Origin of the sequence: Mesorhizobium sp. B2-6-1 (assembly GCF_006440475.1) — a bacterium.
In the GTDB taxonomy this organism is placed as follows: domain Bacteria; phylum Pseudomonadota; class Alphaproteobacteria; order Rhizobiales; family Rhizobiaceae; genus Mesorhizobium.
This window is the reverse complement of record NZ_VFUH01000002.1, coordinates 114,243-171,913: the sequence shown is the minus strand read 5'-3', so window position 1 is coordinate 171,913 and position 57,671 is coordinate 114,243. Positions and strand designations below refer to the sequence as shown.

The window sequence follows — 57,671 nt, the reverse complement described above, 5'->3', positions numbered from 1 at the left end:
TTCAGTCGCCAATCGCACCCCTTTGCCCATTAACGAAACTTAATGCCGACGATGGCCGGATTGTGGCGGATTCTCCTCTCGGTCGAGTAATTTAGACTTCTCTGATATAATGGATTTCAAGGCCGCCGGTCCTATGACATGAGCGCCAGGCATTCGGACCTCCAAGAAAAGACACGACTCGATCGCTTGCCTGCGCGACCGGCATTCGGATTTCGTTCGCCACCGGCGGTGGCTGGACAATCCACCGGTTCGCTTCACAATGGCAACAAAAGCGAGGAGCGTAAGGGAGGAACGAATGCTGGGGCTGATGCAGGAATGGCCGCTTCTTTGCCATAAGCTTATCGACAACGCAGAGCGGCAGCATGGCGCGCGAGAGATCGTATCGCGCTCGATCGAAGGTCCGATCGTGCGCACAACCTACGCCAGCATCCACCGTCGCGCCCTGAAGGTCTCCCAGCGCCTGGAGCGTGACGGCTATCGGCTGGGCGACCGCATTGCGACGCTGGCCTGGAACACGGCGCGCCACATCGAGGCCTGGTATGGCATCATGGGCATCGGCGCGATCTATCATACGCTCAACCCGCGGCTGTTTCCCGAGCAGATCGTCTGGATCATGAACCATGCCGAAGACAAGGCGGTCTTTGTCGACCTGACTTTCCTCCCTTTGCTCGAGAAGATCGCCGGCGCGGTCAAGTCCCTGAAACAGGTGATCGTGCTGACCGACAGGGCGCATCTGCCGCAGACCATGCTGCCCAACGTCGTTGCCTACGAGGAATGGCTCGACGAGGCCGATGGCGATTTCGCCTGGAAAAGCTTCGACGAAGGCACCGCCGCCGGCATGTGCTATACGTCTGGAACCACTGGCGATCCAAAGGGCGTCGTCTACAGTCACCGCTCGAATGTCCTGCACGCCATGATCGCCGCCATGCCCGACGCGATGGGCCTGTCTTCGCGCGACACGATCCTGCCGGTGGTTCCGATGTTCCACGCCAATGCCTGGGGCCTTGGCCAGAGCGCACCGATGATCGGCGCCAAGCTTGTCATGCCGGGCTGCAAGATGGACGGCGCCTCCATCTATGAATTGCTCGACACCGAGAAAGTAACCTTCAGTGCCGCCGTGCCGACCGTGTGGATGATGCTGCTGCAATATCTGGAGGAGACCGGCAGGAAGCTGCCCTACCTCAACAAGGTCGTCATCGGCGGCTCGTCATGCCCACGCATCATCACCAAGAAATTCCAGGACAATTACGATGTCCAGGTCGTCCACGCCTGGGGCATGACCGAAATGTCGCCGCTCGGCACACTGTGTACGCTGAAGCCGGACTATGAAAGCCTTCAGGGTGACGCCCGGCTCGATGTCCAGGGCAAGCAGGGTTACCCGCCCTTCGGCGTCGAGATGAAGGTGACGGACGACGACGGCAACGCGCTGCCTTGGGACGGCAAGACATTCGGGCGGCTGAAGGTGCGCGGCCCCGCGGTGGCCAGCGCCTACTACGGCGGCGCCGGCTCGGAGCAGTTCGACGAGGACGGCTGGTTCGATACCGGGGATGTCGCCCACATCGACGCTGGCGGCTATATGCAGATCACCGATCGCGCCAAGGACGTCATCAAGTCCGGCGGCGAATGGATTTCGACCATCGACCTGGAGAATCTGGCCGTCGGCCATCCCGATGTCGCCGAGGCAGCCGCCATTGGCGTCCCTCATTCGAAATGGGGCGAGCGGCCTTTGCTGGTGGTTGTCCGCAAGCCGGGGAAGGAACCGACCAAAACCGATATCCTTGGTTTTCTCGACGGTAAGGTGGCCAAATGGTGGATACCCGACGACGTCGCTTTCGTCGGCGAAATTCCGCACACCGCCACCGGCAAGATCCAGAAGATCACCTTGCGCCAGCAATTCAGCGACTATCGCTTGCCGACGGATTGACGGGATATTGCGTGTCTCGGCCTGATGCGGTCGTAAAAGGACAGTGCAGCGACGTGCACCTTTCCGGCAGGGCACGATAGCATTTCCAACTGGCGCACGATCCTCCTCGAAAATCGATTCCGATTTTGGTGGCCATGCGCTAAGTCTTCTTCGGCTTGGGATGACGCAGAGAAACATGGTCAGCATTTCGGAACGGCAAACGTCGAAGGCTGCCGGATGGTCGCGGCGCACCGCTGCTTTTTCGGCGGTGCTTTTGCTGACCGTGTTCGTCGGCCATTATTTCAACCTCGTTGAAACGCCGGTGTTCCTGTGGGTGTTGGCTATCGTCGCGCTGTTGGCGGCGCTGGCGCTGCTGTTCGCCGGATTTGCCTTCTCGAGGGTGTGGAATTTTGGCGACTATGGCGGCCGCGACATCACGGTCGGCGTCTTGCTGGCAGTGCTGGTGCTGACCCCCTATGGCATCGCCGCCTATTGGGCGACAATCTTTCCGCCGCTCAGGGATATTTCGACCGATTTCGACGAACCGCCGGCACTCGACGTCACCGGTCGCACGAAGGACATGAACGTGCTCTCGCCGCCGACGCCCGGCGAGCAGCGGTTGCAGACCGACAGCTATCCGCTTGTCACCGCGCGCAGCTACGACCTGCCGTTCGAGACCGTCGTCACTGCCGTTGAAACCGTGCTCGACCGCCGCAATTGGGATCTTACCGGACCCTATCCCGAACTCGCCGGGCAAAGCGACGTGACGATTACCGCTGTCGCCAGGAGCTTCGTGTTGGGCCTCCCCGCAGACGTGGCAATTCGCATCACGGACGACGGGGATACGGTTCTCGTCGACATGCGGTCGGCTTCCCGCTACGGCCGCTACGACCTCGGCGACAACGCTGCGCGCATCACCGACTTTCTGGCGGAGTTGGACCAGGAAGTCGCCGGCCAGGTCGGCGCGGCTCCGGCCGAATAGATGCTCGGGCCTAAGGGGCTGGCCTAAAAATGCCGTCTATGGCCGGCGCGGCGTCTGTCGCGACCAGGCCGCGCGCCACCAGATCCTCCAGATGGGCAAGCACCGACAACCCGGCGGCGCCATGCAGCCGCGGGTCGGTATCCCTGTAGATCGCCTTGACCATGTCTGTGATCGTGCGGTCGCCCGCGCGGATCCGCTCCAATATGGCCCGTTCGCGCATTTTGCGATGGGTCTTCAATCCGCGCATGAAGCCTCGCGGTGCCGTCACCGGCCCGCCGTGGCCGGGCAGCAGCAGGCGGTCACCGCGTTCGATCAGCCGGTCCAGCGAGGCCATGTAGTCCGCCATCGCCCCGTCCGGCGGCGCGACGATGGAGGTCGCCCACGCCATGACGTGGTCGGCCGAAAACAGGATGCCGGTGCCCTCCAGCGCGAATGCCGCGTGGTTGGCGGTATGGCCGGGGGTCAGGACCGTGCGGATTGCCCAGCCGTCGCTGGCGACCAGCGCGCCGTCCGGCAGCGCGAGATCGGGAACGAAAGCGGTATCGGCGCTGGCATCGAGCGCGTTGATCTCGCCAATATGCAATGGCCTTGCCGGCCGGTGCGGCCCTTCCGCCATCACCTGGGCTCCGGTCTCCTGCTTCAGCCGTGCCGCCAGCGGTGAATGGTCGCGATGCGTGTGGCTGACGAAGATGTGGCTGACCGGCCTGCCGGCGATGACGTCGAGCAAGGTGCGAAGGTGAGCTTCGTCATCCGGCCCCGGATCGATCACTGCCAGCGTATCGCGTCCGACGATGTAGCTGTTGGTGCCGTGAAAGGTGAAGGGACTTGGATTTCGGGCCGTGACGCGCTGCACGTCGGGCGCGACGCTGACGCCCCCGCCGTAGCAGGGATCGAAGCTGGTATCGAATTCGAGGGCCATGACGGTGTCGATGCCTGTTGCGGGAATGGCAAAACCGATTGCCGCATAGCACGCAAGCCAATATAGGAAAACGCAAGACCGCGATCATCGGATGGCGGCACTCGGATGGGGAAGACCATGGCAACTGCAACGACGATGCGCCCGCTTGTTTCTCTGGCTCTGCCGCAAGATGGCGCGGCGCGGCTGGCAACGCAGTTCTTCCTGGCGATAGCCGGGACATTGCTCCTGACCCTGTCGGCCAAGACCAAGGTGGTTCTGGGGCCAGTCGATATTTCGATGCAGACGCTCGCCGTCCTGCTGATCGGGGCCGCTTTCGGCCTGCGGCTCGGCGTCGCCACCCTGCTGCTCTATATGGCCGAGGGCGCGATGGGCTTCCCGGTCTTCCAGAGCACGCCGGAAAAGGGAATTGGCATTGCCTACATGCTCGGCTCGACCGGCGGCTATCTCGCCGGCTTCGTGGTCATGGCGGCGATCGCCGGCTGGGCCGCCGATCGCGGCTGGGATCGCCATCCGATCAAGCTTTTCAACGCGATGCTGGTTGCCGAGTTCGTCATGATGGCCATGGGCTTTGCCTGGCTGGCGATGCTCATCGGTCCGGAAAAATCCTGGCAGTTCGGCGTCGTGCCGTTCATCGTCGGTGATCTGATCAAGGTTGCTCTGGCCGCAAGCCTGGTGCCAGCCGTCTGGTCGCTGCTGAAGCGCTCCTGAATTTAAACGAGGTTCCGGGGAAGTACCTGGTCATTGGTCCGGGTCGGACAGATGTGACTGGCAGGTCGTGCCCAAGCAGCCAGCCAGTCACCAGAGATACGAACATCCATTTACCTTCATGCGTCCAGACATTCTCGATGGCGGGCAGTAAGCCAATTTATTAGCGATAGCTTTTGAACCGCATTCAGCGACGCGATTGATAAAAAATCCTGCCGATTGCTACAGTGTAAATAGATACTTGCTGGTATCGTTACAGTGTCGTAGCTCTTGATCTTCGACTGAGTCGAACAGCCAGTAGCGAGAGGCCCGATTCCGCTTTGCGAATGAACGGCCAAGCCAAGCGCATTATTGCAATGGCAATCGCCGACATGGCAGCTTCGAGGGGGGAAGAAGTTGAATGTCGCAACATCAACTCTTGTCGGAAGCCGGCACTTCCTGTTCAGAATTCGCTTTCAACTTATTGGCGGACTGACGTTCGCGATCGTCGCGCCGGCCCTCATCCGGATCGCCTTCAAACCCGATGCGGTCTACGTCGCCAATCTCCAGGTAACCGTCGCTGCCGCGGTCATTGCGCATGTAGCAGGCTTCCTTGCCTATCGGCGTATCGGGAATTTCCCCGGCGTGGCCGCTGCCAGCTACATCCTGCCGACATTTGTGCTGTCCTACGGGCTTGTTTTCCTGACTATTTTCTTTTTTCGTTTCGAGTACAGCCGGTTTCAGGCGGCTGCCAGCTTCACCCAGTCCACGCTCTGGTATTTTGGCCTGAGCATCATAACGCGGCATCTCGAACCGTACCGGCTGGTCGTCATTCCCGGCGGGAACGTAGAGCGCCTAAGGACACTGCCGGGAGTGCATTGGTTCTGGATCACTTCGCCTGGCACCGTCATCGAACGGGCGAATGGCGTGGTTGTCGATCTGCGGGCCGACCTTGACGCCGAATGGGAACGATACATCGCGGACCGGGCCCTTTCGGGCACGCCGGTCTACCACGTCAAGCAGGTCAGCGAGTCGCTGACCGGCCGCGTCGAGATCGAACACCTGTCGGAAAACACGCTCGGCTCGCTCAATCCGAACCAGGCCTATCTCAAGATCAAGCAGGCAATCGACTGGATCTCCGCGCTTGTCATGATCGTGGCTCTTTCACCCTTCGTGGTGCTGATCGCGCTGCTGATCCGGCTGGACTCGGAGGGCCCGGTGCTGTTTCGCCAGCCCCGCATTGGCTACAGGGGCCGGACCTACACGGTCTACAAGTTTCGCTCGATGAGGCAGCAAGCCGGCATTGGCAGCGACAAGGACAAGGCGATCACGAAACGTGACGACGATCGCATCACCCGGATAGGGCGTTTTTTACGCAAGTTCAGGATCGACGAACTGCCGCAGGCCATCAACATCCTGCGCGGCGAAATGAGCTGGATCGGGCCACGGCCCGAGGCTGTCGTCCTGTCGCACTGGTATGAGGCGGAATTGCCGTTCTATCGCTACCGGCACATCGTCAGGCCAGGTGTGAGCGGGTGGGCGCAAGTAAACCAGGGGCATGTTGCGGCGGTCGACGATGTGATGGAGAAATTACACTACGATTTTTACTACATAAAGAACTTCTCGCCTTGGCTTGATGTTCTCATCACCCTCAGAACCATCAAGACGATGATTCCCGGCCATGGTGCGCGATAGCGGAGGCCGTGGCTGATTAAGGCTTGCCGGACAGGAAGCAAATGGACCTCGGCTCCAGGAAAATAGCTGTCATCGGGCTTGGCTATGTGGGTTTGCCGCTGGCGGTGGCCCTCGGAGCGATCAGGGACGTCGTCGGCTTCGACATCAGCCAATCGCGCGTGGATGCGCTGAGGCGTGGCGAAGATCACACGCTTGAGGCCAGCAGAGATGAAATCGACGCCGCCACGCGGCTGCGGTTCACCAGCGACAAGGCCGATCTGCGGGATTGCGGAGTTTTCATCGTCACTGTCCCCACTCCGATCGACAGGGCCAACCGGCCGGACCTGAAGCCCCTTGTCATGGCGTCCGCCGCGGTCGGCGAGGTGATCTCCCCCGGTGCGGTGGTAATCTTTGAATCGACCGTCTATCCCGGCTGTACGCAAGAGGTGTGTGCGCCGCTGATCGAGAAACATTCCGGTCTGCGCTACAACGAAGACTTCTTCCTGGGCTACAGTCCTGAGCGCATCAACCCCGGCGACCGCGAGCACCGGCTGCAGACGATCGTCAAGATCACCAGCGGCTCCACGCCGGAGGTGGCGGACGCTATCGACGCGCTCTATGCCTCGATCGTTCCCGCCGGCACGCACCGTGCCTCGAGCATCGCGGTCGCCGAGGCAGCCAAGGTCATCGAGAACACGCAACGCGATCTCAATATCGCCTTGATGAACGAATTGTCGCTGATCTTCGGCAAACTGGGCATCGACACGTCGGAGGTGCTGGAAGCGGCCGGCACCAAATGGAATTTCCTGCGCTTCAGCCCTGGTCTCGTCGGCGGCCACTGCATAGGCGTCGATCCCTATTATCTGACCCACAAGGCTCAAGAACTCGGCTATCATCCCGAGGTGATTCTTGCCGGTCGCCGCATCAACGACGGCATGGGCCGGCATGCAGCGGACCAGACGGCCCGCCTTATGATGCGCAAGGGCATACCTGTCGTTGGCAGCCGGATTCTGGTCATGGGCGCGGCCTTCAAGGAAAACTGTCCGGACTTGAGAAACTCCAAGGTCGCCGACATTGTCGCGCAGCTGAGGCAGTACAATGCCGGCATCGATATCTGGGATCCTTGGGTCGATGCGCAGGAATGCGCGCGCGCCTTTGGCGTAACGAGCTTTAAAGAGATGCCCGCCGCGCGTTACGATGGCGTTGTCGTCGCCGTGGGGCACGGGCAGTTTCACACCCTGGGCGTTGCCGGTCTTCGGGCGCTTTGCAAGGACCCTAGCGTCGTCTACGACATCAAGGGTCTATTCCCCAGGGATGTTACGGACGGGCGGTTCTGATGAAGGTTCTGGTCACCGGCGCTGCCGGCTTCATAGGCTATCACGTCGCCAGGCGGCTGCTCGAACGTGGCGACGAGGTCGTCGGCATAGACAGCATCAACGACTACTATGATCCGCAGATCAAGCAGGCGCGGCTGCGGCTTCTGGCCGAAGCAAGCCGCAACACCAATGCGGGCTACCATTTCATCCACGGTAATCTCGCAGAGCGAAACGTGGTGGACGGCTGCTTTGCCGATCACGCCTTCGACAGGGTGATTCATCTCGCCGCCCAGGCCGGCGTCCGCTACAGCCTTGAAAACCCGCACGCCTATGTCGAGAGCAACATTATCGCCTACGCCAACATGCTGGAGGCCTGCCGCAACAGCCGTGTCGGCCACCTGACCTATGCCAGCACGTCGAGCGTCTATGGCGCCAATACCGACATGCCGTTTTCCGAGCATCGCCCGGCCGACCATCCGCTGCAGTTCTACGCCGCAACCAAGCGCGCCAACGAGCTGATGGCGCACAGCTACAGCCACCTATTCGGGCTGCCGACCACGGGCTTGCGTTTCTTCACAGTGTACGGCCCTTGGGGGCGTCCCGACATGGCGCTGTTCCTGTTCACCAGGAACATCCTGGCCGGCGAGCCGATCAAGCTGTTCAACAACGGCAACCACACACGCGACTTCACCTATGTCGAAGACATCGCCGAAGGCGTGATCCGCACCAGCGACAGCCCCGCCGCGGCTAACCCCGCCTGGGATTCCGGTCATCCGGATCCTGCGACGAGCAGCGCGCCTTGGCGCATTTTCAACATCGGCAACAACAACCCGGTGAAGCTGACCGCCTATGTCGAGGCGCTTGAAAACGCGCTTGGCCGTAAGGCCATCGTGGAGCTCTTGCCGCTGCAGGCCGGCGACGTGCCTGACACTTTTGCCGATACTTCGGCGCTGCAGGCGGCGGTCGGCTATCGTCCCGGCACGTCCGTGACGGAGGGCGTCGGGCGGTTCGTCGAATGGTACCAGGCCTATTTTGAGCGGAGGTAGGGGGGAGGTCACGTCTTGTCCACGAAATCGATGACGGGATAGCGTCGTTGCTGCGGGGCTTTGTTCGCACGAACGTGGCGGTCTCAGAATGTCTGGACCGAGCCTTGCCGCTACGGCTGCGCGTGGATGGCAACCACGCCTTTGCTGCGGAAATCGCACCGGTGCTCTTTACACCTAACGCACTGGTCTATGATCTGGGCGGAGGAGCAAGGCCGCTTGTAAGCCTAGCCGAGAAGCGTCGTCTGGGGCTGGTTGTCGTCGGGGTGGACCGCGATGCCAAGGAACTGTCGAAGGCTCCGGGCGAGATCTATGACGAGCGGATCGAGGCGGATCTTACCTCGTTCAGGGGGAAGGGAGATGCCGATCTGGTCATATGCCAGGCCACTCTGGAGCACGTCCGCGACGGCGAAGGCGCATTTCGCGGCATTGCCAGCTGCGTAAGGCCGGGCGGCACGGTCGCCATTTTCTCGCCTTCACGCAACGCCGTTTTCGCCAGGCTCAATCGGGTCTTGCCCGAGGCGATCAAGCGTCGCCTGCTGTTTACGGTCTATCCCGACAAGGGCAGAGGGCACGACGGCTTCCCAGCCTTCTATGACAGATGCCTGCCGAGCGAGGTGGAAAGGATCGCAGCGCAAAATGGCCTGGAGCTTGTCCAGCGTCATCTGTTCTGGAGGAGTTCATACTTCTACGCTTTCGTGCCGGCCTTCCTGGTCTGGCGCCTCTGGCTAGGTCTCTCGGCGCTTCTCATCGGGAAGGATGCGGCCGAAACCTACGCCTATGTCTTTCGGCGAAGACATTGATCACCCGAGGATATTCTCCGCTTTCGTGGACCCGAATGCGACGGGCTGTCTCCGCGGTATCCGGGTGGAGCACCGCTCACCGCGCACGGTCAGGCGCAAGCAAAAAAGCTTTCGCCGTGACCGCCCAGGAAAGGTGGCGAACCGAGTGACGTGCACGCGCCAAGACAAGAGATCGTCAGGCAGCCCAGACGCTCGGATTGCTATCTTCATTCCCTCTCTTCGTGCTGGCGGCACCGAGCGGGCAATGCTCACCCTGGCCGGCGAATTTGGCCGGCGCGGCTTGCCGATCGATCTGGTGCTTGGGTGTGCGACGGGCGAGTATCTCGCTTTGGTTCCGAAGACGATAAGGATACAGGACCTCCGGGCCTCGCGGTTGCTGTTTTCCGTATTGGCTTTGATCCGGTATTTGAGACGGGAGCAGCCGCGGGTGATGCTGACGGCGTTACCCCATGCCAATATCGTTGGCATCGTCTCGTCCATGCTCTCGCTGCGCCGGACGCCAATCGTGATATCCGAAAGGAGCAATCTTTCCAGGACCGTCGCCGATACTAAGCTGGTTCGTGAGAAGTTCCTGCCATTCCTCATGCGGCTGACCTATGGTCGTGCCGACACGATCATCACTGTATCGCATGGCGTCGCGGAAGACCTGATCCAGAGCATCGGGGTCCACCGGAGTTCCGTCAAAACGATCTACAATCCGCTGGACATCAAACATGTTGAAGAGCAGGCGGATGAGCCGCTCGATCACCCCTTCGCGGTCGAGGATGGCAGGGTCTTGCTGGTGGCCGTTGGGCGGCTTGATTTCGCAAAAGACCATGCCACGCTCATAAGCAGCTTCGCGCGGATTGCGACGAAGAGGCCCGTCAAATTGGCCATTGTCGGGGAAGGACCGCTGCGGGGATCGCTTCAAACCCTGATCGACGAACTCGAGCTGAATTCTTCGATCGCTCTGGTCGGCTTTTCGAAAAATCCGTATCCGTGGATGCGGCGGGCAGCGTTGTTTCTTCAATCCTCCCGCAGGGAGGGATTTCCAAACACGATCATCGAAGCAATGGCTTGCGGGACCAATGTGGTGAGCACCAACTGCGAAAGCGGTCCGGCCGAGATACTCGAGGACGGCAAGTGGGGGCGCCTCGCCGCGGTCGGCGATGTCCAGGGTTTCGCGGCAGAAGTGATGGCCGCCCTTGATGAAACTGATCCCCCAGACGTCAGGCGTCGGGCGCGGGATTTCGGCGTCGAAAAAGTGGCCGACGCCTATCTGCTCGCGATGGGTGTCGATCCCACGAACGCCGTAGGGAAGGAGCGGTCGTATTAAGATCCTGCACGTCATCACCGGACTTGAGAACGGCGGCGCCGAGGCAGCGCTATACCGCCTGTGCACGGCCGAGCGCAGCCATTCCCATTTTGTCGTCTCGCTTTCGGGTGACGGAAAATATGGCCCGTTGCTTCGCGCGGCCAAAATACCGCTCGCCTGCCTGGCGATGCCAAAGGGAAGGTTGAGTCTCAAGGGGCTCGCCTCGCTCAGGCGCGTGTTCTCGACCTATCGGCCGGACGTGGTTCAGTGCTGGATGTATCACGCCAACCTCGTCGGAGGCGTCCTGGCGCGGCTTGGCGGCATCAGCCCGGTTCTTTGGGGGATGCACAATTGCGGACTGGATCCGCGGGCGGCCTCCTTTACGACCAGGACAGTGGACAGGATATGCGCTCTCATATCCGGTATCATCCCGGCTCGGATTGTCAGTTGCTCGCAAAACGCGTCGCAGCGCCACATCCATGCAGGATATTCGAGCTCGAACTGGACGATCATACCGAATGGGTACGATCTGGCCGTGTTCGAGCCGGACGACCGGGCGCGCGCGCGGCTCCGTCAGGATTGGTCGATAGGTGATGGCCAGTTCGTTATCGGAAACGTCGCTCGCTGGCATCCCGACAAGGACCACCAGAATCTCTTCGCTGCCTTGTCCAGGCTGTCGATGCACAAAAGCCTTCCCTTCAAATGTGTTCTTGCCGGCCCGGGTATGACGGCTGAAAACACTGCGCTTGCCGTGCTGTTGGAGCGCTCTGATGTTCGCCACAAGGTGAAGCTTCTTGGGCCGAGCGACGACATTGCCGGTTTGATGAATGCATTCGACATTCATGTGCTGGCCTCCAGCAGCGAAGCCTTTCCGAACGTGGTTGCCGAGGCGATGGCATGCGGCACGCCATGCGTGGGAACGGACGTCGGGGACATCGCGATGCTTGTCGGCAACACGGGATTGATCGTTCCGCCGCGGAACCCTGACGCGTTATCGCGTTCCATCGAGATCATGGCTTCGGAAATCCAGGATACCCGGTCTTGGGCGAGCAGGCGGCAAGCATGTCGCGACCGCATCGCTGCGGATTTCTCGCTTGAGCGGATGGCGCACTCGTATGGCTTGCTGTGGGAGAAATCGTCCCTGAGCCGCTAAGGGGTGAGAACAATTCGAATATTCAGATGGCGATGGAACGAAAGTGAAGCACCTCAAACGAGATTATTTTGTTTCGCCATTTGCGCTCACGCCGCAAATGTTGTTGCTTTTGTCGAGCTTGGTCTACTTTGTGCCATTCGTCACCGGGGGATTTCAGTATGTTGATGTCGGCAGAAGGAAGTATGATTTCATATATCACGCGGGCACTGAATATGCCATTGCGCTTTCTCTTTCTTGCATTGCTGCCGCGATGCTGGTCTTCATGCCAAGGCGTCAAGATTTCGAAGTCGAAGGCGACGTTCGGGGAGAGTCGATCGTAATAATTGTGATGCTGGTGGTGTTCGGTGGGATTTCGATAGCAAATCCGGCACTTTTTTCGGCCTCAAAGGCCGATGTTTTGTCATCTACCGGGCGGATCCAGTATGTATTTTACAACAGCTGCATCATCGGCATGGTGTTCGGAGCCCTGTCGGGGTGGAAGAAATCCAGGCTGGTCATCATCTTGAGCTGCCTGGGACTGATGCTTACGCTCTATATCGGGCATCGCTCTTCGGTTGCCATCGCGATTTTAGCTTGTTTGTACATAAGGTACAGGAACATTTCCCTGCTTTTGATCAGGAAAAGATACATAATTGGAGGAATTGGCGCATTCTTTTTTCTTGCAGTGTACAAGGCAGTATATGCAGCAATAAAAGCAGGAAATTTTGAACTTGTAGGTCAGAAAATACAATTCGACCAATTGTCCGATTCCGCTCTCGTGGGGCTGGAGCAGTTCGTGACATTGGCTCACCTGGATCTGGTCGTGAAATATGACTACACCTTACCGTGCTCGAATCTTTGGCTGGTGCCTTTTTCTCTGTTTCCGTTCTCGGATACGGTCTTTGGCAAGGACGGATGCACCTACAACGAGCAGGTTCAGCCGTTCCTATTTCCGGGTTACAGTGGTGGCGTCGCTGCAAACATCTGGGCGGAGTTCTTTGCCAATTTCGGGTATGCCGGATTTCCGCTGCTCGTTGTCATTCTGTCGCTCGTGTGTGTTGCCGTCGAGGCGATAATCCGCAATGTGCGCAGCGCGACGCTCAAGGCCGGGCTGATCGTGGCCATCGTCCATCTCACATTCTACATCCAGCGCAAGGAGCTGCTTGGCGCCTTCATCTCCGCCAAGCGAGCCGTTCTCGTTGCGCTTTTCATTTTTGGCTTGGTTTATGTGCACCGGAAGTGTTTTCCACCGGCCCCCGCCGAGGTGGTGCCGCAGGGGGCGCGGGCCTTGCGCCGAGACAATGGCTGAGGACGTGACGGCGGTCGCCAAGCCTTCCGGATGGATGCGCGCGCGGCGGATTGCCCGCGACGTTACGTTTACGACGTCCGCAAGCGGAGTGGCCGCGTTGTGCTCCATCCTTGCACTGGCGCTCAACGCACGGTCGCTGGGTCCGGGGAATTTTGGCACACTCGCCGTAATTCAGGCCTATGTGGCGTTCGTTTCCGGCCTATGCACGTTCGAGAGCTGGCAGTTAGTGATCAGGCTGTGCGCGAGGTCGCCTTTGCGTCTGGGACCGGCGGCATCTTGCGGAATTGCCCTCGATGTTTCAGCCGCCCTTCTCGCCACGGTCCTGGCGATAGGCGGGATCTTGCTGTTTGGAGAAGCTGTCGGCGTGTCGCGGGATAATCGCCTTCTGGCGATTATCTACAGCCTCACCTTGTTGGCGAGTCTTTCGGGTACGCCGAAAGGTGTGCTTCGGCTGAACGGCCGGTACGACGTCATTGCCGGCAATCAACTCATGCAAGGGGTTGCCGTGGTGGTTGCCTCTCTCGTCCTTTGGATCCTCGATGCCTCATTGCCGGCTTACGTAATCGTGCTGGCAGCGGTCGGCGCATTCTACAACCTGACGCTGTTCGTACGCCTGCTTCTCTATGCCGGGCGGGAAGATATCGAACTGTTCAACCCGCTCCGTTCCCGATCCAAACGCCGTTTCTTCTGGGCATTTCTTGCCATGGCCACGGGGACCAGTCTGCTCTCGACAATGATAAGTGCCAGGCGGCATCTCGCATTGTTCCTTGTCGCGGGCCTGCTGGGAGAGGTCGCCGCGGGCTCTTATTCGCTCGCATCGCGCCTGGCGACTATGGTTTCCCGGCTGACCGCTCCCCTGAACCAGGTGATCTTTCCCGAAATCGCGAAACTGTCGAAGCAAGAGCCTTCTTCTCGTCTATACCGCTTGAACGCCCGCATCACCGTGGTTTCGGCATGCGCCGCCGCCGGCATGGCGGTTGGGGGGGTGTTGCTGCAAAACCCCATCGTCCTTCTGGCTGGCGGCTCGGCCTACGCCGAAGCTTCGCTGCTCTTTGCCATTTTGTTCGCTTCAGAATGCTTCGGCCTGGCTGGAATGCATCTCAATCCGTTGATCCAGGTCTTGGCCGGGACGAAGCCGCTTTTGAAAATCACGGCGCTGGCGATCGCCATCTATGTTCCGCTTTGCCTGGCTTTGTCCGGATGGATCGGAATTTCGGGCATCGCCTGGGCCGGCTTGCTCGTATCGGCGGTGGTCTACGCGGCGATGACAGTGGTTTCGCATCTATTGTTGAAAAGGCGAATCCGCCTGGCGGAAGATATCTGAAGGCGGATGTTTTGAGATACTTGTTTTGCCTGCCAAGATACCACACCAATGCGGTACCCTGGGTTCGCATTTTGACTTCGGCGGGGCACCATGTTGCGGTCGACGTAGTCGAAACGAGCGTCACCGAGAATCACGCTCTTGTTTCTCCCAACGTGATGGCTCCATCCGCGCTGTCCCGGATGATCATGCGTCGGCGCTCAAGCAACATTCCGAATTCGCCTTTTTCCTTTCCCGGCGTCTTTTCCTACTGGAAGCGTTTGCAGGCCGAAGACCCCGACGTGGTGATCATCCGCGGAGTGACGCGATGGTTTTGCAGGGTCGCGGCACTCTGTTCAATTCTGCAAGGGCGCAGGCTGGTCATCTACGACCAGGAGGACGCCAAGCCCAACGCATGGAGTGGCACATGGGTTCGAAGAGCCGTCTTTCATGGCCTAGGCATCCCGCATTTCACCTCACGGCTTTCGCCAAATCTTGGCCCGGCCAAGCTCGGCGATGCCATGTCCCTGCCATTCGGGAGCCCTTTCGAGCCGGCCCGGACTGAAGGCCTGGAAAGCAGGCCATTGCAGTGGCCGCCTCGAATCCTGATGGTGGCAAAATACCGGGAGCGCAAGGGGCACAGTTTGCTTCTGAGGGCGTTGTCCGCGATTTCATCCATGCCCTTCTCCCTGACATTCTGCGGCGAGGAGGCAACGAACGCCGACACGGCTTTCTGTCAGGCCTTGCGGCGCGAGGCTCAGGCGCTTGGCGTGGCGGACAGGCTTCGGTTTCAAAACAACATTGCGCATGACGACATGATCTCGGTCTTCTCCGTTCATGATCTCTTGATACTGCCCTCGCGGGCTGAACCCGCGGCGGTGTCTCCCATCGAGGCGGCCTGGGCGGGATGTGCCGTGCTGATGTCGCGAGACAGCGGCACGAGGTACTACATGCCCGAGGGGGCCGCTTTCGATTTCAACCCCGACGATCCGCAAGACATCGCACGCGCGGTCGCGAGGCTGATCGCTCGGCCACAGGATCTGGGGCCTGCAAGGGACGCCTGCTTCGCCCGCATCTCATCGCTCGCCAGTGACGACGAGATCTTGCGGCTGTTCGAGACCTTTGGGCCGGGCAGGGCACGACTGCATACAAGACGGTGAGCGAAACGGCATTGGGGGAGGCGGGGACGATGCTTGGGATCGGAAGAAAGATAATCATCTCCATCAACACGTCCTGGAATGTCGTCAATTTCCGCAAAGGCCTCATCGAGGCGCTGCAAGGGCGGGGCTATGAAGTGGTGGTTGCGGCGCCCAGGGACGAGTATTCGCGCCTGATCCCGCCGATGGGCTGCCGGTATGTCGAAATCGAGATGGATAATTCCGGCACCTCGCCGTTTCGCGACATGGTGCTTCTGTGGCGCTACTGGCGCCTGCTGCGCCGCGAGAGGCCGCTGGCGTTTGTCGGCTTCACCATCAAGCCCAACGTGTTCGGATCGCTGGCGGCAAACCTCAATGGCATCCCGGTCATAAACAATGTTTCAGGGCTCGGCACGGTTTTCGTCCGTGGCGGCCTTCTCCAGAAAATTGCCAAGGTCCTGTACCGGCTGGCGCTGGCCCGTTCGAAAATAGTCTTCTTTCAGAATGACGACGACAGGATGCTGTTCGTCAGCGAGCGCCTAGTCCGCAAGGAACTGACCGCGCTGCTGCCGGGCTCCGGGGTCGACCTTATTCGCTTCTCTCCGGCGCCCCGCCAAAGCCAATCGTCCGGCGCGATCGTCTTTCTGCTGGTGGCCAGGCTTCTCTGGGACAAGGGCGTGGGCGAGTTCGTCGAGGCAGCTCGTCAGATGCGCCGCAACATGCCTGGCGCGCGCTTCCAGCTTCTTGGATTCCTCGATGTCGAGAACCGCACAGCGGTCAGCCGTGCGCAGGTCGAGCGATGGGCAGGCGAAGGCCTGGTCGAGTATCTCGGAACCACCGACGACGTCCGTCCCTTCCTGGACGCGGCCGATTGCGTCGTCTTGCCCTCCTACAGGGAAGGAACGCCGCGCTCGCTGCTGGAAGCAGCCGCGATGGGCAAGCCGCTGATCGCGTCAGATGTGCCCGGCTGCAGGGAGGTGGTGGACCACGGCGTCAACGGCCTGCTGTGCAAGGTGAAAGACGCAGGCGACCTGGCAAGCAAGATGCTCGAATTCGCAACGATGGACGCCGCATCCAGGAACAGGATGGGCATGGAGAGCCGAAGCAAAGTGGAGCGGCAGTTTTCGGAACGGATCGTCATAGAGTGCTACATGACGCAGATAGGGAAGCTCAATGCCTCGCCAGGCGATGAACCGGGCCGGCGTGTAGTTGAACGCGGTTGAAGTTCGAGCCGAGGAGATCAGGCATTCAAGCAGGCGCTAAGCTTGTCTTGCTGCATTGCAGATCGGGACTCGGCTTTCGAGGGGGCTCGGCTTTGATCAAGTTGGGCTCGGTGTAATCAGGATGAAAAGGGAATCGTAATTTCTCTTTGGAGGGCCAGACATCCATCGCCGACAGCTCGGGATTATTTATACGTAATTGCTAAAATGGCGCGTTGTTCAGGTCAAACTTCTCCGCATCGTGCGACACGGGTTGGAATTGTGGCAAAAAAATGTTAGGCGCTGATGTCACCACCTTTTGATCTGGCATATCCGGGATGATTTGAAGGAAAGGCGAAACGGATGAATGTCATCATTAGAACCACAGTGAGCGCGTTGGTTGCCGCGAGCGGTTTCACTTCGGTTTCATCTTTCGCCCAGGACGTATCCTGCAGCTGCGCTGCCGCCTATCGCGGCCCGGCGAGTGCGATTGGATCCATTCGTTCCGCCGATGGCGACGTGATGGTCTCGCAGTCGGTCGGCTATGGTCCTGCAAAGGCGGGGAGCACTCTCGGCCTTGGCAGTCGGGTGGTAGTCGGTACCAAGGGTTCGGCATCCGTACTTGTTGGCGGCTGCAACATGAATGTACCGGCGAATTCCAGTCTGGATGTTTCACGCGTGGGCGGCAACATCTGTCTGAAACTCGTGGGTTCAGAACGGACGGCGGCCATCCAGCCGTCCGGTGGCACAAGTGGGTTTGGCCTGCCCGAAGGGATTTTCGCCGGTGCGCTTGTCACCAGCGGTGTGTTGGCGGCGACGCAGGATGACGACAAAGCGGTCAGTCGCTGAGGGGCGGACCACCGTGAGTGCTGGTGAGTTCTTTGAGTGTTGTTGATCGAAGGGGTGCGTAAGCGATCCGTTCCGGGGGCGGGTCGTTGGTTCGAAGGGGGGTAGAAATGACCGGGCGTCATCGGGTTGGGGTTGTCTTCGCTTTTATCACGCTCGCCGGGGGAGGTGCCTGGTTTACAGCGTCCGATGCTGTTGCCCAGTCGGCACAGACATGTTCGTGCCTGGCCGCTGCGCCCGTGTCTGGCATTGTCGGCCAGTTCACCCAAGTCCGGGGTGATGTGCAGATGTCGCAGGCCGGCGGTTACGCCGGGGTGGGCGCGGGAGCGCCGATTTATCCAGGCGCGCGCATCATGACCGGGCCGCAAGCATCGGCTTCCTTGGCCATCGGCGCCAATTGCGCGCTTGATGTTCCGGCCAACGCGACCGTCAGCATCAATCCGGTGCAAGGCGGTATGTGCGTCTCGCTTGATGCGCAGGAAGCTGCTACCGGACCTGCCAATTCCGGACCTGGCATTTTGCCGGTGCTGTTGGGCGCCGGCGCGGTTGGTGGCGGCGCCGCACTGGCTATTGGACTACAGGATGACGACAACGCAGTCAGCCGCTAGGCAAGGTCTGGTCTCGCCGGTTTGCGCAAGCTCGGGCGCGATAGTGCAGAACCAGTCGCTCACGCCATCGGAAAAACGAGCGAAGAAGCCGGGAGCCAGCTGTGCGGGCCATTTCGATGGGCCGCCCAAGCTGTTCAAAAGTGGGGCTCTGTGATGGGCATTCTCGATCTCGGGGGAAGTGGCGCGGGGATGCCGGCACTGCTTGTATTGCTCGCCCTCTCTGCTTGCGCGAGCAGTTCATCATCGTCCACGGGCTCTGTCGATGCGCTGCAGCCGACATCGTCCTCAACGGCGCTTGCCGGGGGCGGCGCGCTACAGATGGTGAAGGATCTGCCGGCACCGCAGAATACACAAAACGGCAGCGAGCAGCCGCTGTCTGCCAACGATGTACTCGAAGTCAGCGTATTCCAGGTCGACAACCTGAACAGGACGGTTCAGGTGGACGCCGGCGGCCAGATTTCCCTTCCGCTTATCGGGACGATGACAGCGGCCGGCAAGACGGTCCGCCAGCTCGAAAAGGATATCGAGACAGCCTATGGCGCAAAATATCTGCAATCGCCGGATGTCACAATTTTCGTCAAGGAATCGATAGGCCAGCGCATCACGGTCGACGGTGAGGTCAACAGGGCCGGCATCTATCCGGTGTCCAGCAGCGCCTCCTTGCTGGATGCGATCGCCCTTGCCGGAGGCTTCAACGCCATCGGCGATGCCGGCAAGGTCTTCGTCTACCGCAATGTCGGTCAAAACAAGCTGGTCGCAAACTACAATGTCGAGGAAATCCGCGCCGGCAAGAATCGCAACCCGCGTATCTATGGCGGCGACGTGGTCGTGGTTTTCGCTTCGAAGTCGAAAATCGCAATGAACAATTTGAAGGATGCCCTGGGCCTCGCGTCGAGCGCGGCCCGAATTGCGGTCATTCCGTAAGGGAGGCCTGGCCGGCCAGGGTACGGACAACCAGGATCACCTCGCGCATGCTCGATCGCCACAGGCAGCCCCAAATCGCCGGTCCTCGACATGGCCAGGCTTTGTCCGCGGACCTCTATTATGACGGGGCGCAGAATTATAGTCCTTACGGTCGAGACTATGCCGCTCACGACGAGAGATTCAATCCGCTCAAGCTGCTTTTCTATGTCGTGCAATATCGCTGGCTGATTGTCATGATGGCGGTGGCTGGCCTAATTGCCGGTATCATAGTGACAATGATGCAGACGCCGAAGTATCAGGCAACGACACAGCTGGAAGTCCTGGTCCCTTCGGCAAAGGTTTTTCAGGACATCGAAGTGGTTTCTGAAAACAGCGACTTACGCGCGTTTCTGACCGCTCGCGAGAAACTGAAGAGCCGTGCGCTGGCCCAGCGCGTCGTGTTTCAGCTGGGGCTCTCCGAAAAACCGGATTTCCTGTTCCCAACCCCGAGCTTCTCGCTCAGCAACATCCTCTACCGTGCATTCGGAATTTCCAAATCGCCTTCGATCCAGGAAAAGACCCCCGAAGAGCGAGAGGCAATGGCGATCAAGCGCGTTCTGAAGGATCTGACGGTCAACCTTGTGACCAACACCAGCTTGCTGTCGATCACCTTCATCGACCAGAAGCCCAGATACGCAAGCGACGTCGCCAACCAGGTCGCGCAGAGTTTTATCGATCAACGTCTCGACCAGACCAGCGAGACGTCCGATCTGGCGAGACAGTTCATCCAGGAACAGGTCCTGCAGGTCAAGCAGAAGCTGCAGAAGTCCGAGGAGGAGCTGGTCACCTATGCGAAGGATGCCGGTATCACCGTCACCGGCGACGACAAATCGCTGATCGGATCGAACATCGAGGCGCTGAACACAGCGCTCGCGACCGCTATCCAGGATCGTCTTGATGCCGGTCGCGTCGTGGACCAGATAGACAAGGGGCGAGGCTCCAGCCTGTCGCCGGTTCTGGAGAGTGATGGCTTACAAAAACTCAGCGAAAAACTCGCGGACCTCAAGAGCCAATATCAGCAGAAACTGAGCATTCTGAAGCCTGGCTTTCCGGAGATGCAGCAACTTCAGTCGCAGATCAAGGAACTGACGCGGCTCTATAATAACGGCGTCCTGGCGATAACCGATTCGCTGCGCCTGAAGTACCAGGAAGCGCAGAACAAGGAAGCCGACCTCAAATCCAAGCTCGCCGAGATGGAAAAGCAGCAGGTCGTCTTCAATGACAAGAACATAAAATACACCATCCTCAAGCGCGAGGTCGATTCCAACCGGTCGCAATATGACAGCCTCATCACCAAGCTGAATGAAGTAGGCGTCAGCTCCGAGCTCAAGACGCAAAGCGCAGCCATTGTCGATTTCGCGACCCTGCCCGTAAGTCCCTATTCTCCGCGCCTGATCATCAATCTGGCGATCGCGCTAGCGCTGTTCATGGCTCTCACTGCATCGATCATCTACATCATCGAGTTGCTGAACAACACCTTCACCAACCCCGAGCAGGTCGAAAGGGAGCTGGGGCTGGCCATGCTCGGCATCCTGCCGCTCGTAGATGACCGCGAACTGACGGCCAGCATCGCCGACCAGAAGTCCGGGCTATCGGAAGCTTATCGTTCGCTGCGAACGTCGCTGCAATTCTCCGGCGCGGAGGGCGCGCCGCGTTCGCTGCTGGTGACCAGCTCCGAGCCTTCCGAAGGCAAGTCGACGACCTCGTTCAAGCTCGGCCAGGATTTCGCCGCCCTCGGTGCGAAGGTCTTGCTTATCGACGGCGATCTGCGCAAACCGAATCTTCATCGGCTGTTCGGTCTCGACAACGCGATCGGGTTGAGCAATCTCCTGACGAATACCGTGCGCAAGGAAGATGTGGCGGGCATATTCAGGACGACCAAATATCCCAACGTGACCGTGCTGACGTCCGGAACGATCCCGCCCAACCCTGCGGATCTGCTTTCATCGCCGAAGATGGCGCTGATCGTCAACAATCTTGGCAAGCGCTTCGATCTCGTCATCATCGACGCTCCGCCGATCGTCGGCCTGTCCGATGCGCCCATTCTCAGCCGGCTTGCCGAGGGCACGCTGGTTGTCATTTCCACGAACCAGGTGACGCGCAAGGCGGCCAAGACGGCGCTGAAACGCCTGCGCGCAGCCGGAGCGAACGTGATCGGGGCGGCAATGTCGAAATTCGCGGTGAACAAGTTCGACTACAACTACGCCTATAAATACATGAACTACCAATATTACGAACATGGCGCGGGCACGCCGAAGATTGAGGGCAAAGTCGATGACGGAGCAGGCCAGCCCTCTCATGCAAAATCTCCTGCGTTCAAGCGTTTGGTTCGTCGCCTCCGTTCTGGTGTTGATGGCTTCGTCGATCGGGCTAAGTCGGCTCCTTGAGGAGGAAACGCCGAGCGTGTCTCTGGCACTGGACCCGCTGAACGCAGATGCCTTGATAGACGAAATTGCCGGCGAGCTGAACGAAACAAGCGCCGATCTCGGCGCCTTGGCCGCCAAGGCCAAGAATGCGCTTCGCTTCAATGTCGCGGACGCCCGTCTCTACAGCCTGATCGGTGAGATCAGATATCGGCAAGGCGAACAGGCCCAGGCTTTCGAACTTTTCGACCAGGCGCGAAAACTGTCCAAGACTGAAATCCATGCGCTGCAGAGGTCCATCGATCGCTCGATCGCGGCAGGCGATCTGGCGAGGGCCGTGGGCGAGATCGACACCTTGCTGCGCCGGTGGCCAGACCAGTTTTCGGCCATCGCCCCAGGCTGGCCTGCCATCCTTTCCAATTCCGACGGCTATCAGGCCGTGCTGGCAGCCCTGGAGGCAGAGGCGCCGTGGCGTGGTAAGCTTTTTCTCGCCCTTGGCCAGAACCCGCAAAGCCTGGGACCTGCAAACCAGCTGCTGCTCGATCTCGGACGCACGGATGCGCCCCCGAAATCCAGCGAATTGTCCGCCGTTATCACCGGTTACATCAAGCAGAAGGACTATGGCCCGGCCTATCGGCTGTTTCTTTTCAGCCTGTCCGATCGGGAGCGGAAGCTGGGCGGCTATATCTTCAATGGCGGCTTCGAGCCGCTCTTCAGCGGCAAGCCGTTCGACTGGGTGATACACGACCGATCTGGGCTGGAGATCACCTTTGCCGGATCGCAGGGCGCGGGTGAAAGTGAAAGCGACAGCAACAGCGGGGCGACGGTTCGATTTCTAAACACGCCGGTCAAGAACGCTGCGCTTCAGCAATATGTCGAATTGCCCCCCGGTTCTTACCGGATGTCCATGACCGTGTCCGCAACAAATCTCAAACTGCCAAAGCAGCTGTTCTGGTCCGTCAGATGCGCGGACCCGTCAAGCGAGATAGCGCGCTTCAACATACCGGAAGGCACATTCAACCGGCGAAGCCTGAGCCTGGATTTCATCGTCGGACCGGCTGCGTGTCCGATACAGTTGCTGAGGCTGGAAACAGCCGCAATTGCCGAGAGCTGGCGGTTTCGATACGTCGGCACGCTGGTCATGCACAGATTGAGCATCGAGAGGGTGTCGTCGTGAGAGCACGGTCACGGCAGCCCGGGCAGTGGGACAAATACCTGCTTGGGTCGGTTCTTTTCCTGTCCCTGCTGATTGGCGGCGGCACCGCGAGCAGCCTCTACACCGAAACGCTGATCGAGATCGCGGCGATTCTCTCGGCCGCGGCCATCCTGTCGCGGCCCAGCGGACAAACAATTCCCCGGGCGATCTTGTGGCTGATTGCTCTCGGCCTAGCCGTGTTCTGCTTCCAGATCGTTCCGCTGCCCGGGGCCTTGCTGGACGGGTTGCGGCCCGAGGTGCTGCTTGTCAGACCCTGGCTGGATGGTGAAACGCAATCGCGCTTCGTCAGCGTCGGCGTCGGGCGCACGATCGAGTGCATGTTGTATTTCGCCGCCGCCGCGGCATTTTTCCTCGGCGTCACCCGCCTGCGCACCGAGGAGGTCTACGGCCTTGTTCCCTTCTTTTTCATGGGCGTCATCTGCAATGGCCTGGCCGCGGCGATCCAGTATTCGCTCTCCGATACCGTCGCCATAGAAGGATTGCTGCCGTTTACGATCAATGCGGGCCTGTTTGCCAATCAAAATCACTTTTCGGCCTTGCTCTTCGTCTCCATCCCATTCGTGGTCTATTATGGCTTGTTCCGTGGACATTTTCTGTCCGGATCGCTTGGGCTGACGATGCTCTTGCTGCTTCTTCTGGCAGCCGGCTCGCGCGCCGGCATTCTGATCGGACTGGTGATCACCGCGATATCAGTTGTCTTCCTGTCCGCTCGCTCAAGGGCGGGCGGATATGGCATTCTTGCGGTTTTCATCGGGCTTTCCGTCTACACGATCGGCGCATGGGCGAAGATCGATGCGAAAGTGGTCGATCCGGCTTTCGGCAGGGCGGAGTTTGCTCGCACCACGATCGAAGGAATGAAAGAGAACTGGGTGACTGGCGTTGGTTTCGGCAGCTTTCCGAAGGTTTATCAGATATACGAAAAAGCCGGAATGATTTTCAGAACTTATGTAAATCATGCCCACAATGACTACCTCGAATTGGCACTTGAGGGCGGCATACCGGTCGTTTTGTTAATGATTGTGTATGCCATATTGCTTTTCGCCTCGTCGGTCCGGATTCGCCGGGAGCCGTTACAGAAGGCTGCATTTCTGTCGGTGTCGTTTTTGCTCGTTCACTCTCTTGTCGACTATCCCTTGCGAACCGCAGCACTCGCGATGACGTTTGCCTATTTGAATGCGATCGTCTTTCACAAGGGTTTTGCCGAGCGGCTGAACCAAAGGCGCGAGATGGGCGAGATAGGCCATCACGATGAAGACGATCTGCTTGTCCCGGCCAGGACCTCGGGCCCGGCAAGGCAAGGGCGGTTGGCGGGGGCCGGGGACACTCGCTCGGCCCCTTCGTCGGGCACCAGATTGACAAGCCACGGCATGAAACCTAAGCACGGGCGGCTTGTGTCAGGGGAGGGGACTTAGGCATGTCAAGGAGAGTTTCTTGAAAGGAATTATCCTTGCTGGGGGCAGTGGAACGCGCCTTTATCCGCTAACGTTGGCGGTCTCCAAGCAAATCCTCCCGGTATACGACAAACCGATGATCTATTACCCGCTGAGCGTTTTGATGCTTGCGGGGATTCGAGAGATTCTGGTCATATCCACGCCGCGGGACCTGCCGGTTTTCCGCGAGCTGTTGGGCGATGGATCGGAATTCGGGCTTGAGTTGTCCTACGCCGAGCAGCCGCAGCCCAACGGGCTTGCGGAAGCGTTCATTATCGGCCGCGATTTCATCGGCGCGGACAGCGTTTCGATGATACTGGGCGACAACATCTATTTTGGCGACGGATTGTCCAAGCTTTGCCGCACCGCGGCATCGCGCGAAAGCGGCGCTTCGGTGTTCGCCTACCATGTCGAGGATCCGGAGCGCTATGGCGTGGTGTCCTTCGACAAGACCACTGGAACCGCGCTCACGATTGAGGAAAAACCACAGAAGCCGAAATCCAACTGGGCCGTCACCGGCCTTTATTTCTACGACAACCAGGTTGTCGATATCGCCTCAAGGATTCGGCCCTCGGCTCGAGGCGAGCTCGAAATCACGGCGGTCAACAATGCCTACCTCGAGCGTGGCCAGTTGCAGGTGCATAGGTTGGGGCGCGGTTATGCCTGGCTCGATACCGGCACTCATGACAGCCTGGATGATGCTTCTTCGTTCGTGCGTACAATCGAACGTCGCCAAGGCATCAAGGTCGCCTGTCCGGAGGAAATCGCCTTCGAACAGGGCTGGCTGCGGGCTGACGAAGTGTTGCAGCGCGCAACCCGATTGGGAAAAAATGAATATGCCGCCTATCTGCGCCGCCGGGTGGTCGAGTTGTCGGAGGACTAGATGCTGGAGGTGAGACCCCTTGGCATCGAAGGTCTGCTCGAAATCATTCCGAAGCGGCACGGCGATGCCCGTGGCTACTTCACCGAAACCTGGAACGCCGCACGCTTCGCCGAGGCCGGCCTCGAACTCGCCTTCGTCCAGGACAATCACTCCTATTCCGCCGCGGCCGGTGTCCTCAGGGGGCTGCACTATCAGTTGCCGCCACGTGCCCAGGACAAGCTGCTGCGCGTTGTCAGAGGCAGCGTCCTGGATGTCGCGGTCGATATCCGCCGCTCCTCGCCGACATTTGGAAAATGGGTTGCCCTCGAGGTCTCGGCCGAGAAGGGCAACCAAATCCTGGTGCCCAAGGGCTTCGCCCACGGCTTCATGACGCTCGTGCCCCATACCGAGGTGCTGTACAAGGTGACCGACACCTATTCGCCCGAACACGACCGCTCGATCCGTTTCGACGATCCGGCCATCGGTATCGAATGGCCGCCGCCGGCTGGCGGCTTCCAGCTTTCTGACAAGGACCTCAAGGCGCCGCTGCTCGCCGCCGCCGAGGTGTTTGCCTGATGAACATTGCCAGATGCACGGGGATAGCGGCATGAACTTTCTGGTGACGGGCGGGGCCGGCTTCATCGGTTCGGCGGTGTGCCGGCATCTGTGCGCCAACCCGGCCTACCGGGTGACCAATCTCGACAAGCTGACCTATGCGGGCAACCTGGCCTCGCTGCGGCCGATCGAAAATGCACGAAATTACAGCTTCGCCCACGCCGACATCTGCGACGAGAGGGCGGTGCTCGACATATTGCGCCGCGGCGATATCGACATCGTCATGAACCTCGCCGCCGAGAGCCATGTCGACCGCTCGATCGATGGGCCGGGCGCCTTCATCGAGACCAACATCGTCGGCACCTACCGGATCCTCAATGCAGCGCTGGAATACTGGCGCGGCCTTTCCGACGACAGGAAGGGCCGTTTCCGCTTCCATCACGTCTCGACCGACGAGGTGTTCGGCGACCTGCCCTTCGATGGCGGCATGTTCGTGGAAGAGACGCCTTACGCGCCGTCCTCGCCCTATTCCGCCTCCAAGGCGGCCTCCGACCACCTGGTGCGCGCCTGGCACGAGACCTATGGCCTGCCGGTTGTGCTGTCCAATTGTTCGAACAATTACGGGCCTTACCATTTTCCCGAAAAGCTGATCCCGCTGGTCATCCTCAACGCGCTCGACGAGAAGCCGCTGCCGGTCTACGGAGCCGGCGCCAATGTGCGTGACTGGCTGTTCGTCGAGGACCATGCGCGCGCGCTGGAACTGATCGCCACCAAGGGGCAGCCGGGCGAGAGCTACAATGTCGGCGGCAATTCGGAACGCACCAATCTGGGCGTCGTCGAGACGATCTGCGATCTGCTCGACGCCAGGCGCCCCCGGGCCGGCGGCAAAAGCCATCGTAACCTGATCTCTTTCGTCACCGACCGTCCCGGCCATGATCGCCGCTACGCCATCGACGCCTCCAAGATCGGCCGCGACCTCGGCTGGGCGCCGAGGGAGAATTTCGACAGCGGCCTGGCAAGGACGGTCGACTGGTACCTGGACAACAAATGGTGGTGGGGACCGATCCGCGAACAGCGCTATGCCGGCGAAAGACTGGGCGAAGCGCGCAAGGAGGCGGTGTGAGGCTCGTTGTCACCGGACGCGAGGGCCAGGTCGCGGCAAGCCTTCTGGAGGCTGGGCGCGAAGACGTCAAGGTCATCGCCATCGGCCGGCCGCAACTCGACCTCGCGCGGCGCGGGACCGTGATCGAGGCCATCACCGCCGCTAAGCCCGATATCGTCGTGTCGGCCGCCGCCTACACGGCGGTGGACCAGGCCGAGGACGAACCCGAGCTCGCCTTTGCGGTGAACGCCGCCGGCGCCGGCGAGGTGGCGCAGGCGGCGGCTCGGCTCGGCGTGCCCGTCATCCATCTGTCGACCGACTATGTCTTCGACGGCACCAAGGACGGTCCCTATCTGGAAACCGACGCGACCGCGCCTATTGGCGTCTACGGCGCCTCCAAGCTTGCCGGCGAACAGGCGGTGGCATCAGCCAATCCGCGCCACCTGATCTTGCGCACGGCGTGGGTCTACAGCCCGTTCGGCAAGAATTTCGCCAAAACCATGCTGAGGCTGGCCAGCGATCGCGACGAGATACCGGTTGTGGCCGACCAATGGGGAAATCCCACCTCCGCGCTTGATATTGCAGACGCGATCCTGCATGCGGCACGGGTGCACCGCAACGAGGATCTCGCCGCGTGGGGCATCTATCATCTGGCCGGCACGGGCGAGACCAACTGGAGCGGCTTCGCCCGCCATATCCTGGACACAAGCGGTGGGCTCGGTGGCCCCTCCGCGCGGGTGCGCGATATTGCTGCGACGGACTATCCGACCAAGGCGCGCCGCCCCGCCAATTCACGGCTGTCGAGCGCGAAGTTCGCCTCCGTGTTTGGATGGAGTGCGCCGGTACTGCAGAAGTCGGCGCGGGAGGTGGTCCGTCGTCTCCTGAGCAGGTGACCTAACGGGCTTTGACTGCATCAACAACCATCAACCCGCGGGGGATTCACCGGCTGCCACAGCGCGAAGCCGTATTTCAGCGTCGGCGGTTATCGAGTTGGTGATAGAGCTCGGCGTATGTTTTTCCCATCCTGTCAGCTGTAAAGAGGCGAACATAGCGATTGCGAGCAGCTCGCCCCCAGTTCGCTGCCTCGACCGGCGAATCGACGATCTGGTTGATGGCTTCGGCAAGGCGTGCTGGATCGGAAGGCGGTACGACCAGCCCGGTCTCGCCGGCTTTATTCACATAACTTGTTCCCGTTCCGATCTTGCAAGAGATCATCGGTTTACCGCACATCGCCGCCTCGACGAGAGAAAGCCCGTAGGCTTCCGACCTCTGGTTTGACGGAAAAACGAACCCCAGGCAGTTGTGGAGGAGCGCCATCTTGTGCCGCTCGGCCACCTCGCCGAGGAATATCACATTGTTGCGACGCAACGTCTTGGCCTGAAGCTTCAGGCGCTCTTCGATAGGCCCTGATCCGGCAATAACGATCTTGCACCTGACTTTGTCGGCCGCCTGAATCAGCACGTCCAGCCCCTTATAGTAGCGCAAGACGCCGACGAAGAGCACGAAAGGCTCCGCCACTGCCGCTTGGCACCATCTGTGGTCGGCTTCGGTTGGCGCGGGGTAATCGGTTTCATTGATGCCGATTGGAATGATCGCCGATTTGCCCTCCAAGGCTCTGAGAACGGGGCTCGATTTCAAATAGTCCGGAGATGTCGCGACGATAGCGTCCACATCCCTGAGGAAGCGCAGCATCAGCGGCCGATAAAGAGGCAGCAAAAGCCTCTGTTTGACGATGTCGGAATGGTAGGTGACGACGGTCGGTTTGCCATGACGGGATTGAAAATGCACCATGTCCATGAGTGGCCATGGGAAATGGTAATGTATGAGGTCGGCTTTCCTGGCGAGCGCTCCGAACTTCCGAAAGACCTCGAACGAAAACCCGGTCGACGCCAGTTCGAAATCCAGCTTGGCTTTTCGGGCCATGTGCCCGTCGAGATGCTGCGTGTTCTCGTTCGGAGCACGGCTCAACGAGAGCACTTCGGTTTCAATGCCGCGGCTGGCGGTGCTTTGAGCGATGGCATGTATCGTCCGCTCCACCCCGCCAAAGGTATCGGGCCAGTATGTCTTGAAGAAATGCAGCACTTTCAAATGTTGGTCTTCCGTCTTCGCTCGATGGCCAGTTCAAAAATCTGAAGCATACCCCTGTCCGTGTCAGCGCTTCCTCGCGGCGAGGGCCAATTCGAACACCGCAACCAGGTCTAAGGCACTTTTTCTCCAGTCGAACCGGAGCGCGTTCAGGGGCGCTTTCTCAGCCAGCCGCGAGCGCAACGCATTGTCGAGTGCCAACCGGCCCATCGCGGCGGAGATATCCTGGACGTTGGTCGGGTCAACAAGAATGGCAGCTTCGCCAGCCACCTCGGGCATGGAAGACATATTTGAAGTTACAACAGGCACCCCAACCCCATTTGCTTCGATAATTGGAAATCCAAAGCCTTCGTATAATGACGGCATGACAAGAAACTTCGCTCGGCGATAGAGGACAGCGAGATCGCTGTCCGTGACATATCCCGTAAGTCGCACATCCGATTCGATTTCGAGGCGCACCATGCGCTCGCGCAGGTCGCCGAGACGCCACCCCTGACCCCCCGCTACGACGAGCAGCAGATTTTTCCTGACCGGCTCCGGAAGCAGCGCATATGCTTCCAGGAGACTTGGCAAGTTTTTGCGGGGTTCAAGTGTGCCGACAAAGAGGGCGTATTCGCGGTCGATGCCTCTGTCCGCAAGCACGCTGTTGGTCCCGCCATCCTCCAGGCGCGTCAGTCCAGGGTACACCACGTGCAGTTTCTTGGAGACCTGTGGATACAGCATTCGAATGGCATCGGCCGTAGAGCGCGAGACTGCGACGATCTTATCCGATGAAAATATTGCAGGTCGCATGAGGAAGCGATCGCCGAGCCAACCCTGCAAACGCATTGTCGATGCCGCATGGTGCCATACGAGATCGTGAATGGTCACAACGCGGGGGATATCCGGATCCAAACTAAAGGGCAATCTGTGTGCAGGGCCCCAAAAGATGTCGATTTTGTCGCGGGCTGCCTGTTTGGGTAAGATGGTTTGAGCCCAAATCATGCGCCTGAAATTGCCTGCATGACCAGATATCCGAAACGTTCCGCCCGATAGACGAGACAGATCCGACACCGGTCGCTCCGGGAGATACAGAAAGATTTCGTGACCGGCTTCCGCCAACCCACGGCACATCTCCAGCACATAGCGGCCGATGCCTGTGAGATTGTGGACAAGGTTGCGGGCATCAATGCCGATTTTCATGAATCGGACCGTTTTTTCTGTTCGAGCCTGAAAGGAAAGCGGCTGGCGCTGTCTAGCCGTGGGCTCGACGGGCCGGCGTGCCTGTATACACGCCGGGCACTTCAATGTCTCGGACGACCGTTGCGCCAGCGCCGATGATGACATTGTCGCATATGCAGATCCGATCAATTACGGTCGCACCTGCGCCAACCAGAACCTGTGTGCCTATTCGACAACGGCCTGCAACGGTGGCATTGACGGATATATGCGAAAAATCACCGATCACGCATTCATGGTCAACGATTGCGCCGCTATTGATGATGACGCCCGGCCCGATCTTTGTAAGCGGTCCCAAATGGGCCTGATGAGCGACCAGTGAGCCTTGCCCGATCTCACATTGCCTCCCGACAGAGGCAGTCGGTGCGACGAGCGTCGCAAGAGGAAGAAGCGCGCTCCCGCATTGCGCGCGTCGCCGCGCATTGTCACCCGAGCCCGGAAACATGAGCCAACCGGCGCCGGCGGCATTGCTGGGAAGAACAGCGACAGCAGGAAAGCCCGCAAATTCCTCACCGGCCTTCGCCTGGTCATCGATGAAAATCAAATCATTGAACCCTGACGACAGCGCTATATCCCCTACGCTACGCGCATGGCCGCCAAAGCCCAGAATGAAAAGGCCTTTGCTCATAGTGATGGTGTTATGCTTGGCATCAGATCTCGCCGAGATGTGTGTTGGACGCAGCCTCGATCTGATCGATCTCGTTAACACTCATATAGTCTTTCTCATGTCCTATCGTTTAGGCTCTCGCCCCTGAAGTCTCGGCTTTTTCTGTTCGGTAGCGGACCTAAGAATAAGATCAAGGTATTCGTTAGCGACGTTATCCCAAGATCTTAATGACATTGTTTCGAACAAAGATTTCTGTGCCGTCAATAAGGTCTGGTCGTTGTCTAGGCCCCACAAGATTTTCTGTAACATCTCCTCACGATCTTGAGGATCAAACGTCATAACGTCAAGCAATTCTTGATCTTGAATGATCTCGGTTACCACTGGGATTCTGCTCATTATCGACGGGGTGCCAACTGAGTAAGCCTCAGAGAAAGTAAACGGGAAGCCGCCTTCAAACTGCGTCGGCGTTATTGAAAGAACAGCAAGTCTATAAAGAGATGCCAGAACATAATTGGGCACAGACGGGAGAGAAATAACGTCCCTCTGCAAACCACGGTCCTCAATGAGTTTTCGAATTCGTTCAATGCCCGTTGTACGGCCAGTAAGGATTAATTTTACAGGGCGATAGTTCTCTCTAAGCACTCTTTCAAAAACAGTTATCAACGCCTCAACGTTCTTGTGAGGCCGAACTTGTGACGAGTAGAATAGGAATTTTACATCGTCAAACCGAAAATCATGAAGGTACTCGGGAAGGCTATCTTCCTTCTGTTTCAGATATTTGTGCAGGACGTCAAGCGCATCCTGTCTGGTTCCATTCCCCCGTTCAATTGAAGCCATATCGACAAAGCCATGCCGGATCACGGTTACACGGTTCGGATTCACGTGATGTCGGTTAACAATATGATTGGTCTTCACGTGATCGCTGTAGGTAATCAGGCGATCCGCGCCAGCAATGCTCTTCGATATTCGATCTAACATTCTCATGTCAGCCGGAGTGATGTACTGCGCCGGGTGCTCATAGAAAACAATGTCAGGAGCAGCCATTACTACGTTGCCGCGGAGACCGGATATCTCCGGCCAGAACATCGAAGGGACATACCAGACATCAATGTCCCGTCTTTTATTCAGCAGTTTGACGAGGCGATTAAGCTCGTGTGATTGAACGGTGTCGAGCGGCCCTACTGTGTTGAGAAGATAATAGAGCCTGGCCATAAACCAGTTTTTAGCACGGAAGTATCGATTAGTCCTAAATCTGGAAGAGAGCTTTTTTCCCACATAAACCAAGGTAACCAAGCTTATCGAAATTAGCAGTGGGAGCGCAAATATGGTTGCCAAGATGATCAGAAGGAGAACGCCGAAAAAGAACACAAAAAAAGATGAATTCGACAACCAGTCAACAATAAGACGAGTGCCAGCGGCCAAATATTTGAATAGACGAGTTCGTTTTGGCTTCTTTGATCTGGGCCGGTGGAATATCTTCGTCCAAACTCTCCACAGTTTTATGAGGTACGGCTCGCCCTTCGTTGTTATGATATCTACGGAGCCAGCCGGCACACCCGCATCGTCCAAAAGATTGATGATATCGGTCTTTAGCCATGCAGGACCGGCGATAGTAACTGATATATCTCCGGATTTTACAGCTCCACGCACAATAAAACCAAGCAGACGCGTGATGCCCTCGTGTGGCACCAACTGCCTCGGTGTGTATCCAAGAAAAATGCCAAGTTTCTTCATGGCGCGATCCCCTTCAGCATAGCCCAATACTCTGCCGCGTATCGCTGCCAGGAATGCTGAGAGAGATCTTCACGGCTCGGTAGGGCCATGCGTACCCTCCCGGCTTTCGTTTCCATCTCTTTTAGAGATTCGGCCATTTCGGGAACCGAACGGGGATTAAAGAATTCCATCGGGATTGCGAACCGGTTTCCTATGTAATGCATTTGCGGGTATCCGCTTACAAGGGACGGGCATCGAAACCACGCGGCCTCGGCAACCGCAAACGTACCATTGTCTATAATGGTAGGATGCCAGAGGAATTGGGCGCCGCTTAATGTCTGGGCGTATGCTGCATCAGAAAGTTCACCCATAAAATCTATGTTCTGTTGAAGTGATTCTGACGCTTCGATCATCCCTCTTAGTTTTTTGATGTAAGGGATATCCAGAATTTTCTCCGGTATTTCGTGCTCCGGGTTCATTCGAAGTGAGTTCGGGCCGACGATCTTCGCCCGCAATTTCCCGTCCAGCTTTTCGTAGTAGCGCTGCAAGGCATCGAAAGCTCGAATATGATTTTTATGTTCGGTCGGATTTGTCGGCCATATAAAGTATGGATCAGAATCCAGCTTGGTATCAGCCAGTATTGGAAACACCGTTGGATCGAAATCCATGGGAGCGAGATGAACCTTTTGAGCCGGGACACCGACATAAGATATGACGTCTTCTTTGGTGTGCGGGGTGGTTACAATTACGGCGTTTGCTGCCCTTACAGTCTGAATACTCGGCATATCAATCTTGCCAAAAGATTCCCTCGGCATGATCTCCGGAACATATCTCTGGATATAATCAGTCGCAAAAACCACATAAGGCATGATCGGAGCCAATGGTTTCGGCGCCCTGTCCGAAATGAGGATCCATAGATCCGTGTCAGTTAGGTTCTTGACGCCATCTTCAGGAACGCAATAGTCATCAAATAGAGTTTCGACAAAGCGATGGCTGTGAGCGTTGGCGATATGGACGTTCTCAGCAGTGAAATCTATCCAGTCGAATTCCCGGACATCAATGCCATCTTCTAAGACTTCATGAAAGTCGAGGGGAATGTCATAGTAGCCGGAAAGGACAGCGATCCGGACGCCGCAAGGTGTGCCGAAATTTCTGCTCCCCTGCTTGATCATTTTCGCAATGCTCTTCGTAACGCGCAGAGAACCACCACGATAAGCAATCGGCAAAATGAGCGTTATATGTCTCAGCAATTTCTCACCGTGAGCTTTGTTTGGGCCTTTCGTCGGGGCCGGTTGGTTGGTCAGATTGAGGAGAACGCTTGGGCTCGTGATTAAACAGCGATACCATTCGTCCTATTGTATTCGGAGATCGCATTGAGGATATCGCCGTCAAAAATGATCTCGCCGTGATGAAACACAATTCCCCTTGCACATATGGATTGCAGTGTTGTGAGATCATGCGAAGCTAAAATTAGAATCTCCGCCTGCTCGACAAGATCCAGGATGCGTTTGCGCGCTTTTCCCATGAAATTCGCATCACCGGCACCGATCACCTCATCGAGGAGGAGAATGTCACCGCCGACCGCTGTCGAAATCGCGAAGGCGAGGCGCACCTGCATGCCAGCGGAATAGGTTTTGATCGGATAGTCGATAAACTCCCCGATATCGGCAAAGGCGACAACTTCGTCTTCTATCGAGCGCATGAATTTGGGCGAGAGACCGAGGAGAAGTCCGCGATACAGGATGTTCTCCCGGCCGGTGGCATCAGGCTCGAAACCCAAACTCAGGTCGAACAATGACCGGACGGTTCCCTCGACCACACGCTTTCCGGAAGATATCGGGTATAATCCTGCCACCATCTTGAGGAACGTGCTCTTGCCGGCCCCATTGTGTCCTAGAAGGCCGACACGTTCGCCAGGACCAATGTTCAGGCTAACATCCTTCAATGCGTGGATGTCGACGATCTTCTTGCCTCCTCCGTTCAACGTCGCCAGCGATGCCAGCATGGATTTCAACGACCGCTCGCTGAAGCCGACGGATGCATAATGGAGGTTTACCGATTCGAGGCGAATCCGATTTGTCATAGGTAAAAGATCACCCTCTTTTCGGCGGACCTGCCCACGAGTGCTGCGATCAGCATGAGCACTGCGATAGTCCCGAAGCACCACAGATAATTGGCAGCGACGGGCCATTCACCATGCAGGAGTGGAGCGCGCACGATCTGGAGGAGGTGATAAAGCGGATTGTAGTCCAGCAGGACATGCAGATTGCCTTTGCGGAACACCGAAGTCTCGAAATAGATTGGTGAGACAAACCATAGGGCTTGCAATATCAGGCCAAGCGCATGCGGCAGATCGCGAAAACGGGCAGAAAAATATGCCATTATCGTTGCCCACGGCCAGACAATCAGACCGATGATCGGGAATATCGTGAGGGCGGCAAGCCAAGACCAGCCGAAATTCTGCGGCATAACGACAAGCACCCAACCGATGAGGCTGATGCTGGCCAGGGCAAGCACCATAAGCCCGGAAATAACGTTTCGAAGCGTATATATCGCTAACGGGTGACGTGTCTGCTTGATGTATGCGTCGGCCTGGACGAAAGCCAATGCGCCTCCACTCACATTGAAGACGATGTATTCCCAGATGATGACCCCGGAGAGAATGTAGGGCGCATATTCCGAGATCGCGGCATCGAAGATGCGACTGAACACGATGGAGATAAGGATCGTTAGGCCCAGAGGCTGGATAATCGACCACAGGACACCGAAGAAGGACCTTCTCCAGCGACCGCGCAGATCGGACATCGCGAGATGCATCCAAAAATATCGCGCGGCCCAAATGCCCCTAAGATACTCGTTCACAGGCCATTTCCTTAACGCAAAGTCACCGCGGTCGATCCTCGAAATAACCGATGATCGAAGAACATATGCGGTTCAACTGTTCCTCGGTCAGTCCGGGGTAGCTCGGCAGATTGATGCCACGCTTGCTTACGCTATCGCCATTCGGAAAGGCCCGGTCAGAATAACAGTGCGGCATGTGGCTGGCTAAGGGGAAAAACGGGCGTGTCTCGATTTCGTCGTCGGCAAGACGCGCACGCAACCGATCTCGATCCTCAACTTGGTCAACGACGATCGAACACATCCAGTGCGAATGATTAACGTCGCCCACGGGATCATGGGTCCTCAAGGGAAGTCCGGACAGTCGGGTCCGGTATATCTCTGCGACCTGCTGTTTGCGTTTGATGATCTCTTCAGCCATCTCGAGCTGGGCAAGCCCGATCGCCGCCTGGATATTGGTCATCCGATAATTGTAGGCGAGCATGTCGTGCCAGTATTCGCGGGTCGGCGAAACACCTTGGCTTTTCAGGCGCCGACACTTGTCCATCACCTCAGCCGATCGCGCCAGAACCATTCCGCCTTCGCCAGTTGTGATTGTCTTGTTCCCGAAGAAACTGAAGGTGGCAACATCACCAAACGTGCCGACATGCCGGCCTTTCCACCGGGTCCCGAAGCCTTCCGCGCAGTCCTCGATGAGCAAAAGAGCATGATCGCGGCAAAGGGCCGAGATCGCATCCATATCACAAGGATGGCCATACAAATGCACCGCCATGACCGCGCGGGTTCTCGGGGTTATAGCGTCACGTATTGCCTGCGGATCCACCTGCAGCGTGTCTTCCAACGAATCGACGTAGACTGGCGTCGCGCCGGTCTGCAAAATGGTGTTGACCGACGCTATGTAGGTGAAGCTTGGAACGATGACCTCGTCGCCGGCACCGATGCCCAATGCATCCAACACAAGGTGGATGGCTACGGTACCGTTTGCCACGCTTGTCGCCTCTTTCGCGCCTACATACTCCGCAAAAGCCTTTTCAAATCGGGATATGAAGGCTCCACGCGAGGAAATCCAACCCGTAGTCAAGCACTCGTTGACATACGCCGATACGTTTCCGCTAAGGTATGGCTCATATACTGGAATTCGTGCCATGGTTATTCTGCGCGAGTGAAGCGTTGATAGCCATGCGTTGTAAGCAGCTTTTCCTGCTCGGCACCCTTAAAGTCCTCGCGAATCATTTCTTGGACCAGCTCGGTGAATTTAATTCTAGGTTCCCAGCCAAGGTTCTTTCGAGCTTTACTGGCGTCGCCAAGAAGCGTTTCGACTTCTGTCGGCCGAAAGTAAGCCGCATCGACAGCCACTATACATTGACCGCTTTTGTTATCGTACCCTTTCTCGTCGACGCCTTTTCCCTCCCATCTTACGTCAATATCCAGTTCCGCAGCCGCCAGGGTCACAAATTCGCGCACGGAATGCTGCTCGCCAGTTGCGATAACGTAATCCTCAGGCGCGTCCTGTTGCAACATAAGCCATTGCATCTCAACATAGTCTTTGGCATGCCCCCAGTCGCGCAGTGAATCTAGATTACCCAGGTAAAGCTTCTCTTGCATGCCTAGCTTGATCCGTGCCAGCGCTCGCGTAATCTTACGCGTCACAAACGTCTCACCTCGCATTGGGGACTCGTGATTGAACAGAATGCCGTTACACGCATAGATGCCGTATGCTTCGCGATAATTGATCGTAATCCAGTATGCATACAATTTGGCCACGGCATAAGGAGACCGTGGGTAGAATGGCGTGGTTTCCTTTTGCGGCGTCTCTTGCACGAGCCCGTACAGCTCAGACGTAGACGCCTGATAGAAACGGACCTTCTTCTCCAAGCCGAGAATTCGGATGGCTTCCAAAATTCTCAACGCCCCTAGAGCGTCGGAGTTGGCGGTGTATTCAGGTTCCTCAAATGAAACGGCTACGTGACTCTGTGCCGCCAGATTGTAAATCTCATCCGGCTGAACGAGCTGAATGATCCGCATCAGACTTGATGAGTCAGTCAGATCGCCATGATGCAACGTCAGATCTACACCCTTTTCATGTGGATCATGATACAAATGATCGATGCGATCCGTATTAAAAAGGGATGTGCGGCGCCTTACGCCGTGAACGGAATAACCCTTTTCCAGCAGGAATGCCGCCAGATAGGCGCCGTCCTGCCCGGTGATGCCGGTTATCAGTGCTTTTTTTTTCATCAATGTTCTCGATGTATCCGATTTGTGTCCGCCCAGCCCCTAAGGCTTTGCCGCCCCCAGCACCGTGAGCCAATGGATTGTCAGGCGCGGCCGTATACGTCGTCAAAACGCACGATATCGTCCTCGCCGAGATAATCGCCGCTTTGCACTTCAATGATCACCAGGTCAATCCGGCCCGGGTTTTCCAGCCTGTGTTTATGACCGCAGGGGATGTAGGTTGACTCGTTGGTCGCCAGGAACAGCTCCTGGTCGCCATTGACTATTTTCGCGGAGCCGCTGACCACGACCCAGTGCTCGGAGCGATGGTAGTGCATCTGCAAACTCAAACGTCTGCCGGGTTTCACCTCGATGCGTTTGATTTTGAAGCGCTCGCCTTCCTCCAGAACCGTATAGGTGCCCCACGGCCTATGTACGGTGCTGTGGACCAAATGCGCCTCATGCCCGGAAGCCTTGAGGCCCTCGAACAACTTCTTGACGTCCTGAACGCGATCGCGGGAGGCGACAAGCAATGCGTCGGGAGAATCGACGATCACCAGATCGCTGACCCCGACCGTGCCGATGACGCGTTTGTCGGAACTTATATAGCTGCCGGTGGTGTCCACCATATGAACATCGCCGCGTAGCCTGTTGCCGCTTTCGTCAGGAGTGATCAAATCGGCCATTGCGTTCCAAGATCCGATGTCGTTCCAATCCATGTCGCAAGGAACCACGGCAAGATTGTTCGCCTTCTCCATAACCGCATGATCGAGAGAGATACGCGGAGCGGAGCCAAAATGCTCGGGCGCGAGTTCGATTTTGGCAAAGCCTTCGCCTTGACTGAATCGGCCGTTCTCATAACTGTCGGAAACCGCCTGGATCACTTCGGGGCAATGCAAAGCCATCTCGTCGAGCATGCGTTGCGCGCTGAAGCAGAATATCCCCGCGTTCCAGAAGAAGCGTTTGGAGGCGACATAGGCCTTGGCTGTGTCGAGATCCGGTTTCTCAACGAAGCGGACGACTTTCTCACCATCGGCTTCGATGTAGCCGAATGCCGTGTCCGGTCTGGTCGGGCTGATGCCCAATGTGGCAATCCGCCCCAGTTTTGCGTATTCGATGGCCCGGCCCATAACGTCTAGAAACGCAGGCAAGTTGCCAATCATGTGATCGGCCGGGAAGACGCATAGAATCGCATCAGGGCCCTGCGTTGCCTTGGTATGGACAGTGGCTGCCGCCACGGCAGCGGCAGTATCCCGGCCTTCCGGCTCGAGCAGAAACGTACGTGGCAACACAACCGAATCCAGTTCGTCGAAGTCGTCCTTCGTGAGGAAAAGGTGGTCCCCGGACGTTACAGCCACGAGTTCCACCACTCCCTCAATCGACGCGGCGCGCAGCACTGTGTGCTGAATAAGCGAATGCCCGTCCGCCACTTTAAGAAAAGGCTTGGGGTGCGATTGCCTTGAGGCAGGCCATAGTCGCGATCCGGCTCCACCGCTGATTATGACGGGAACCACTTTCATGAAATGACCTCTGCTTCGTTTGTGGATGCGATCGCCAGCGCCCTGTCGAGCGTCAGCGCCACAATCGCTCTCGCTCTGCCTGGGTCTGCTGCCTCCGAATAGCAGCGAAGTTCAGGCGCGTTGCCGGACGGCCGCAGATGGATGATCTCGCCAGTCAGCATTTGTGTCCTTAGGCCGTCGGTCTCGTCAACTTCAGCAACAATCCCGAACGGGGCCAGAAACCGCTGCAGTGCAGGCCGATCCGCGAGCCGACGCATCAAGCTGCGCGAACTCTCCACTGGGAAATTCTCAAGGCGTTCGCTTGCACAGGCCGGAAGATTCCACAACGCGCGCAGACCTGACAGCGACTTTCTTGTCGACGCGACCATTCCGAGGACAGCCAGGATGGGGAGCAGTGAATCCCGTGTCGGCAATGCCGTCAATGTCTTGCCGTGTAGCGAACAGTCCGACCCCAAGAGAACGCCACCATTGGCTTCAAAGCCCACAACGATTTTCTCGGGGTGGTGTGAGGCTTCCATGGCTTCGACGACGAAGGGAGATCCGACCTTCGTTCTCAGAACCGTAAAACCGAAGGCTTTCGAAATACCTGAATTGGAAGTCACGGGCGTCACCACGATGTCAGCCCGCAGGAACAGAGCCGTGGCGAGGCCGATCAGGTCGCCGCGAAACAGGTCACCATTCTCGTCGGCAATCAGTGGCCGATCAGCATCGGCATCGGTCGACACGATGGCGTCGAGGTGGAATTCTCGCGCCCAACCCTTGAACTTTGCAATTGTGGTTTCGTCAACGGCTTCGGTATCGACGGGCACGAAGGTCTCCGATTTCCCGACAGGTGTCACATCTGCGCCAAAGGATCGGAGAACCTCCACCAGAAGATCCGCCGCGACCGAACTGTGCTGATAGACGCCGAGCCTCAGGCCCGAAAGGGACCCAGGCTCCAAGATGTCATCGGCGCGCGCGCGATAGGCGGCGATCGCATTGTCGTGATGTCCCGGCAAAGCCGTACCTATTGGCGGCGGGGGGCAATAGGCGTCTAGCCGTTCGGCAGCATAGTGTGCCATAGCGGCTTCATCGGCCTTGGTGATCTCGCCCCGCGGGCTATAGAACTTGATGCCATTGCGGTCCGCAGGGATGTGCGAACCCGTAACCATGAGCGCCGCTGCGTCATGCTGCCCGGCATACAACGCCAAGGCTGGCGTTGGAATGGCACCGCAATCGATCGGTTGAAACCCACTTGCCGCCAAGGCAGCCATGCAGTTGGCGGCGATCGTCGGACTGCTATCGCGCAAGTCGCGACCAACGAACACCTTGGCCTTCGATCGGACCCCATCGGCAACGAGACGCCAAGCGAAAGCCTCCGTATAAAGGCCGCTGGGTTTCCCGACTAATTCTGAAGCCAACCCTCGCAGGCCACTTGATCCAAACTTCATCACTTCGCTTTGGCTGGTAAAGGGAAGACCGTCATATTGCAGCAGACTTGGCTGTCAACCGCAAAATCGCTTCGGGCGGTTCACCTTTCCTTCCAGCTATCCACACTGCATTCCCAGCCGCGTCGACAGGGTGAGAGCCGTCTGGCGTCAAGGACCGAGCGATGGCCTCACGATCGCGCTGCCGGCATTCTCGAACCGCTTGATATCTGCGGAACCATAGGCCATAGGTCGAGAGCAGACCGCACCAGGGCAAAGAGTAGTCAAGGATTGACCTCTCCGGTCGACCCCTCTCTCTATCCTGAGTTGCTGTCGGACTCTAGGGCTCTTTGCAGTTGATGTGCAAGATCTTGATCAAACGGACTTTCTCTTCACCCGCCAACCTATGAAAAAATCTCTGGCGATGATTTCAAGTCCACGCTATGCGATACACGCGGCGGGGGCCGAAGATTTGGTACTAAAAAGAAGCCGCCGGTGACGGATGGTATTCGCTCTAGAGCCACTTTAGTATTGAAGTCTTCGCGCCTGGAGTTCAGTACCGTCCGATGAAATCCTATGTAGAAGCTGTACCCGGACTCCGGCCCACAATGCGTCGCGCCATCATCATGATTCAAGACATCGCCATGGTTCTGGTGGCGGTGGCGCTTAGCCTGACTTTATCGCAGTCGAGGCTGTCGTTCGAAGCGTTCTCTCCAGCGGGTTTCGCTTGCTGGGCGAGCATCATTATTCTTAGTCATCTGTTATTCAGATATTGCGGCCTCTACAATACTGTGTGGCGCTTCGCCTCGACGCCGGATTTCTTCAACATCCTGAAGGGCTGCGCAATACTGACCATCGTCCTTTACTGTGTTTCGCTTTTTGTTCGTTCCTTTCAGCCGGTGGCGGGCCTCAATGAGCGCCAGTTCATCGTCTTCTTCCTGGTTTCTTTCACGATCATCTCGGCGCCCCGGATTTTCTACCGGTTCTTTCGCGACGGCGCGAGCTGGCGCATTCTGAGTCGCGGCAAGGCTTCGACCAAGAGAGCGGTGTTTGTCGGCAAGCTGAGCGAGGCCGACGTAATCATCCGTTTCACGCGCACGACGCAGCCTGTAGAGTATTCAATTGCAGGGATTATGGCGATTGAGCACGGTGTTCCGCAGGGCACTCGGATCCAGGGCGTTCCCGTCGTGGCCACCCGCCCCCGCCTGATCGAGGTGCTGGAAGAATACGCCAAGGGTACGACAAGCCTGGACCTGCTGATTTTCGGCAGCGGCGCCGAACATGAGATCGAGGAGTATTCGGAGCTCGTCCGTGTTGCCCGGCAAGGCGACATAGCGGTGGTGCAGTTCTCGGGGCTTTCGCAGCTTGGCCAGGAAGGAAAGCTCGTTCTCGACGAGGTCGAGATGGAAACGATCCTGCGCCGCCCCACGGTTCCGTCCGACATCGAACGCATCGGGGCCTTCGTCGGCGGCAAGCGCGTCCTGGTCACCGGCGGTGCCGGTTCCATCGGCCGCACCCTGGTCAAGAGGTCACTGGAACTGGGCGCGGAGGCGGTGCTGGTTGCCGATAATTCCGAGTTCGGCATTTTCCAGTTGAGCCAATATGTCGAAGAGAAGGACCATGACCGCCTCAAGGTCCGCATTGTCGATGTCGCCGACCGGCGCCAGATGACGCGTGTCGTCACCGAGTTCAAGCCGGACATCGTTTTCCACGCCGCGGCACTGAAGCATGTGCCTTTGCTCGAGGAAAACTGGGATTCGGCCATCCAGACCAATGTCTTCGGAACGCTTGTCTGTGCCGAGGTTGCCGCCAAATGCGGCGTCAAGCAATTCGTGCTTGTTTCGAGCGACAAGGCCGTGGACCCGACATCCGTGCTGGGCCTGACGAAGCGGGCGGCCGAACAGATCGTCAGCGCCTTGCATGAAACGCCCGCCGGCGAGGCCGGCGCACGGCGCCCCGCCACCAAGTTCATAGCCGTTCGGTTCGGCAATGTCTTTGGCAGCAATGGCTCGGTCGCAACCATATTCCAGGCGCAGATCGAGGCCGGAGGTCCGGTCACCATAACCGACCGGCGCATGACGCGCTATTTCATGACCGTGGCCGAAGCCGTCGACCTCGTCATCATGTCGGCGGCCGATGCCGCCTCGCGGAAAGCCGGCGACGACTACGCCGTCTACATGCTCGACATGGGCAAACCGGTGCCGATCCTCGAAGTTGCCGAGACGATGATCCGCATGTCCGGAAAAAGCCCATACACGGACATCCCCATTCGCTTCACCGGAATCCGGCCCGGTGAAAAACTCCATGAAACGTTGCATGGTGAGGATGAGGAGCTGGTCGAACTCGGCATTTCCAAGATTTTTGGCCTGAGCACCGATGTCGCGGAATGGTCCGATGTCCAGGCGGCGCTTGCGGCCCTGCAGCAATCCGTGAAGAGCCAGGACAAGGCATCCTCGCTCGCGGTGCTTGCGGGTCTTGACCATACCAAGAAGGTAAGAGGGGACGTGCCCGAGGCCGTGATCCCGAAAGCGGCCGGGCAGGCGAACTGATGCTTCGAAAGACCCTGGCCTTCTTCGGCGCTTGAGCAGTCTGCGCAAGAGCGGCATTTATCGGCGGACCTTCGGGACCCTGGGGCGCTGGCTGGCATTCCTCTGCGGGCGCACCCGAGCAGGCGAGGGGTCGAGCTTGGTCGAGCGATAGCCTCATGCTACGTCGAGCGGATTCGTATTTTCGTCTTTGGTTTTGGCAACGAGCACTATCGGCGGTTCATGAAGACAGCCAAGCAAATCTTCGATCTTGCCGGCGCGGCGCTGCTGCTCCTGGTCACTTCACCCGTCCTGGCGCTCGCTGTCCTGGCTGTTCGTATATCGTCGCCCGGTCCGGCCATCTTTTCTCAAACGCGGGTTGGCCGCGATGGCGTGCTCTTTCGCTGTCACAAATTGCGCACGATGTATGTCGGCACGCCATCCTTGCCTTCGCACGAGGCGCCGGCGAATGCCGTGACGCCGGCCGGAAAGACCCTGCGGAAGTTCAAGCTCGATGAGCTGCCGCAGTTCTGGAATGTTCTGAAGGGCGAGATGAGCTTGGTCGGACCGCGTCCCTGTCTGCCGACGCAAACCGAGCTGATCGAGTGCCGCCGACGGCTGGGCGTTTCATCGGCGCTTCCCGGCATCACCGGCCTGGCTCAGGTCAAGGGCATCGACATGTCGGACCCGGCCCTATTGGCCGAAACCGATGCCGACTATCTCAAGGTCGCGTCCATCGGCCTTGATCTTCGCATCCTGCTTGCGACGATTTATCCAGGTTGAGCTTGCCTGCTGCGCGCCGCGATTTCGCTTAGACGATCAAGCGTCGCTGTTTCCGGCAGCCAGCCCTGCGAGACGAGCAGGGAAGGGTCGCATATCTGTGTCGCCGTCATGCTTTCCCAAAACGCCCGCTTGCCTAGCGCCACCGCGGCCATCCGCATCAGGCTGGCCGGTACGGCAGCCAGGCGCACCGGCCGCCCAAGTCCCTTACGGAAGGCGCTTACGACGGCTGCCACCGACACCGGAGGCACGTCGCTGGCTATATAGGCAGGGCTGAGCGGCCCCGGATGAGCCAACAAATGCCGCACGGCTTGCGCGGCTGCGTCGGCCGACACCAGCGAGCGGGTTCCTGTCAGAATACCTGTCGGCAGCGGCAGGCCCGTATCGGCCAGGCGCATCAGCATTGCCAGATTGCCCTTCATGCCGCTTGCGTAGGCCGCCGGCAGGCGCAGCACGGCGGCGTCGGCGCGGCCGTGCGATGCATAGGCGTCCAGGACCCTGATCTCGCCCTCGCGTTTCGAGCGCCCGTAGGCGCATTGCGGATCGGGGACCGTATGCTCGTCGATCGTTGCGCTGACGCGGGCGCCGATCACGGCCCGGACCGATGACAGTTGGATGAAGCGTCCGCTTGCCTGCATGGCAGCCGCATGCGCCAGCCGCGCGCTCAGTTCCGCGTTGGCGGCTCGGTAGTCGGCTTCGGTGGCCTCGCCTTGATCATTGTTCAAGCCGGCGCAGTGAACGACGTCCGTGACGTCACGGGTGACGGCAAGGAAGTCCTTGGCCGGCGCATCGAAACGCGGCAAGCCAACGATGTCGCTGCCCGAAGCGAGCCTTTCTGGGTAGCGCGAGGCGAGGCGAACCTCCACCCCTGCCTCGCAAAGCCTTTGCACGACAAGGCGTCCGATGAAGCCCGATGCGCCTGTGACCAAGACCTTCATTGCCTTGCCCGGAGCCGCTATTGCGTGACTGGCGGAAGCGGCATCTCTTCCGGCAACGGGGCCTGACGTCCCGACGCAAGATAGGTCCCGGATACCAGGAAGACCATGAACACCGAATCCAGGATGTCTTGGCCGATCAGGATGCCTGTCATCCCAGCCGTCAGGTAGGTGATCACCATGACGACGACCATGGTGGCGCCAAAGCGCTCGATCGGGTCGGCGCTGTTGCGCAGGACCAGGGCGGCGTTTCTGCCGGCGACGACAAAGATCGCCGCCAAAGTCACGGCGCCCAGGATGCCCGCCTGTACCAATGCCGTCAGGAAGCCATTGTGGAAATGATTGAAACCTGCCGTTTTCGCGAACAGGTCTTGGAAGCCCTGCCTGATCAAGAGCTGGTTGGCGCCCACTCCGTGTCCGAACAAGGGCATGTCGCGAAATGCCTTCAGGCCGATGTCCCAGAGGGCAACACGTATTCCAAGCGAGGTGTCGGAATTGCCGTGCGCCCCAAGCGCGTCCCAATCAGAGCGCAGAAAATCAAATCTGTCGGATATCGTATGGAATCCGATAGCGGCGACCGCGACGCCGATCGCCGCCATCAGAAGCAGCAGACGGACGGCATTCTTCCCTTTCAGCCAATGCTGGTTGATCAACAGCACGGCAATGCCGGAAATCAGCAGCGCCAGCCAGATGATACGCGTGCCGGAATAGATGATGGCGATCGTTCCGCCGAGCGCTGCGCAGATCAGCGCACTCTTGTGCCTTTCGATGCCCGACAGGGCACCGGCCACGCAGGCCATCACTGCAAGGCAGACGACCGTGGCGAACACGATCGCATTTCCCGCTCCGCCCTCCGCCCTCATCCCGATCCAATATTGCTGGATGATCGCCAACAGCAGCGCGACGAAACAGGCGGCCATGCTGCTGAGGATTATGATCCGGACAAGGGTTGTTTTCTGCGTAATGCTCCAGGTTGAATAGGAGAGGGGGAAAAACAGGAAGGTGACGAGCGGGATCAGATGCGGCGCATCCCTGACAATTGCGTTATTGGCGAGCGAAGCCAGGAGATTTGCCGCGCAATAGGCATAGATCGCGATCGTGAGCGCCATCATCGCCCGGTCGATGTTGAAGCGCCTCTTTTTCGAGGCGATCAAAAGAACCGACCACAGGCCGCCGCCGTTGAACACGAAGCTCACCACAGACCCCAGGACCGGTGGAAAAAAGAAGCAAGCGATGGAAAAATAGATATTGATCCGCGCGGGCGAGAACTGCCGTCTTATCGATGAAAGCTGGCTCAAGGGCGGCTCACCATTCTCGGACGCTTCACACGGCGGATTGTCTGACGGCGGCGAACATAGCCCTGCCGAAATTGCCCGTGTCGCATCGTGCATCTGCCCGCTTTCAGGGGCCGGTATAGCGGCTTGGGTCTTTTTCTGAAAGTGCATCAAGGCCGATTGCCACCGAAAATCGGTAGTCGCTGGCAGACGATCGGATTTGGGCGCGGCGAAGACTGCGTGCTTTTCATCAAGCAATTTTTTCCCCCGCATTTTCTCAGCCGGCGGCGTGACAAGCAGGAATTTCCGCATTTTGACGCATGGATGGAAAATTCATTCCCGAACCACTCCTTGCCAGGCGCGTCTTGCATTGTTCTGGGCAGCGGCGATCTGCTAGAACGCCCGGAAGAATAACATTGTCCAGAAGCAAGCTTGAACCGGGCGGGAAGCCCGATGATTTGATGCCAGGTCTTCTGTCGGAAGGCACGAGAGAACGCTAGACAGGCCATGACAACAGCGCTTACGCACCTGCAGCGGCTTGAGGCCGAGTCAATCCACATATTCCGTGAAGTCGCGGCCGCCTTCGCCAAGCCGGTCATGCTCTATTCCGTAGGCAAGGATTCGTCCGTGCTGATGCACCTGGCGATGAAGGCATTCTATCCCGCCAAGCCGCCCTTTCCGTTCCTTCATGTCGACACAACCTGGAAATTTCGCGAGATGATCGCCTTTCGCGATCAGATGGCGCAAAAACTCGGTTTCGATCTCCTGGTTCACGTCAACCAGGATGGCGTGCGCGACAACATCAATCCCTTCGATCATGGCTCGAACACGCACACCCATGTGATGAAGACCGTGGCGCTGCGCCAGGCGCTCGACAAATACGGTTTCGATGCCGCCTTTGGCGGCGCCCGCCGCGACGAGGAAAAATCGCGCGCCAAGGAGCGCATCTTTTCCTTCCGCAACGCCCAGCATGTCTGGGATCCGAAGAACCAGCGTCCCGAAATGTGGAAGATCTTCAACACCCGCATCGCCACGGGTGAATCGATCCGCGTCTTTCCGCTGTCCAACTGGACCGAGCTCGACATCTGGCAGTACATCCTGCAGGAGAACATCCCGATCGTGCCGCTCTATTTCGCCAAGCAGCGGCCGGTCGTGGAACGCGATGGCATGCTCATCCTCAAGGACGACGATCGCATGAAATTGCGCCCCGGTGAGGCGATCGAGAATCGGCTGGTGCGCTTCCGCACGCTCGGCTGCTACCCGCTGACCGGCGCCATCGAATCGGAAGCAGACACGCTGGAAGCTATCGTCGGCGAGATGCTGACCGCGCGCACCTCCGAACGGCAGGGCCGCCTGATCGACCGGGACGAAGCCGGCTCGATGGAAAAGAAGAAGCGCGAGGGGTATTTCTGACCATGCGCCACATCATGGCAAAGAGCCTCGCACCTACCGACGGCGTCCGCGATTATCTGGCGGCGCAGGAGAAGAAGTCGCTGCTGCGCTTCCTCACCTGCGGCTCCGTCGACGATGGCAAGTCGACGCTGATCGGCCGTCTGCTCTCCGACACCAAGCAGATTTTCGAGGACCAGCTTGCCGCGCTCGAACGCGATTCGCGCAAGCACGGCACGACCGGCGACGACATCGATTTCGCACTGCTGGTCGACGGTCTCGAAGCCGAGCGCGAGCAAGGCATCACCATCGACGTCGCCTATCGCTTCTTCGCCACGCCAAAGCGCAAATTCATTGTCGCCGACACGCCCGGCCACGAGCAGTACACGCGTAACATGGCGACCGGCGCGTCCACCGCCGACCTGGCAATCGTGCTGATCGATGCGCGGCAAGGCGTGCTGCGCCAGACCAGGCGCCACTCGATCATCGCCTCGCTGCTCGGCATCCGCCATATCGTGCTAGCCGTCAACAAGATCGATCTCGTCGATTTCGATCGGGCGGTCTTCGACCGGATCACGCAGGACTATCAGCAGTTTTCGCGCGATCTCGGCTTTGAGACCATCGTGCCGATCCCGATGTCGGCGCGCTACGGCGACAACGTCACCGGCCGCTCCGACAGGATGGAATGGTATTCCGGCCCGACGCTGATCGAACATCTCGAAACCGTTTCGGTCGACGAGGCCGCGGCCGAGTTACCGTTCCGTTTTCCGGTGCAGTACGTCAACCGCCCCAATCTCGATTTTCGCGGCTTCGCCGGAACGATCGCCTCGGGCGCGATCTCGCAAGGCGACGAGGTCGTCGTCGCCAAATCGGGCAAATCCTCCCGCGTCAGGCGCATCGTCGCGCAGGGTGGCGACCTCGCCCAGGCCGTGGCCGGCCAGGCCATCACGCTTGTCCTCGATGACGAGGTCGAGATTTCCAGGGGCAACATGCTGGTGGCGCCTGCCGCACGCCCGCAGGTCGCCGACCAGTTCGCCGCCAACATCGTCTGGTTCGACGAACATGCGCTGCTGCCGGGCCGCTCCTATATCCTGCGCACCGAGACCGACCAGACCAGCGCTACCGTCACCGATTTGAAATATCGGGTCAATGTCAATGACTTTGCCCGTGAAGCTGCCAAGTCGCTCGAGATGAACGAAGTGGGCATCTGCAACATCTCGACGCGCACGCCGATCGCTTTCGACACCTTCGCCGAGAACCGTACAACCGGCGCGTTCATCCTGATCGACCGCATCAGCAACGCCACGGTCGGCGCCGGCATGATCCTGCATTCGCTGCGCCGTGCCGAGAACATCCATTGGCAATCGCTCGATGTCGGCAAGCGGGTACGTGCCGACATCAAGAACCAGCGGCCCGCCGTGTTCTGGTTCACCGGGCTGTCCGGCTCGGGCAAATCGACCATCGCCAACCTGTTCGAGAAGAAGCTGTTTGCCTCCGGGCGCCATACCTACATTCTCGACGGCGACAATGTCCGCCACGGCCTCAACCGCGATCTCGGCTTTACCGACGCCGACCGCGTCGAAAACATCCGCCGCGTCGCCGAAGTGGCCCGCCTCATGGCCGATGCAGGGCTGATCGTCATCGTTTCCTTCATTTCGCCTTTCAGCGCCGAGCGGCGCATGGCCCGCGAATTGATGGCCGAAGGCGAGTTCGTCGAAGTGTTCGTCGACACGCCGTTCGAGGAATGCGCCAGGCGTGACCCGAAAGGCCTCTACGCCCGCGCGCTCAATGGCGAGATCAAGAATTTCACCGGTGTCGACTCGCCTTACGAAGCGCCGGAAAAACCGGAAATCCATCTGAAGACGCTCGGCAAATCGGCCGAGGAGATGGTAGATGCCCTGGAACACTGGCTGAACGAGCGTGACATTGCCGAAGACCAATACGACAATGGCGGCGGCATCTGACGACAGGTCGATGCTCGAAATTTTCGAGGGGCTCGCTTTGGCGGCCGGCCGCGAGGTCATGCGTGTGTTCCACGCCGGCTGCGCGGTCGACCAGAAATCAGATTCCTCGCCGGTGACCGAGGCGGACCGCGAGAGCGAGAAGATCATTCTGGCCGGATTGCGTGCGGCCTTTCCCGACATCCCCTGCGTGGCCGAGGAGGAAGCATCCGCCGGCATCGTGCCGCCGGACCTGGACGGGGCTTTCTTCCTGATCGATCCGCTGGACGGCACCAAGGAATTCGTCAATCGCCGCACCGATTTCACCGTCAACATCGCGCTTGTCCGCCACGGCGTGCCGGAGGTCGGCGTCGTCTTCGCGCCGTGCACGGGGCGCTTCTTTTCCGGTCGGCCGGGGAGGGCGGAATCCCTCGAAATAGATGACGACTACCGCATCGCTTCTCGCCGGCCGATTTCGGTGAGGGCGGCTGCGACGCCGCTGGCTGTGGTTGCGAGCCGCTCCCACAATACGCCCGAAACCGAAGCCTATATTCGCGACCTAGGCGTCGCCGAGATCGTCTCTGTCGGCTCGTCGCTGAAATTCTGTCTGGTCGCCAATGGCGAGGCGGACATTTATCCGCGCTTCGGTCGTACCATGGAGTGGGATACCGCGGCCGGCGATGCCGTGCTGCGCGCCGCCGGCGGCATCACGCGCACGCTGGACGGACAGCCCTTGATGTATGGCAAGCGAAACCAGGGCGGCGATGCGGATTTCGCCAATCCGCATTTCATCGCCAGCGGCAGGGCAGGGGCAAGCCCCGCCTGAAGCCGGCTAACTACTCGGCCGCGGCCTGCGCCGAGTTCGATCCGACATAGTTGCGGATTGTCTCGATGATCCGGTCCTGATCGGCTTCGCTGAGATAGGGGTGCATCGGTAGGCACAGGATGCGCTTGGGCAATTGCTCGGATACGGCAAGGCCGGTCGGCGTTCTCGGACAGTCGCGATAGGCGATCTGCTCGTGCAGCGGCTTCACATAGTAGATGACCGACGGAATGCCTTTTTCGCCGAGATGCGCCTTCAGCCCGTCGCGCTTGGGCGTCTCGATGGCGTATTGCGCCCAGGCCGAGCGGCTGCCGTCCAGGTTGCGGGCTGCCGTGACGACATCAGCAAGCCCTTCGGCATAACGGTTCGCCACCATTTGCCGGGCAACCATCTCGTCCTCGAGAATGGCGAGCTTTTCGATCAGGATCGCGGCCTGCAGCGTGTCGAGCCGTGAATTGATGCCGACCCGGATGTTGTCATATTGCGTCTCGCCCTTGCCGTGGAAGGCGAAGGAGCGCAGCTTGTCGGCCAAGGCGTCGTCGTTGGTGAACATCGCTCCGCCGTCGCCGTAGCAGCCGAGCGGCTTCGCCGGATAGAAACTGGTCGAGCCGACCGTGCCTAACGACCCGCACATCTTGCCGTCCGCCGAACCGCCCATCGATTGGGCGGCATCCTCGATCACCATCAGGCCTTCTCGGTGGGCGATCGCCATGATGGCATCGTAGTCGGCGGCAAGGCCGAAGAGGTCGACCGGAATGATCGCCCTGGGCTTCAGCCGGCCTTCTTTCTTGATCATCGTGATCGCCGCCTCGAGGCTGGCGATGTCGATGTTGTAGGTCTTGGGATCGACGTCGACGAAAACCGGCTCGGCCTTGGCCAGCGCCACCACTTCCGCCGTGGCGGCAAAGGTGAAGCTCGGAACGAACACGGCATCGCCCGGGCCGATCCCGGCGGCGAACAGCGGCAAAAGCAGTGCGTCGGTGCCGTTGGCGCAGGCCACGACGTGCTTGACGCTGACATAGGCGGCGAGCTTTTTCTCGAATTCGGCTACCTGGGGACCGAGGATATAGCGGCCGTCCTCGACGACATGGTCGATCGCGGCCTTCAGCCGGTCGCGGATTCGTTCGCGCTGTGCGCCAAGATCGATGAACTGCATGTCGTCCTCAAACGATTTTAACCGGGCGGTCTGGCCTCGACCCGCTGGTATCAGAATTGCGCCTGCCGAGAAAGCCGGGCGCGCGGAGCGACAAATTGCCCGGTCGTGGCAGTCTGTTACCGCATTTTTCGGTGTCGGTCAGCCGGACGCCGGAAATCCGGGATTCGTGCGGCGCAATTACGGCCTTATAACCCCAGAGTCGACCCTGCTAAACATAAAGTGATCGGCCGGCTCAATCCATGTTGGGCCTTACCACGGCCCGAACTTGGGTCAGCCAAGGCCTGAGAACGGCCAGTCCGCAGTGCGGCAACTATCCGAAGATAGGAATTTTTTCTTGACGGGGTGAAGGCAACTATGCTACATATCTGCCTATGGTGCTGAGTTGCGCCAAGGACCCGCCGCACAGGCGGGTTTTCTTTACTGCCTCATCAACAGCGCGCCGGCGAAGGTTCCAAGGAACCTGTTAATTTGGATTCGTTTCCTCTGGCGCGCCACTCAGGCGATCTCATGGCGCCAGGGCGGATTGGCGCCGGCCCGCGATACCGTCACCGCCGCCGCTTTGGCGCCGAGTGTCAGGGCCGCACGGATGGCGTCCTCGGAAAGGCCTGAAATCGCCGCTTTCGTTAGCCGGCCCTGCTCATGCAGCGAGGCGAGGATGCCGGCATTGAACGTATCACCGGCGCCGACCGTATCGACCACCTCGACTTTTCGCGGCGTTACGCTGACCGTGTGGTCCCTGGTGTAGCCGACGGCGCCTTCGCTGCCATGGGTGACGACGATCAGCTTGGGTCCGCGGTCGAGCCAGTTGCGCACGACGTCCTCGTGCGAGCCGGCTTCGTCGAACCAGTGAAGATCTTCATCCGAGAGTTTCACGATATCGGCCATCGCCATCATCTCGCGGATACGCTTCAGATGCTTTGCCTTGTCCGGGATGAAGTTCGGCCGGATGTTGGGGTCGAGCATCATGACGCGACGACCATGCTCGCGCTTCATCAATTCCTCGTAGGCGGCCCCCGCCGGGTCCGAAATAAGGCTGATGGCGCCGAACAGCATGGCCTCGATCTCCGGACCAAGTTGCGGCAGATCCTCGCCGGTCAGCATGCGCCCGGCGGTGTTCTCGTCGTAGAAAGTGTAGGTTGCCTGGCCATCGTTCAGCCGCACGAAGGCGAGCGTCGTCGGCCGAGGCGAAGTGTGCGCATAGGTGGAACTGACCTTGCTCGCCCCGAGCGCTTCGCGGAGCTGGCCGCCGAACAGGTCCGACGACAGGCCCGAGAAGAAGCTGGCAGGAGCGCCCAGCCGGCCGAGCGCAATGGCGGTGTTGAACACCGCGCCGCCGACATAGGGTGCGAAGGCCCGTTCTCCCTCCGTCGTCGTGCGCGGCAGCATATCGATCAGGGCCTCGCCGCAGCAAAGGATCATTGTCTTGTCGTCTCCGGCGGATGGATCACGCCCTTGCGGATGATGATGTTGGCGTAGAGCCTGGGTTCGCTGGTCGCGACGATGGCGTGCGCGGCCCTGACGCGTGCATAGAAGTCGGCACCGGCCAGCGCAACCACCTTGCGCCCGGGCGCGCGTTTTGCACACAGCACTTCGATTTCATGATGCACGGGATCGGCGAGCGAGGGGTCGCCCTTGGCCGAGGCGCGAAACAGCGCCTCCGGCACGACGTCATCGACGGGCAGCACGCTCAATATGGCGTCCAGCACCGGAATGAGATGGTGGCCGTCGGCCCGCACCAGCCGCTTTGCCTGCTCTTCAGCCGGGTAGTTTCCATCGACCAGGGCGATTTCGTCGCCATGCCCCATCGCACGCAGGATCGCCAGAAGCTCCGGACCGAGCAGCGCCGGAATTCCGATCAGCATTCAGATGCTCCTGGAAATCGTGGTCGAACCGATCAGGAAGCGCTCGGATAGTGGCAGGCTGGCGCCCCCGAGAGCGCGCGCGTGAATACCGACGGTGCCTTCGCGGACGTTTGGCAGTTTCAATCCCTCGGCATCGACCGTGTCGATGGTTGCGATGACGGCGTCGACCAGCCTGCGGCGCACCTGCGTCGGCATCCAGCCGTCGATCACCGCCGCCTCGAAGTCGATGACGGACGATGCCGCGACGATGGCATAGGCGAGCGCCCGCGAGGCGTTTGTAATCCAGTCGTCGAGCTCGGCGCCGATCTCGCCCCAGTCCTCGGGCGACGTCCACAGATGCGAAGCCTCGACGCCACGTGCATTGAGCGCCTTTTCGAGCATGGCGATCGAAGCCACGTCGATCAATTGGGTCGGCTTTCCCTCCGGTCCGGGCACCGGCATGGAGCCCAGCGCGCCGGCGTTGCCGGTCGGGCCGCCAAAGAGCCGTCCGTTGAGGACGATGCCGCCGCCGGCAAAGGCGCCGATATAGAAATAGACGAAATCACGCGGGGCGCCTGCCTGGCCGAAGACCAGCTCCGCGCCGCAGGCCGAAGTGGCGTCGTTCTGCAGATAGACCGGAAAATCGCATTGCGCCTGGATCTCCGCGCGGATATCGCGATGGCGCCATTCGTCCATGACGTCACGCGGCGCGCCGGCGGTATCGGCCCAGTTCCAGAGCTCGAACGGCATGGCGATGCCGAGCCCCGCTATGCGCTTGTCCTGCGCGGGCGAAAGCTCGCCACGCATCTTCTTCATGCCTGATGTGACGAATTCCACCGTCTCGCGCGGGGCAGGGTAGCGGTAGGAATGCTGCAGCATCGAACGTACATTGCCGAGGAAATCGATCAGCACGAGTTCGGCGCTGCGGCGGCCGATCTTCAGGCCGATGAAGAACGCGCCCTCGGGATTGAGCGCCATGGGGATGGAGGGCTGTCCGATCTTGCCGCGCAGCGGCGCCTGCCGCAGCAGCAGGCTTTCCTCCTCGAGCTCGCGCATGATGACGGAGACGGTTTGCGCCGACAGTCCGGTCATGCGGGCGATGTCGGACTTCGCCAGGCTGCCATGCTGGCGCACCAGCGACAGCACCAGCCGCTCATTGTGGTCCCGCATGCCGCTCTGGTTGGTGCCGCGGTGAATAAGGCTCTCATTCGCCTCGGGCGAACCATGCCTGGCAATGGCCGTCTCCACCCTGTTCCTCCCGTTATTACCCCTCGATGCTTTTGGGGCAGAATGTGCGAACGGCGCAAGGCTGTCAATAATAAATAAGAGTGATTTAATTATTGACAGAGAGATTGGTCTGGTGTCATTTGAGGCAGGCATCCGTACCGGGAGAGGTTGCTTGGATGCCGGAGGGGTGCCGGTTGGCCGGCATCTGAAATGTTCCACTGGGAGGAAATCGTGACCAATACAAAACTGTTGAAGTCCACCGTTTTTGCGGCGGCTGCTCTGGGCCTGATGGCATTCGCCTCGTCCGCATCCGCGGCCGGTGTCGGCGCCTGCCTGATCACCAAGACCGACACCAATCCCTTCTTCGTCAAGATGAAGGAGGGTGCGACCGCCAAGGCCAAGGAGCTTGGTGTCGACCTCAAGACTTATGCCGGCAAGATCGACGGCGACAGCGAAAGCCAGGTCGCGGCGATCGAGAGCTGCATCGCCGACGGCGCCAAGGGCATCCTCATTACCGCGTCCGACACCAAGGGCATCGTGCCGACCGTGAAGAAGGCGCGTGACGCCGGCCTGCTGGTTATCGCGCTCGACACGCCGCTCGATCCGATCGACGCCGCCGACGCGACCTTTGCCACCGACAATTTGGAGGCCGGCAAGCTGATCGGCGCCTGGGCCGCCGCAACGCTCGGCGACAAGGCCAAGGACGCCAAGATCGGCTTTCTCGACCTGACCCCCTCGCAACCGACCGTGGACGTGCTGCGCGACCAGGGCTTCATGATGGGCTACGGCATCGACGTGAAGGATCCTAACAAGATCGGCGACGAGGATGACGCGCGCATCGTCGGCCATGACGTCACCAACGGCAATGAGGAGGGCGGCCGCAAGGCGATGGAGAACCTTCTGCAGAAGGACAACACCATCAACGTCATCCACACCATCAACGAGCCGGCCGCGGTCGGCGCCTATCAGGCGCTCAAGGCCGTCGGCCTGGAAAGCCAGGTGCTGATCGTCTCCGTTGATGGCGGCTGCCCCGGCGTGAAGTCGGTGGCCGAAGGCGTCATCGGCGCGACATCGCAGCAATATCCGCTGCAGATGGCGGCGCTCGGCATCGAGGCCATCGCCAACTTCGCCAAGGACGGCACCAAGCCGAAGCCGACCGAAGGCAAGAACTTCTTCGACACCGGCGTCAATCTGGTGACCGACAAGCCGGCCAATGGCGTGAAGTCCATCGACACCAAGGAAGGCCTCGCCAAGTGCTGGGGCTGATGCCGGTCTGACTGGCAACGAAAAACGGAGCGGCCGGACTTGATCCCCGGCCGCTTCGGGTGGACGATGGTCGCGTGACCGCGAACAATCCCGGCAGGAGACCGGAAAGGCGTGGACGGGTGTCGCCGCGTGGCTGATACCCTACGGGGAGGAAACATGTCTCAAGCTCAGGAATTCGAGAAGGTTCTCTCAGGCAGCGACACGAGCGTTGCCGCGTTTGACGAACATAAATCGGCGGTCAGACGCATCCAGCATTTTCTGCATTCGACGCCGGCCGCGGTGCCGCTGATCGTTCTGGTCCTGGCGATTATCGTGTTCGGCCTCACCATTGGCGGGCGTTTCTTCTCGTCCTACACGCTGACGCTGATCCTGCAGCAGATCGCCATCGTCGGCATTCTGGGTGCCGCCCAGACCCTGGTCATCCTCACCGCCGGCATCGACCTTTCGATTGGCGTCATCATGGTGATTTCGGCCGTGATCATGGGCAATTGCGCCGTCAGCTACGGCCTGCCGAGCGTCCTTGCCGTAGCGATCGGACTTGCCGCGGGTGCTGCCTGCGGGCTGCTCAACGGGGTGCTTGTCGCCTACATGAAACTGCCGCCATTCATCGTGACACTCGGCACCTGGAACATCGTCATGGCGACGAACTTCATTTATTCGGCCAATGAGACGATCCGCGACACCGACGTCGATGTTCAGGCGCCGCTGCTGCATCTGTTCGCGCTCAGCTTCAAGGTCGGCACCGCTGTGCTGACGGCCGGCGTGATTGCGATGGTCGCGCTCGTGCTGCTCCTTTGGTACGTGCTCAATCACACGGCATGGGGCCGCCATGTCTACGCTGTCGGCGACGACCAGGAGGCGGCGAAACTGTCGGGTATCCAGACCAAGAAGGTGCTCATGACGGTCTATACCCTGGCCGGGCTGATCGCCGCTTTCGCCGCCTGGGTCTCCATCGGTCGCAATGGGTCGATCTCGCCGTCGGCCGCCGTGACCGACTACAATCTGCAGGCGATTACCGCCACGGTGATCGGCGGTATTTCTCTTTTCGGCGGCCGCGGCTCGATCCTCGGCACGCTGTTCGGCGCGATGATCGTCGGTGTCGTCTCCATGGGCCTCAACATGCTGGGCGCCGATCCGCAATGGAAGGTGCTGCTCACCGGCGTGCTGATCATCGGCGCCGTGGCGGTCGATCAATGGATCAGAAAGGTTTCGGCATGACCCAGGACCCTATCCTCACCGCTCGCGGACTGGTCAAGCGCTACGGCCGCGTCACCGCCTTGGACAATGCCGATTTCGACCTCTACCCCGGCGAAATCCTCGCTGTTATCGGCGACAACGGCGCCGGCAAGTCGTCGCTCATCAAGGCGATTTCAGGCGCTGTCGTGCCCGATGAAGGCGAAATCCGGCTTGAGGGCAAACCGGTCGCCTTCAAATCGCCCATGGAGGCCCGCGAAGCCGGCATCGAGACCGTCTACCAGAACCTGGCGCTGTCGCCGGCGCTGTCGATCGCCGACAACATGTTTCTCGGCCGCGAGATCCGCAAGCCCGGCTTTGTCGGCCAATGGCTTCGCATGCTCGACCGTCCGGCGATGGAAAAGCGCGCCCGCGACAAGCTGACTGAACTCGGCCTGATGACCATCCAGAACATCAGCCAGGCGGTGGAGACGCTATCCGGCGGCCAGCGCCAGGGCGTGGCAGTGGCGCGCGCCGCCGCTTTCGGCTCCAAGATGGTCATCATGGACGAGCCGACGGCAGCACTTGGCGTCAAGGAAAGCCGCCGCGTGCTGGAACTCATCCTCGACGTGAAGAAGCGGGGCCTGCCGATCGTGCTGATCTCGCACAACATGCCGCATGTCTTCGAAGTGGCAGACCGCATCCACATCCATCGGCTGGGTCGTCGGCTGTGCGTCATCGATCCCAAACAACATACAATGTCCGATGCCGTCGCATTCATGACCGGGGCAAAGACGCCGCCGGAGGCGGCGCTGGCGGCCTGAACTGCCAAATTGCCGCTGGGTAAGTCGCCTCCGGCTTACTTAAATCGATTGAACGTTTGCTGCAATGCGGTAGCATGGGCTGGGATGAATGATGAAAGCCGGTATGATCGTGGCAAACGCACGAGAGGCAGCATGACGCGCACGATGACATCCGACCCCCTCCCGCCACTGCTTGAAAATCCCGACCCCAAGACGCTCGCAAGGGAAGTCTTGATGGCCCTCAAATACAGGGTCGGCAAGGACACCACCGTCGCCACCCAGTACGATTGGCTGACCGC

The 57,671-nt window shown here is 59.3% G+C and carries 51 protein-coding genes (1 of these 51 only partly in view); 32 read left to right on the top strand and 19 right to left on the bottom strand.

All coding sequences use genetic code 11. The features are described 5' to 3' along the window. Positions 1-295 precede the first annotated feature (295 nt). Both FJ443_RS05495 and FJ443_RS05490 read left to right on the top strand, forming a co-directional pair. A complete protein-coding gene (locus FJ443_RS05495; protein WP_140624466.1) occupies positions 296-1,924 on the top strand; it encodes a fatty-acid--CoA ligase in 1,629 nt (542 codons plus the stop codon). A 175-nt stretch (positions 1,925-2,099) separates the two neighbouring features. Then, entirely contained in the window at positions 2,100-2,885 is a 786-nt protein-coding gene (locus FJ443_RS05490) for a DUF1499 domain-containing protein (RefSeq protein WP_140494907.1), read from the top strand. Between the two features lie 10 nt (positions 2,886-2,895). Here FJ443_RS05490 and FJ443_RS05485 read toward each other — a convergent pair whose 3' ends face one another. Further along, on the bottom strand, positions 2,896-3,804 hold the full coding sequence (locus FJ443_RS05485; RefSeq protein ID WP_140663048.1) for an MBL fold metallo-hydrolase: 909 nt from the start codon (positions 3,802-3,804) through the stop codon (positions 2,896-2,898). Between the two features lie 117 nt (positions 3,805-3,921). On the opposite strand from FJ443_RS05485, the gene FJ443_RS05480 reads away from it, so the two are divergent. The 15 genes from FJ443_RS05480 (at position 3,922) to FJ443_RS05410 (ending at position 21,498) form a co-directional block, all read left to right on the top strand. Continuing rightward, positions 3,922-4,512 carry a biotin transporter BioY gene (locus FJ443_RS05480; protein ID WP_140520792.1) on the top strand — a complete coding sequence of 197 codons (591 nt, stop codon included), beginning with the start codon at positions 3,922-3,924 and terminating at the stop codon, positions 4,510-4,512. 393 nt (positions 4,513-4,905) lie between these two features. Then, positions 4,906-6,183 carry a sugar transferase gene (locus tag FJ443_RS05475; RefSeq protein ID WP_246681196.1) on the top strand — a complete coding sequence of 426 codons (1,278 nt, stop codon included), beginning with the start codon at positions 4,906-4,908 and terminating at the stop codon, positions 6,181-6,183. Between the two features lie 41 nt (positions 6,184-6,224). Continuing rightward, positions 6,225-7,499, top strand: coding sequence for a nucleotide sugar dehydrogenase (locus FJ443_RS05470; protein WP_140663044.1), 1,275 nt, complete (start codon positions 6,225-6,227; stop codon positions 7,497-7,499). Continuing rightward, positions 7,499-8,524 (top strand): NAD-dependent epimerase, encoded by a 1,026-nt coding sequence (locus FJ443_RS05465; protein ID WP_140514855.1) that lies wholly within the window; start codon positions 7,499-7,501, stop codon positions 8,522-8,524. Before FJ443_RS05470 ends, FJ443_RS05465 begins: the two co-directional genes overlap by 1 nt. Before the next feature lie 161 nt (positions 8,525-8,685). Next, entirely contained in the window at positions 8,686-9,324 is a 639-nt protein-coding gene (locus FJ443_RS05460; protein ID WP_181175071.1) for a methyltransferase domain-containing protein, read from the top strand. Next, positions 9,281-10,639, top strand: a complete 1,359-nt coding sequence (locus FJ443_RS05455; protein ID WP_140663041.1) for a glycosyltransferase — start codon at positions 9,281-9,283, stop codon at positions 10,637-10,639. The genes FJ443_RS05460 and FJ443_RS05455 overlap by 44 nt, the downstream gene beginning before the upstream one ends. Next, positions 10,635-11,771, top strand: a complete 1,137-nt coding sequence (locus FJ443_RS05450; protein WP_348641927.1) for a glycosyltransferase — start codon at positions 10,635-10,637, stop codon at positions 11,769-11,771. Before FJ443_RS05455 ends, FJ443_RS05450 begins: the two co-directional genes overlap by 5 nt. A gap of 43 nt (positions 11,772-11,814) precedes the next feature. Then, positions 11,815-13,059 (top strand): hypothetical protein, encoded by a 1,245-nt coding sequence (locus FJ443_RS05445; RefSeq protein ID WP_140663037.1) that lies wholly within the window; start codon positions 11,815-11,817, stop codon positions 13,057-13,059. Next, positions 13,052-14,383, top strand: a complete 1,332-nt coding sequence (locus tag FJ443_RS05440; protein WP_181175069.1) for an oligosaccharide flippase family protein — start codon at positions 13,052-13,054, stop codon at positions 14,381-14,383. The genes FJ443_RS05445 and FJ443_RS05440 overlap by 8 nt, the downstream gene beginning before the upstream one ends. Before the next feature lie 155 nt (positions 14,384-14,538). Continuing rightward, entirely contained in the window at positions 14,539-15,519 is a 981-nt protein-coding gene (locus FJ443_RS31555; protein ID WP_348641926.1) for a glycosyltransferase family 4 protein, read from the top strand. Between the two features lie 29 nt (positions 15,520-15,548). Then, complete coding sequence (locus FJ443_RS05430; RefSeq protein ID WP_140514864.1) at positions 15,549-16,718, top strand: glycosyltransferase family 4 protein; 1,170 nt, start codon at positions 15,549-15,551, stop codon at positions 16,716-16,718. 339 nt (positions 16,719-17,057) lie between these two features. After that, a complete protein-coding gene (locus tag FJ443_RS05425) occupies positions 17,058-17,543 on the top strand; it encodes a hypothetical protein (RefSeq protein WP_140663032.1) in 486 nt (161 codons plus the stop codon). Between the two features lie 107 nt (positions 17,544-17,650). Continuing rightward, a complete protein-coding gene (locus FJ443_RS05420; protein WP_210239599.1) occupies positions 17,651-18,148 on the top strand; it encodes a hypothetical protein in 498 nt (165 codons plus the stop codon). A gap of 21 nt (positions 18,149-18,169) precedes the next feature. After that, the gene (locus FJ443_RS05415; protein ID WP_246675493.1) at positions 18,170-19,072 is read left to right on the top strand and encodes a polysaccharide biosynthesis/export family protein; all 903 of its coding nucleotides are present in this window, start codon (positions 18,170-18,172) and stop codon (positions 19,070-19,072) included. A gap of 47 nt (positions 19,073-19,119) precedes the next feature. Further along, complete coding sequence (locus tag FJ443_RS05410; protein ID WP_140663029.1) at positions 19,120-21,498, top strand: polysaccharide biosynthesis tyrosine autokinase; 2,379 nt, start codon at positions 19,120-19,122, stop codon at positions 21,496-21,498. On the opposite strand, the gene FJ443_RS31550 is transcribed toward FJ443_RS05410, so the two are convergent. After that, positions 21,482-21,757 carry a hypothetical protein gene (locus tag FJ443_RS31550; protein WP_246681195.1) on the bottom strand — a complete coding sequence of 92 codons (276 nt, stop codon included), beginning with the start codon at positions 21,755-21,757 and terminating at the stop codon, positions 21,482-21,484. The two genes, FJ443_RS05410 and FJ443_RS31550, sit on opposite strands and share 17 nt — an antisense overlap. A 54-nt stretch (positions 21,758-21,811) precedes the next feature. Between FJ443_RS31550 and FJ443_RS05405 the strand changes: the two genes are divergently transcribed. The 6 genes from FJ443_RS05405 to rfbD are packed head-to-tail and all read left to right on the top strand — an operon-like array spanning position 21,812 to position 27,532. Continuing rightward, positions 21,812-22,651 carry a hypothetical protein gene (locus tag FJ443_RS05405; RefSeq protein WP_246681194.1) on the top strand — a complete coding sequence of 280 codons (840 nt, stop codon included), beginning with the start codon at positions 21,812-21,814 and terminating at the stop codon, positions 22,649-22,651. Then, entirely contained in the window at positions 22,648-24,102 is a 1,455-nt protein-coding gene (locus FJ443_RS05400) for an O-antigen ligase family protein (RefSeq protein ID WP_140514870.1), read from the top strand. Before FJ443_RS05405 ends, FJ443_RS05400 begins: the two co-directional genes overlap by 4 nt. 19 nt (positions 24,103-24,121) lie before the next feature. Further along, positions 24,122-25,003 carry a glucose-1-phosphate thymidylyltransferase RfbA gene (gene rfbA, locus FJ443_RS05395; protein ID WP_140514965.1) on the top strand — a complete coding sequence of 294 codons (882 nt, stop codon included), beginning with the start codon at positions 24,122-24,124 and terminating at the stop codon, positions 25,001-25,003. Then, entirely contained in the window at positions 25,004-25,558 is a 555-nt protein-coding gene (rfbC, locus tag FJ443_RS05390; protein ID WP_140624478.1) for a dTDP-4-dehydrorhamnose 3,5-epimerase, read from the top strand. 31 nt (positions 25,559-25,589) lie between these two features. Next, positions 25,590-26,660: a dTDP-glucose 4,6-dehydratase gene (gene rfbB / locus FJ443_RS05385; protein WP_140663027.1), complete on the top strand. Its 1,071-nt coding sequence runs from the start codon at positions 25,590-25,592 to the stop codon at positions 26,658-26,660. Beyond that, entirely contained in the window at positions 26,657-27,532 is an 876-nt protein-coding gene (gene rfbD, locus FJ443_RS05380; RefSeq protein ID WP_140663025.1) for a dTDP-4-dehydrorhamnose reductase, read from the top strand. Before rfbB ends, rfbD begins: the two co-directional genes overlap by 4 nt. 76 nt (positions 27,533-27,608) lie before the next feature. Here the strand turns inward: rfbD and FJ443_RS05375 are convergent, their stop codons facing one another. The 11 genes from FJ443_RS05375 to FJ443_RS05325 form a co-directional block, all read right to left on the bottom strand. Next, a complete protein-coding gene (locus FJ443_RS05375) occupies positions 27,609-28,727 on the bottom strand; it encodes a glycosyltransferase (protein WP_140663023.1) in 1,119 nt (372 codons plus the stop codon). Between the two features lie 63 nt (positions 28,728-28,790). Beyond that, positions 28,791-29,906, bottom strand: coding sequence for a glycosyltransferase family 1 protein (locus tag FJ443_RS05370; protein ID WP_140663021.1), 1,116 nt, complete (start codon positions 29,904-29,906; stop codon positions 28,791-28,793). Between the two features lie 52 nt (positions 29,907-29,958). Beyond that, the gene (locus FJ443_RS05365; protein ID WP_140663019.1) at positions 29,959-30,570 is read right to left on the bottom strand and encodes a NeuD/PglB/VioB family sugar acetyltransferase; all 612 of its coding nucleotides are present in this window, start codon (positions 30,568-30,570) and stop codon (positions 29,959-29,961) included. Between the two features lie 102 nt (positions 30,571-30,672). After that, positions 30,673-32,283 carry a glycosyltransferase gene (locus tag FJ443_RS05360; protein WP_140663017.1) on the bottom strand — a complete coding sequence of 537 codons (1,611 nt, stop codon included), beginning with the start codon at positions 32,281-32,283 and terminating at the stop codon, positions 30,673-30,675. After that, the gene (locus FJ443_RS05355) at positions 32,280-33,434 is read right to left on the bottom strand and encodes a glycosyltransferase (protein WP_246681193.1); all 1,155 of its coding nucleotides are present in this window, start codon (positions 33,432-33,434) and stop codon (positions 32,280-32,282) included. Before FJ443_RS05355 ends, FJ443_RS05360 begins: the two co-directional genes overlap by 4 nt. A 158-nt stretch (positions 33,435-33,592) precedes the next feature. Then, positions 33,593-34,345 carry an ABC transporter ATP-binding protein gene (locus FJ443_RS05350; protein ID WP_140663012.1) on the bottom strand — a complete coding sequence of 251 codons (753 nt, stop codon included), beginning with the start codon at positions 34,343-34,345 and terminating at the stop codon, positions 33,593-33,595. Continuing rightward, entirely contained in the window at positions 34,342-35,124 is a 783-nt protein-coding gene (locus tag FJ443_RS05345; protein WP_181165147.1) for an ABC transporter permease, read from the bottom strand. The genes FJ443_RS05350 and FJ443_RS05345 overlap by 4 nt, the downstream gene beginning before the upstream one ends. A gap of 22 nt (positions 35,125-35,146) precedes the next feature. After that, a complete protein-coding gene (locus FJ443_RS05340) occupies positions 35,147-36,247 on the bottom strand; it encodes a DegT/DnrJ/EryC1/StrS family aminotransferase (RefSeq protein ID WP_140629342.1) in 1,101 nt (366 codons plus the stop codon). A gap of 2 nt (positions 36,248-36,249) precedes the next feature. After that, complete coding sequence (gene gmd / locus FJ443_RS05335) at positions 36,250-37,338, bottom strand: GDP-mannose 4,6-dehydratase (RefSeq protein WP_140663010.1); 1,089 nt, start codon at positions 37,336-37,338, stop codon at positions 36,250-36,252. Positions 37,339-37,418: 80 nt separating this feature from the next. Continuing rightward, positions 37,419-38,834 (bottom strand): mannose-1-phosphate guanylyltransferase/mannose-6-phosphate isomerase, encoded by a 1,416-nt coding sequence (locus FJ443_RS05330; protein ID WP_140663008.1) that lies wholly within the window; start codon positions 38,832-38,834, stop codon positions 37,419-37,421. Further along, complete coding sequence (locus FJ443_RS05325; RefSeq protein ID WP_140663006.1) at positions 38,831-40,264, bottom strand: phosphomannomutase; 1,434 nt, start codon at positions 40,262-40,264, stop codon at positions 38,831-38,833. Before FJ443_RS05325 ends, FJ443_RS05330 begins: the two co-directional genes overlap by 4 nt. 542 nt (positions 40,265-40,806) lie before the next feature. Between FJ443_RS05325 and FJ443_RS05320 the strand changes: the two genes are divergently transcribed. Beyond that, a complete protein-coding gene (locus FJ443_RS05320) occupies positions 40,807-42,789 on the top strand; it encodes a nucleoside-diphosphate sugar epimerase/dehydratase (RefSeq protein WP_181175067.1) in 1,983 nt (660 codons plus the stop codon). A gap of 219 nt (positions 42,790-43,008) precedes the next feature. Continuing rightward, entirely contained in the window at positions 43,009-43,548 is a 540-nt protein-coding gene (locus FJ443_RS05315) for a sugar transferase (RefSeq protein WP_140494844.1), read from the top strand. On the opposite strand, the gene FJ443_RS05310 is transcribed toward FJ443_RS05315, so the two are convergent. Together FJ443_RS05310 and FJ443_RS05305 are read right to left on the bottom strand one after the other, a co-directional pair. Next, positions 43,536-44,483, bottom strand: coding sequence for an NAD-dependent epimerase/dehydratase family protein (locus FJ443_RS05310; RefSeq protein WP_140663002.1), 948 nt, complete (start codon positions 44,481-44,483; stop codon positions 43,536-43,538). The two genes, FJ443_RS05315 and FJ443_RS05310, sit on opposite strands and share 13 nt — an antisense overlap. Positions 44,484-44,500: 17 nt before the next feature. Further along, positions 44,501-45,778: an O-antigen ligase gene (locus FJ443_RS05305; RefSeq protein ID WP_140514968.1), complete on the bottom strand. Its 1,278-nt coding sequence runs from the start codon at positions 45,776-45,778 to the stop codon at positions 44,501-44,503. A 483-nt stretch (positions 45,779-46,261) separates the two neighbouring features. On the opposite strand from FJ443_RS05305, the gene cysD reads away from it, so the two are divergent. Genes cysD through cysQ form a run of 3 tightly spaced genes read left to right on the top strand, consistent with a single transcriptional unit; the run spans position 46,262 to position 49,909 of the window. Next, complete coding sequence (gene cysD / locus FJ443_RS05300) at positions 46,262-47,167, top strand: sulfate adenylyltransferase subunit CysD (RefSeq protein ID WP_140494839.1); 906 nt, start codon at positions 46,262-46,264, stop codon at positions 47,165-47,167. 2 nt (positions 47,168-47,169) lie between these two features. Next, the gene (cysN, locus tag FJ443_RS05295; protein WP_181167645.1) at positions 47,170-49,107 is read left to right on the top strand and encodes a sulfate adenylyltransferase subunit CysN; all 1,938 of its coding nucleotides are present in this window, start codon (positions 47,170-47,172) and stop codon (positions 49,105-49,107) included. A 10-nt stretch (positions 49,108-49,117) separates the two neighbouring features. Further along, complete coding sequence (cysQ, locus tag FJ443_RS05290) at positions 49,118-49,909, top strand: 3'(2'),5'-bisphosphate nucleotidase CysQ (RefSeq protein ID WP_181175066.1); 792 nt, start codon at positions 49,118-49,120, stop codon at positions 49,907-49,909. Positions 49,910-49,919: 10 nt separating this feature from the next. On the opposite strand, the gene FJ443_RS05285 is transcribed toward cysQ, so the two are convergent. The 4 genes from FJ443_RS05285 to FJ443_RS05270 all read right to left on the bottom strand — a co-directional run bounded on the left by FJ443_RS05285 (position 49,920) and on the right by FJ443_RS05270 (position 54,151). Then, positions 49,920-51,062, bottom strand: a complete 1,143-nt coding sequence (locus tag FJ443_RS05285) for a DegT/DnrJ/EryC1/StrS aminotransferase family protein (protein ID WP_140662998.1) — start codon at positions 51,060-51,062, stop codon at positions 49,920-49,922. A 495-nt stretch (positions 51,063-51,557) separates the two neighbouring features. Continuing rightward, positions 51,558-52,481, bottom strand: a complete 924-nt coding sequence (locus FJ443_RS05280) for a carbohydrate kinase (protein ID WP_140494831.1) — start codon at positions 52,479-52,481, stop codon at positions 51,558-51,560. Continuing rightward, positions 52,478-52,924, bottom strand: coding sequence for an RbsD/FucU domain-containing protein (locus tag FJ443_RS05275; RefSeq protein ID WP_140514913.1), 447 nt, complete (start codon positions 52,922-52,924; stop codon positions 52,478-52,480). Before FJ443_RS05275 ends, FJ443_RS05280 begins: the two co-directional genes overlap by 4 nt. After that, positions 52,925-54,151 carry an ROK family protein gene (locus FJ443_RS05270; RefSeq protein ID WP_140564229.1) on the bottom strand — a complete coding sequence of 409 codons (1,227 nt, stop codon included), beginning with the start codon at positions 54,149-54,151 and terminating at the stop codon, positions 52,925-52,927. A 228-nt stretch (positions 54,152-54,379) separates the two neighbouring features. Between FJ443_RS05270 and FJ443_RS05265 the strand changes: the two genes are divergently transcribed. The 4 genes from FJ443_RS05265 to FJ443_RS05250 all read left to right on the top strand — a co-directional run. Further along, positions 54,380-55,396, top strand: coding sequence for a sugar ABC transporter substrate-binding protein (locus tag FJ443_RS05265; RefSeq protein ID WP_181165177.1), 1,017 nt, complete (start codon positions 54,380-54,382; stop codon positions 55,394-55,396). Between the two features lie 156 nt (positions 55,397-55,552). Beyond that, positions 55,553-56,614, top strand: coding sequence for an ABC transporter permease (locus tag FJ443_RS05260; RefSeq protein WP_140494823.1), 1,062 nt, complete (start codon positions 55,553-55,555; stop codon positions 56,612-56,614). Continuing rightward, the gene (locus FJ443_RS05255) at positions 56,611-57,393 is read left to right on the top strand and encodes an ATP-binding cassette domain-containing protein (RefSeq protein ID WP_140495053.1); all 783 of its coding nucleotides are present in this window, start codon (positions 56,611-56,613) and stop codon (positions 57,391-57,393) included. Before FJ443_RS05260 ends, FJ443_RS05255 begins: the two co-directional genes overlap by 4 nt. 132 nt (positions 57,394-57,525) lie before the next feature. After that, positions 57,526-57,671 carry the start of a glycogen/starch/alpha-glucan phosphorylase gene (locus FJ443_RS05250; protein ID WP_140662996.1) on the top strand. It continues 2,323 nt past the right edge of the window, so only the first 146 of its 2,469 coding nucleotides appear in the window; the start codon lies at positions 57,526-57,528; the stop codon falls past the right edge of the window.

What these genes read in the sequence shown, in the direction of transcription:
- FJ443_RS05370 (WP_140663021.1), bottom strand. Translation starts at nt 29,906, where the DNA reads ATGAAAATCGGCATTGATGCCCGCAACCTTGTCCACAATCTCACAGGC.
- FJ443_RS05455 (WP_140663041.1), top strand. Translation starts at nt 9,281, where the DNA reads ATGCGGCCGAAACCTACGCCTATGTCTTTCGGCGAAGACATTGATCAC.
- cysQ (WP_181175066.1), top strand. Translation starts at nt 49,118, where the DNA reads ATGCTCGAAATTTTCGAGGGGCTCGCTTTGGCGGCCGGCCGCGAGGTC.
- rfbC (WP_140624478.1), top strand. Translation starts at nt 25,004, where the DNA reads ATGCTGGAGGTGAGACCCCTTGGCATCGAAGGTCTGCTCGAAATCATT.
- FJ443_RS05360 (WP_140663017.1), bottom strand. Translation starts at nt 32,283, where the DNA reads ATGAAGAAACTTGGCATTTTTCTTGGATACACACCGAGGCAGTTGGTG.
- FJ443_RS05365 (WP_140663019.1), bottom strand. Translation starts at nt 30,570, where the DNA reads ATGAGCAAAGGCCTTTTCATTCTGGGCTTTGGCGGCCATGCGCGTAGC.
- FJ443_RS05260 (WP_140494823.1), top strand. Translation starts at nt 55,553, where the DNA reads ATGTCTCAAGCTCAGGAATTCGAGAAGGTTCTCTCAGGCAGCGACACG.
- FJ443_RS31550 (WP_246681195.1), bottom strand. Translation starts at nt 21,757, where the DNA reads ATGGATTTCAGTCTTGGACAGTTTTCGCGCCTGGTCGAAAAGTTCGAA.
- FJ443_RS05330 (WP_140663008.1), bottom strand. Translation starts at nt 38,834, where the DNA reads ATGAAAGTGGTTCCCGTCATAATCAGCGGTGGAGCCGGATCGCGACTA.
- rfbB (WP_140663027.1), top strand. Translation starts at nt 25,590, where the DNA reads ATGAACTTTCTGGTGACGGGCGGGGCCGGCTTCATCGGTTCGGCGGTG.
- FJ443_RS05275 (WP_140514913.1), bottom strand. Translation starts at nt 52,924, where the DNA reads ATGCTGATCGGAATTCCGGCGCTGCTCGGTCCGGAGCTTCTGGCGATC.
- FJ443_RS05325 (WP_140663006.1), bottom strand. Translation starts at nt 40,264, where the DNA reads ATGAAGTTTGGATCAAGTGGCCTGCGAGGGTTGGCTTCAGAATTAGTC.
- FJ443_RS05280 (WP_140494831.1), bottom strand. Translation starts at nt 52,481, where the DNA reads ATGATCCTTTGCTGCGGCGAGGCCCTGATCGATATGCTGCCGCGCACG.
- FJ443_RS05310 (WP_140663002.1), bottom strand. Translation starts at nt 44,483, where the DNA reads ATGAAGGTCTTGGTCACAGGCGCATCGGGCTTCATCGGACGCCTTGTC.
- cysN (WP_181167645.1), top strand. Translation starts at nt 47,170, where the DNA reads ATGCGCCACATCATGGCAAAGAGCCTCGCACCTACCGACGGCGTCCGC.
- FJ443_RS05490 (WP_140494907.1), top strand. Translation starts at nt 2,100, where the DNA reads ATGGTCAGCATTTCGGAACGGCAAACGTCGAAGGCTGCCGGATGGTCG.
- FJ443_RS05410 (WP_140663029.1), top strand. Translation starts at nt 19,120, where the DNA reads ATGCTCGATCGCCACAGGCAGCCCCAAATCGCCGGTCCTCGACATGGC.
- FJ443_RS05340 (WP_140629342.1), bottom strand. Translation starts at nt 36,247, where the DNA reads ATGGCACGAATTCCAGTATATGAGCCATACCTTAGCGGAAACGTATCG.
- FJ443_RS05355 (WP_246681193.1), bottom strand. Translation starts at nt 33,434, where the DNA reads ATGATCAAGCAGGGGAGCAGAAATTTCGGCACACCTTGCGGCGTCCGG.
- FJ443_RS05485 (WP_140663048.1), bottom strand. Translation starts at nt 3,804, where the DNA reads ATGGCCCTCGAATTCGATACCAGCTTCGATCCCTGCTACGGCGGGGGC.
- FJ443_RS31555 (WP_348641926.1), top strand. Translation starts at nt 14,539, where the DNA reads ATGGCTCCATCCGCGCTGTCCCGGATGATCATGCGTCGGCGCTCAAGC.
- FJ443_RS05315 (WP_140494844.1), top strand. Translation starts at nt 43,009, where the DNA reads ATGAAGACAGCCAAGCAAATCTTCGATCTTGCCGGCGCGGCGCTGCTG.
- FJ443_RS05430 (WP_140514864.1), top strand. Translation starts at nt 15,549, where the DNA reads ATGCTTGGGATCGGAAGAAAGATAATCATCTCCATCAACACGTCCTGG.
- gmd (WP_140663010.1), bottom strand. Translation starts at nt 37,338, where the DNA reads ATGAAAAAAAAAGCACTGATAACCGGCATCACCGGGCAGGACGGCGCC.
- FJ443_RS05480 (WP_140520792.1), top strand. Translation starts at nt 3,922, where the DNA reads ATGGCAACTGCAACGACGATGCGCCCGCTTGTTTCTCTGGCTCTGCCG.
- FJ443_RS05285 (WP_140662998.1), bottom strand. Translation starts at nt 51,062, where the DNA reads ATGCAGTTCATCGATCTTGGCGCACAGCGCGAACGAATCCGCGACCGG.
- FJ443_RS05425 (WP_140663032.1), top strand. Translation starts at nt 17,058, where the DNA reads ATGAATGTCATCATTAGAACCACAGTGAGCGCGTTGGTTGCCGCGAGC.
- FJ443_RS05465 (WP_140514855.1), top strand. Translation starts at nt 7,499, where the DNA reads ATGAAGGTTCTGGTCACCGGCGCTGCCGGCTTCATAGGCTATCACGTC.
- FJ443_RS05320 (WP_181175067.1), top strand. Translation starts at nt 40,807, where the DNA reads ATGAAATCCTATGTAGAAGCTGTACCCGGACTCCGGCCCACAATGCGT.
- FJ443_RS05255 (WP_140495053.1), top strand. Translation starts at nt 56,611, where the DNA reads ATGACCCAGGACCCTATCCTCACCGCTCGCGGACTGGTCAAGCGCTAC.
- FJ443_RS05420 (WP_210239599.1), top strand. Translation starts at nt 17,651, where the DNA reads ATGACCGGGCGTCATCGGGTTGGGGTTGTCTTCGCTTTTATCACGCTC.
- FJ443_RS05350 (WP_140663012.1), bottom strand. Translation starts at nt 34,345, where the DNA reads ATGACAAATCGGATTCGCCTCGAATCGGTAAACCTCCATTATGCATCC.
- FJ443_RS05470 (WP_140663044.1), top strand. Translation starts at nt 6,225, where the DNA reads ATGGACCTCGGCTCCAGGAAAATAGCTGTCATCGGGCTTGGCTATGTG.
- FJ443_RS05440 (WP_181175069.1), top strand. Translation starts at nt 13,052, where the DNA reads ATGGCTGAGGACGTGACGGCGGTCGCCAAGCCTTCCGGATGGATGCGC.
- FJ443_RS05495 (WP_140624466.1), top strand. Translation starts at nt 296, where the DNA reads ATGCTGGGGCTGATGCAGGAATGGCCGCTTCTTTGCCATAAGCTTATC.
- cysD (WP_140494839.1), top strand. Translation starts at nt 46,262, where the DNA reads ATGACAACAGCGCTTACGCACCTGCAGCGGCTTGAGGCCGAGTCAATC.